This is a genomic window from Streptococcus sp. SK643, from assembly GCF_000259505.1.
Taxonomy (GTDB): Bacteria; Bacillota; Bacilli; order Lactobacillales; family Streptococcaceae; genus Streptococcus.
On record NZ_AJMM01000021.1, the window covers coordinates 1 to 54,579 of the forward strand.

A 54,579-nucleotide genomic window follows, 5' to 3' on the forward strand; every position below is an offset into this window, starting at 1 on the left:
AGGGAGCAAATTATGTCCTAGCAGCTTCGAATGAATCGCCTGAGTATAAAGGTGGCGTTAATGGAACGGAAGCAGCAATCCATGAAGTTCCAGAATACACAGCTAAGATAGATAGTGTAAAAGAAAAACAAGGAATATCAGGTGTTGCTGATGCGGTAGTACATGAACGTTCAGATCATAAGGAACCTGTACCTCTTGTTTCTCAATCTGTAATCCAAGATAAAACTTACCAAGCTCCGGTGGCTCGTGAAAAAGTGCTTCCAAATACCGGAAGTAAGGAGACAGCTACATTAGTTTCTGTTGGTTTGATGACGTCTTTCTTATCTGTCTTGACTTTAGGAAAAAAACGAAAAGATTAGTTTTTGCTTAATAAAATGATCATCATCATTCACAACGAAAAGATGGCAAGTTTCATTCTTGCTGTCTTTTTAAATTCATTCACCCTTTTTATAGTAATTTTACACCTCTGAAACTACTTTCAAACTAAGCTGTTCTATAAAATACTTTTGAAACTGAAATCTATTCTAATACATAGTATTGAAAGCGCTTTAAAAATGATATATAATAAAGCCATAAAAACAAAGAGAAGGAGGATAAAGGATGCCACAAATGAGTAAAGAAGCTTTGATTGAACAAATTAAAGATGGGATCATCGTTTCTTGTCAGGCCCTTCCTCACGAGCCACTTTATACGGAAGCGGGAGGAGTAATCCCCTTGCTAGTTAAAGCGGCTGAGCAAGGTGGAGCAGTCGGTATTCGAGCAAATAGTGTTCGCGATATCAAAGAAATTAAGGAAGTAACAAACCTTCCGATTATCGGGATTATCAAACGAGATTATCCACCACAAGAGCCTTTCATTACTGCTACTATGAAGGAAGTTGATGAATTAGCTGAACTAGATATTGAGGTGATTGCTTTGGATTGTACCAAGCGAGAACGCTATGATGGGTTAGAAATTCAGGACTTTATTCGTCAGGTTAAAGAGAAATACCCTAACCAGCTTTTGATGGCTGATACAAGTACCTTTGAAGAAGGTCTTGCAGCGGTTGAAGCAGGAATTGATTTTGTAGGAACTACCTTATCAGGCTATACATCTTATAGTCCAAAAGTTGACGGTCCAGACTTTGAACTAATTAAAAAGCTCTGTGATGCAGGTGTGGACGTTATTGCAGAAGGAAAGATACATACACCAGAACAAGCCAAACAAATCCATGGATATGGAGTAAGAGGCATCGTTGTTGGTGGAGCAATAACAAGACCAAAAGAGATTACAGAACGCTTTGTTGCCGGTCTTAAATAACACAATCTCAAAACAGAGGAGAGTGGTGGACGCGTCAAAATAATTAAAAACGTATACAACAATTGCTCACTATCCATTTTGGATACGCTCATAAAAATAGGAGAATACAAATGAAATTTAGAAAACTAGCTTGTACAGTACTTGCGGGTGCTGCGGTTCTTGGCCTTGCTGCTTGTGGCAATTCTGGAGGAAGCAAAGACGCTGGAAAATCTGGCGGAGATAGCGGAAAAACAGAAATCACTTGGTGGGCATTCCCAGTCTTCACACAAGAAAAAACTGGTGACGGTGTTGGTACTTATGAAAAATCAATCATCGAAGCTTTTGAAAAGGCAAATCCAGATGTAAAAGTTAAATTGGAAACAATTGACTTCAAGTCAGGTCCTGAAAAAATCACTACAGCTATTGAAGCAGGTACTGCTCCAGACGTACTCTTTGACGCTCCAGGACGTATCATCCAATACGGTAAGAATGGTAAATTGGCTGAGTTGAATGACCTCTTCACAGATGAATTTGTCAAGGATGTTAACAATGAAAACATCGTACAAGCAAGTAAAGCTGGAGATAAAGCTTATATGTATCCAATCAGTTCAGCACCATTCTATATGGCTATGAACAAGAAAATGTTGGAAGATGCTGGAGTTGCTAATCTTGTAAAAGAAGGCTGGACAACAGATGACTTTGAAAAAGTTCTGAAAGCTCTTAAAGACAAAGGATACACTCCAGGTTCATTGTTCAGTTCTGGTCAAGGGGGAGACCAAGGAACACGTGCCTTTATCTCTAATCTTTATGGAGCTTCTGTAACAGATAAAGAAGTAACAAAATATACAACTGATGATCCTAAATTTGTCAAAGGTCTTGAAAAAGCAGCGGGCTGGATTAAAGATGGTTTATTGAACAATGGTTCACAATTTGACGGTGGTGCAGATATCCAAAACTTTGCGAACGGACAAACATCTTACACAATCCTTTGGGCACCAGCTCAAAACGGTATCCAAGGAAAACTTTTGGAAGCAAGTAAAGTAGAAGTTGTAGAAGTACCGTTCCCATCAGAATCTGGTAAACCAGCTCTTGAATACCTTGTAAATGGATTTGCAGTATTCAACAACAAAGATGAAAAGAAAGTTGCAGCATCTAAGAAATTCATCCAATTTATCGCGGATGATAAAGAATGGGGTCCAAAAGACGTTGTTCGTACAGGTGCCTTCCCAGTTCGTACTTCATTTGGTAAACTTTATGAAGACAAACGTATGGAAACAATCAGTGCTTGGACTAAATACTACTCACCATACTACAACACTATCAATGGCTTTGCTGAAATGAGAACACTTTGGTTCCCAATGTTGCAATCTGTATCAAATGGTGACGAAAAACCAGCGGATGCTTTGAAAGCCTTCACTGAAAAAGCTAACGAAACAATTAAAAAAGCTACAAAATAATAAGCACTAATTCAGATTGACTCCTCCCTTTTCCCTGTACATAGCCTATGTAAGAAAAGGGAGGCTTTTATTTGAAATATTAAGAACAGTTTCATGAAAATTAAAATGAAGTTCTTACGTAAGTGAATCTTAAAAAATTTCATTTTGATTTTAAAAAAGTTCAAGAAAATCCAAAATATTCTATTTGTGAAAGAGAGGTGCCGACTGTGAAAGTCAATAAAATTCGTATGCGGGAAACAGTGATTTCCTACGCATTCCTAGCACCAGTATTATTCTTCTTTGTCCTATTTGTATTGGCTCCTATGATTATGGGATTCATTACAAGTTTCTTTAACTACTCAATGACTAAATTTGAGTTTGTGGGTTTGGACAACTACATTCGTATGTTTAAAGACCCAGTCTTTATGAAGTCTTTGATCAATACCGTGATTCTGGTTATTGGGTCTGTGCCAGTTGTTGTTCTATTCTCACTCTTTGTAGCATCTCAAACCTATCATCAAAATGCTATTGCTAGATCTTTCTATCGTTTCGTCTTCTTCCTACCAGTTGTAACAGGTAGTGTTGCCGTAACAGTTGTTTGGAAATGGATCTACGATCCACTATCAGGGATTCTAAACTTTGTCCTTAAGTCAAGCCACATCATCAGCCAAAACATTTCTTGGTTGGGAGATAAAAACTGGGCTTTGATGGCGATTATGATTATCCTTTTGACAACATCTGTTGGTCAGCCGATTATCCTTTATATCGCAGCGATGGGAAATATCGACAATTCATTGGTTGAAGCAGCTCGAGTTGACGGTGCAACTGAATTACAAGTTTTCTGGAAGATTAAATGGCCAAGCCTTCTTCCAACAACTCTATACATCGCAATCATTACAACAATTAACTCATTCCAATGTTTCGCCTTGATTCAGCTTTTGACTTCAGGTGGTCCAAACTACTCAACAAGTACTTTGATGTACTACCTATATGAAAAGGCCTTCCAATTGACAGAGTATGGATATGCCAACACAATCGGTGTATTCCTAGCAGTTATGATCGCTATCGTAAGCTTTGTTCAATTTAAAGTACTTGGAAACGACGTAGAATACTAAAGAAAGGAGACAGCTATGCAATCTACACAAAAGAAACCATTAACAGCTTTCACTGTTATTTCAACTATTATCTTGCTCTTGTTGACCGTGCTGTTCATCTTTCCGTTCTACTGGATTTTGACAGGTGCCTTTAAATCTCAACCAGATACAATCGTTATTCCACCACAGTGGTTCCCTAAAATGCCAACCATGGAAAACTTCCAACAACTTATGGTGCAAAACCCTGCCTTGCAGTGGATGTGGAACTCAGTATTTATCTCACTTGTAACTATGTTTTTGGTTTGTGCAACCTCTTCTCTAGCAGGTTATGTACTAGCAAAAAAACGTTTTTATGGTCAACGCATTCTTTTTGCAATCTTTATTGCAGCCATGGCTCTTCCAAAACAGGTTGTCCTTGTACCATTGGTACGTATCGTCAACTTTATGGGAATCCATGATACCCTCTGGGCTGTTATCTTGCCATTAATCGGATGGCCATTTGGGGTCTTCCTCATGAAACAATTTAGTGAAAACATCCCAACAGAACTTCTTGAATCAGCTAAGATTGATGGCTGTGGTGAGATTCGTACTTTCTGGAGCGTAGCTTTCCCTATTGTGAAGCCAGGATTTGCAGCTCTTGCAATCTTTACCTTCATCAATACATGGAACGACTACTTCATGCAGTTGGTTATGTTGACTTCACGTCAAAACTTGACCATTTCACTTGGTGTTGCGACTATGCAGGCCGAAATGGCAACTAACTATGGTTTGATTATGGCGGGTGCAGCTCTTGCTGCTGTTCCGATCGTTACAGTCTTCCTAGTATTCCAAAAATCCTTCACACAAGGTATCACTATGGGAGCTGTCAAAGGTTAAGAAGCAGTTCGTAGACAGTATAAGTTTGCTATTACTAACACTATCTAAAAACCTCCGACAGTATCTAAGACTGTTGGAGGTGTTAGTTTTAATCGCTTAATGATGATTTTTAAAGGAGAAAAAAATGATTTTTGACGATTTGAAAAACATTACCTTTTACAAAGGGATACATCCCAATCTAGATAAGGCTATCGATTATCTCTATGAGCATCGTAAAGATTCATTTGAACTAGGTAAATATGAAATCGATGAAGACAAAGTATTTCTAGTTGTTCAGGAAAATGTCCTCAATCAAGCTGAAAATGATCAATTTGAACACCATAAGAACTATGCAGATTTGCATTTGCTGGTAGAAGGACATGAATATTCGAGCTACGGTTCACGTATCAAAGACGAGGCAGTAGCATTCGACGAAGCGAGTGACATTGGCTTTGTTCATTGTCATGAAAAATACCCACTCTTGTTGGGTTATCACAACTTTGCAATTTTCTTCCCAGGAGAACCGCACCAGCCAAATGGCTATGCAGGTATGGAAGAGACGGTTCGCAAATATCTCTTTAAAATTTTGATTGATTAAAAATAGTATGAATTGTTTTTTGTAGACCTTTGACAATGATCTATCATGAAATTAATCTTTGTGAGGTAGAGAGATGAGGTCTTATTGTCAGTATGTTTATTCGTAAATGTCAGGTGTATGGCTGGATTGAAGTTCAGCAGAGTATTTATGGATGCGGTAGCGAGATTAGGATTACTGACAAAGATTTTACAAATAGATGTGAATCTAGTTGATGTATATGGTTGTATAAACTTTTAAAATATGAGAATGAAGGTACTTTTAATTTTTTTATTGAATATGTTAGCTTGGACAGTGCTTGCAATGATAATCCGTGGAGGGCTAGATGGATTTAATGAGCATACTTGGAGTACTATTTTAATTGCTTCGCTGTCCGGGATATATATAGATTATATGTCCATAGATAAAAATAGAAAAAAATCCAAAAGAAAAAATAGATTTGTTCATGGTAGGGACTTATGAAAGCTTTACTGACAAAAAAGAAAACAGTTTACAAAGAAAAATGATGGAGGAGCAAACATGTCACAAAAAGGAAGAAGTCTCATCAAGGCTGCATTTGATACAGATAATTTTCTAATGCGAATTAGTGAGAAGGTTTTAGATATTGTAACAGTCAATCTTCTCTTTGTAGTAACTTGTTTGCCTATTGTTACGATTGGAGTAGCTAAGATTAGCCTTTACGAGACAATTTTTGAGATAAAGAAAAGTAGACGTGTTCCAGTTTTTAGAACCTATCTAAGAGTTTTTAGACAAAATATAAAGCTGGGTTTTCAATTGGGTCTTTTAGAGTTGAGCATTGTCTTACTAAGTCTGTCCGACCTTTATCTCTTCTGGGGACAAACAGCTCTTCCTTTTCAATTAGTTAAAGCTATTTGTTTAGGTATTCTGATTTTCCTTACCATTGTGATGTTGGCTAGCTATCCAATCGCTGCACGCTATGATTTGACTTGGAAAGAAGTCTTGCAAAAAGGACTTATCTTGGCTAGTTTAAACTTCCCTTGGTTCTTTCTAATGTTAGCCATTCTTTTACTCATCATAATGGTTCTCTATCTATCAGCTTTTACCCTTCTATTAGGAGGATCCACTTTTATTCTCTTCGGGTTTGGGCTTCTCACTTTTATGCAGGTGGGTTTAATGGAAAAGTTATTTGCAAAGTATGAGTAAGAATTAATATATTTTCTAAAACTACTTTCAAAAGCTTGAAAACTATTTTTTAAGCGAGAAACTAAAATCTAAGTTCTCACAAGATATTGAAAGCCCTTTCTGTAAAGTGTATACTTAAATAGTAAAGAAAAAATCTGCTTTAGCAGTAAATAAAAAAATAATAGGAGAAAATCTATGTCAGATTTAAAAAAATATGAAGGTGTCATTCCAGCCTTCTACGCATGTTATGATGATCAAGGAGAAGTAAGTCCAGAGCGTACACGTGCTTTGGTACAGTACTTTATTGATAAAGGTGTTCAAGGACTTTATGTTAATGGGTCTTCTGGTGAATGTATCTATCAAAGCGTTGAAGACCGTAAATTGATCTTAGAAGAAGTCATGGCGGTTGCTAAGGGTAAATTGACTATTATAGCTCACGTAGCTTGTAACAATACTAAAGATAGTATGGAACTTGCTCGTCATGCAGAGAGCTTGGGAGTAGACGCCATTGCAACTATTCCTCCAATTTACTTCCGTTTACCTGAATACTCAGTTGCTAAATACTGGAATGATATCAGTTCTGCTGCACCAAATACAGACTATGTTATCTACAATATTCCTCAATTAGCTGGTGTTGCGTTGACGCCAAGTCTTTACACTGAAATGTTGAAAAATCCACGTGTTATTGGTGTTAAGAACTCTTCTATGCCAGTTCAAGATATTCAGACTTTTGTGAGTCTTGGTGGAGAAGATCACATTGTCTTCAACGGTCCAGATGAGCAGTTCTTAGGCGGTCGTCTCATGGGTGCTAAAGCAGGTATTGGTGGTACATATGGTGCGATGCCAGAACTCTTCTTGAAACTCAACCAATTGATTGCAGACAAAGATTTGGAAACAGCACGTGAATTGCAATATGCAATCAATGCAATCATCGGTAAATTGACTTCTGCACATGGCAATATGTACTGTGTCATTAAAGAAGTATTGAAGATTAATGAAGGGCTTAACATCGGATCAGTTCGTTCACCACTTACACCAGTGACTGAAGAAGATCGTCCAGTTGTAGAAGCAGCTGCAGCCTTGATTCGTGAAACCAAGGAGCGCTTCCTCTAATCCATAAGGAGGTATTTATGACACACTACGTTGCAATTGATATCGGTGGAACCAACATTAAATATGGTTTGATCGACCAAGAAGGCCAACTTGTTGAATCCCATGAAATGCCAACTGAGGCGCATAAAGGTGGACCTCATATCTTACAAAAAACCAAAGATATTGTAGCCAGCTATTTAGAAAAAGGTTCTGTAGCAGGGGTAGCTATTTCTTCAGCGGGAATGGTGGATCCGGAAAAGGGGGAGATTTTCTATGCAGGTCCTCAAATTCCTAACTATGCTGGGACTCAGTTTAAAAAAGAAATTGAAACTAGCTTTAATATTCCTTGTGAGATTGAAAATGACGTCAACTGTGCAGGTCTTGCGGAAGCTGTATCTGGTTCAGGCAAGGGAGCAAGTGTGACGGTTTGTTTGACAATTGGTACAGGTATCGGTGGATGCTTGATTATGGATGGGAAAGTATTCCATGGATTTAGTAATTCGGCCTGTGAAGTCGGTTATTTGCATATGCAAGATGGAGCTTTCCAAGATTTGGCTTCTACAACAGCTTTAGTGAAATATGTAGCTGACGCACATGGAGAAGATGTTGATCAGTGGAATGGTCGACGCATTTTCAAGGAAGCTACTGAGGGTAATAAGCTTTGTATGGAAGGTATTGACCGCATGGTAGATTACCTTGGAAAAGGACTAGCTAATATCTGTTATGTAGCCAATCCAGAAGTAGTCATTCTTGGTGGGGGCATCATGGGACAAGAAGCGATTCTTAAACCCAAGATTCGCACAGCTTTGAAAGAAGCTTTGGTACCAAGTTTAGCTGAGAAAACAAGATTAGAATTCGCCAAGCACCAAAATACCGCAGGTATGCTTGGGGCCTACTATCATTTTAAAACAAAACAATCCTAGTTTGGCTTAGCCAAACTAGGATTTTCTAATGCGATTTTGTCTACGGTAACCATTGAGTTTTTTATTTTCCCAATAGCTATTAAAAATTTTTTCCTTATTTTCACGATTGATTTCTAAAAAGTAGGCATAAATCAGGTCGATGAAAAGAAGTATGGGAAGTTGAGAGGAAATACGTTGAATGTAAGATGGTTGACTATGTGTGGCAACCAGAACTGTCTCTGTGTAAACCTGACTATTTTTATTAGGTACACTAGTGAAAAGAACGGTTTTTGCTCCCATTTCTTTAGCGTCCAGTAAACTATCCAATATAGAAAGAGTTGTGCCAGAAAGTGAGAAGCCAATGATTAAGCAATTTTCATCAATTATACTGGTTGTCCATGCAAAACCATCTTGATCTGTTAAGGCCTCACAGACAACCCCCAGACGCATAAAACGTAATTTCATTTCCCGAGCAACAAGCCCAGAACTACCTGTTCCAAAAAAATAAACACGTTCCGCATCTTCAATCAACTGAGCAATTCGTTCGAGTTGATCTTCATTAATCAGATCTTGTGTTTGTTCACGCATATTACGATAGCTTCTTAAAACACGCTTGGTAAGAGGGCTATGATTAGGAAGATGGTGATTTTGTTTACCTGCTTGCTGTTGGTATTGAAAAACAAATTCTCTGTAGCCTGTAAAACCACACTTTTTTGAAAAACGAGTGAGGGCTGCTTGGGAGACGTGTAATTTTTGAGTCACTTGTTGAGAAGATAAATCATCAGTAACGGTTTCTGCTTGTAAGAAATAGCGAGCAATTTCTTGCTCTAAGTCTGTCATTTCTTCAAAGTGCAAATCAATGATACTAGCAATATCAGTTTTTTCCATAAGGAAGGCTCCTTTATATGTATAATCCAGTGAAATAAGCCATTTTACTTATCGATTACATTTATTATAACATATATTTCAGATAGAACTAAAATTAAAAAAGCATTTTTCTTTTCCACAATTTTCTCCCTAAATTATGGTACAATGAAAGGTAAGATTTTATTTAGAAATGGGACTGATTTGTATGAGAAAATTTAACAGCCATTCGATTCCGATTCGGCTTAATTTATTGTTTTCAATCGTCATTTTACTATTTATGACCATTATTGGTCGTTTGCTGTATATGCAAGTTTTGAACAAGGAGTTTTATGAAACAAAGTTAGCTTCAGCTAGTAAAACCAAGGTCACAACTAGTTCGGCTCGTGGAGAGATTTATGATGCTAGCGGTAAGCCTTTGGTTGAAAATATAGCCAAACAAGTTGTTTCCTTTACTCGAAACAATAAAATGACAGCTACTGATTTGAAAGAAACTGCAAAAAAATTAGTTGCTTATGTTACTCTTACATCCCCTAATGTGACGGAACGTCAACTGGCAGACTATTATTTGGCAGATCCTGAAATTTATAAAAAAACAGTTGAAACTCTACCAAAAGATAAACGCTTAAGTTCAGATGGCAATCGTCTATCAGAATCAGAACTTTATAACAATGCAGTTGAAAGCGTTCAGCTTAGCCAACTAAACTACACAGATGAGGAAAAGAAAGTAATTTATCTTTTTAGCCAACTAAATGCGGTGGGAAATTTTGCTACTGGAAGTATTGCAACAGATACTTTGACAGATGCTCAAATCGCTCTGATTGCCTCTTCCTCTAAAGAGTTACCTGGTGTTAGCATTTCTACTTCCTGGGATCGAAAAGTCTTAGATACTTCACTCTCATCCATTGTAGGAAGTGTATCCAGTGAAAAAAGTGGTCTTCCAGCAGAGGATGCGGATGAATATCTTAAAAAAGGCTATTCTTTAAATGACCGTGTCGGAACGTCTTACTTGGAAAAACAATATGAAGAAAACTTACAAGGAAAACGATCGGTTAAAGAAATTCACTTGGATAAGTATGGCAACATGGAAAGTGTTGAAAATATTGAAGAAGGGACTAAAGGCAATAATATTAAGCTGACAATCGATTTAGCTTTCCAAGATAGTGTTGATAACCTCCTAAAAAGTTATTTTAATTCAGAATTAGGGAATGGTGGAGCTAAATATTCTGAAGGAGTGTATGCAGTAGCTCTCAATCCAAAAACTGGTGCAGTTTTGTCTATGTCAGGAATCAAACATGATTTAAAAACAGAAGAGTTGACACCTGACTCCTTGGGGACAGTGACCAATGTCTATGTTCCAGGTTCGGTTGTCAAGGCAGCAACTATTAGTTCTGGTTGGGAAAATGGTATCTTATCAGGTAATCAGACACTAACAGATCAGTCTATTGTTTTTCAAGGTTCATCTCCTATTAATTCTTGGTATACAGCATTTTCTGGACCAATGTCGATTACGGCAGTTCAGGCTCTGGAGTACTCATCAAATACCTATATGATACAAACTGCCTTAGGTCTTATGGGACAGACCTATCAGCCGAACATGATTGTCGGGACCAGTAATCTTGAGTCTGCTATGGGTAAACTACGTGCAACCTTTGCTGAATATGGGTTGGGTTCTGCAACAGGAATTGATTTACCAGATGAGTCAACTGGTTTTATCCCAAAAGATTATAGTTTTGCCAATTATATTACAAATGCTTTTGGTCAGTTTGACAATTATACTCCGATGCAGTTGGCCCAGTATGTAGCAACTATTGCCAATAATGGTGTACGTGTTGCCCCTCATATTGTTGAGGGAATTTATGGTAATAATGAAAAGGGAGAGCTAGGAGATTTGATTCAGCAACTTCAACCGACCGAAATGAATAAAGTCAAGATTTCAGAATCTGATTTGAGTTTATTGCACCAAGGATTTTATCAAGTGGCTCATGGCACTAGTGGCTTGACAACAGGGCGTGCATTTTCAAATGGGGCCTTGGTGTCTATTAGTGGTAAAACAGGTACAGCTGAAAGCTATTTAGCTAATGGTCAGCAAGCTACCAATACCAACGCTGTTGCCTATGCACCATCTGATAATCCACAGATTGCCGTTGCGGTTGTTTTTCCACACAATACTAATCTAACAAATGGAGTTGGCCCATCAATCGCGCGAGACATTATCAATCTTTATCAAAAACACCATCCAATGAATTAGAGAGGAAATTATGCTATATCCAACACCTATTGCCAAGTTGATTGACAGTTATTCAAAGCTTCCGGGAATCGGAATTAAAACAGCTACTCGCCTAGCCTTTTATACCATTGGGATGTCTGATGATGATGTCAATGAATTTGCAAAAAATCTTCTTTCTGCAAAGCGAGAATTGACCTACTGTTCGATTTGCGGTCGTTTGACAGATGACGATCCATGCTCGATTTGTACGGATTCGACTAGGGATCAGACAACCATCTTGGTGCTCGAAGATAGTAAAGATGTGGCAGCTATGGAAAATATTCAAGAATATCACGGGCTCTACCATGTTCTACATGGACTGATTTCACCTATGAATGGTGTCAGTCCAGATGATATCAATCTAAAGAGTCTTATGACTCGCCTCATGGATAGTGAAGTTTCTGAAGTTATTGTAGCAACCAATGCGACTGCAGATGGGGAAGCAACTTCCATGTATTTATCTCGATTGCTCAAACCAGCAGGGATAAAGGTGACGCGTTTAGCAAGAGGACTAGCAGTAGGAGCAGATATTGAGTATGCTGACGAAGTCACTTTATTACGAGCTATTGAAAATCGTACAGAATTGTAGATTGGCTTTTAAAAATCATTTTAGTGGAGTTTATCTGTCTATCCAACAGATCAAATCATCTTACCAAGAATGCTGATATTCGAAAACATCTTTTTTAAGAGCAAATCGAATAAATGGCTCTTAAATGCCATAGAAATAATCATTAATTCACTAGAAGCCTTGTCCCTCACTTAAATAGGGATGAGGTTTTTATGTTTTACAGATAGTGTTAATCGTTAGAATTGTAGTAGTAAATTATCAAAATAATTTAAAATCCTATATAAAAATAATGCCTACTGTCTGTTTGAATAATTAAAGAGCTATTGCTATCTCTAAAATACAAGAGAAAAAAATGATAAATATAATGATATTTAAAAAATATCAAAAAAAATATTATTTATTAGTTATCGTATATATTGCTAAATTATTGGGAAAATGTTAAAATTACTGTGGGTATTGGTGCCAATTACTACTCATAGGTATAAATAGATTTTTATAATATAAACATATATGAATATATGATTTTCGGTGAGTAGTTATTTGTTCATCTATATTGCAAAAAATAATTATTTGGAGGTTGCTCTCGAAAATGAAAGGCAAACAACAAGAGTTTCGAACAGAAAAGTTCATTCGTTACGGTATTCGTAAGTATAGTTTTGGTGCAGCATCAGTAGCGATTGCTGCTGGTTTACTATTTCTAGGAAATGGTGCAGTTTCAGCAGCAGAAGCTCAAGTGACTTCTGGAGCGAATTTGGAAACTACTGCTAGCCCAGAAAATAAAGCAGGAACCAGTGATCAAGCAGTGAAACCAGAGGTTTCTGAAAAAGAAACACAAGCGGAAGAGACAAAAAAAGTAAATAGAGACATTCTAGAGGCGAGTATCTCTGGTTTGGAGTCTAAATTATCTTCTGCAAAATACGCGGATGCAAATGTTATTGCAACTGCAAATGAAGTTCTAGGGAATGCTAAAGAAGCTCTAGGGAAAATAGATGCAAATCAAGCTGAAGTTGATCGTCAAGCTGCTAAGGTATCGGCTCTTACAACAGTCGTGAATGAAGCCAATCATACTGGTTTTGATAAAGTTGTTGAAGCTAGAAAAGAAGAGGCAGCAAAAGCAACGGAATCAGAAGATAAATCACTGTCTTTAGTAACTAAAGTATTGACTCAAGTATCATCAGAAGCTGAAGTAACTAACAGATTAGCAGAAAATGAACTTGAAAAACAAGAAGTTAAGGAAGAAAATAAAGCAGCTATTTCTGCTGCTGTTGCTAAGAACCAAGCTATTCTTTCTGAAACAAAATCATTTTTAGCAGATAAGAGCGTAACAAAAGAACAAGTAGATGCGCAACTTGAACGTTTGAATGAATCGATTCTTGCGGTATATGATGAACTTAAAAAAGCAGGTCTTGATCGTGATGGAAGATTCGCTGTAGCTCTTTCAGCTAATGAAGGGTATACAGCTGCTTCTACAGAATTAAGAAAAGAAAATGGAGAATTCGCTACTGCAACAGGTAAATCTTACAAAGTTTTAGACGGTAATAGCAACTATAAAATTTATGTTCGTGGTTATCAATCAGATAATACAGATGTAGCTGCAGCAAACAATGGTAAAGCTGGGACAAGTGGACGTACAGATATTCCATTATCTAAAACAGAAGCTCAAAAAGTAGGACGTGAAGCAGAACTATGGAAAGGCAAACTTCGTGTCACTGGTAAATCTAACAACAATAATACATGGGGTGCAGGTGGTGCTTACGAATACTTAACCACAGAAATCTACGGATATACATATGAGCAAGGAAACCACTATGTATATATCACTGATGCTAAAAAACGTTTCACTTTATCACCAGAAGCAGAAGCTGCGGGATATAAAATTAAAGATATCCAACTAAGTAACTTAGTTCCTGGTACAGGATATAATGAAAAAACAGATACTGTAGAAGGATACGTAGCATCGAACCTTCAAAATGGTGTTTATGATATGCGTTATATCGTTACAGTTGAAAAAGATGGTCAATCTCAACAAGTTACTTTCCGTGACTTAACAGCTGGATGGATTGGATGGCAAGACTCAACAGCTCCATTAATTAAAGGTACATCTACAATGGTCACAATTGGAGATGAAGTGAACCATAATATTAAATATGTTGATAACGATGGTGTGAATAAGGATACTCGTGCTAACTATGCTCGTACTGATGGAACTCCATTTACAGCTGGTTCTGAAGCAGCTCCATCATCTACAGCTAAAACAGCAGACTTCACAGCTGTTGATGGTAGTAAAGTAAGAGCGATGGCAAATCCTCAAACAGTTACGGCTCACACTACATTAAATGGAGTATATACAGGAAAAGACACACCTATTAAGGATGTTGTTCCTGGTTTAGATTATAATCCACAATCAGGTACTGTTCACGGTACAGCAACAGAAGCTGGGATCTTCACTGTAGCAGCATATGCTAAAGACTACAACGACTCCACAAATGCTAAGAATGTTGACTGGAATATGTATGGTCAAGAAGCTCATGAAAATATTACGATTGCAGTAGCACCAAAAGTTACAGTATCTAACGTAGAAGCTTATGCAACAAAAGTTCCTGTAACAGTATCTAATGGTGCTAATAAAGCAGAAATTACAATGCCAGATGGAACAGTTACAAAATTAGTTGTAAAAGACGGTAAATGGACTGTAGCAGAAGGAACAACGAATACTGCTGTTAAAGCAGGAGATCAATTAGGAGATGCATCAACAACAGCAACTTCTAATTTCAATCTTCCAGTAACATCTGATTCTACGCAATATGTTGGAGTAGATAGTATTGTAGCGAAAGCAACTACTGATAAAGTTCGTGCGGACTTACAACGTGAAGTTGTGAAAGTGAAAGATGCAAATAATAAAGAATATACAGCTACATTTAATAGTGCAACTGGTAAATATGCTCTTGCAAATGAAGATGCCTATGTCCTAAAAGACAATGGAGATGGAACTACAACATTAACAGAACGTCGTGTTTATACAGATGCAAAAGCAGATGGAAGTGTTGACTACATTGTATACGAATTCACTCGTACATGGAATACAACTTCAAATGCAGCTACTTTAACAGAAAAAGTTGCAGAAATTCGTAAAAATGGTGAAGTAACAGCGGTCGGTGATGTAACACGTACAGTTACTACATTACCAAAAGCGCAAACAACTAATGCACAAGGGGTTACTGTTACAGTAACTTATGATTCAGCAACAGATAAATGGACTGCTTCTGACGGTTCGACTGTTACTGCAGAAAAATCAAATGCAGGATGGAAGATTTCTACAGATTCTGGATTCAAAGGATATGTAGCATATCGTGAAGCATCAAGTACAGATGTAGCATCTATCCAAAACGACAAACCAGCGGGAACATCAACAAGTTACGCAGATACACAAGGAAATTCTGTAGATTTATTGAAATCACCTAAAGCAAATGTAGCGTTTGAAGATAAAATTGACGATGAGTCAGATGATGCACAGTCTGAAACAATTAAAACTAAATTAACGGTAACTTCACCAAGTGGAGCGAAAAAAGAATTTAACTTAGCAGAAGCAGAAGAAAAAGCATATATTCAAGCACAACGTACTGCAGCAGAAAAAACAAAAGCTGCAGCAGAAGCGGTTGCGAACGCTCGAGGAGCAAATAATGAATTAGCGAAAATTCAAGAATTAGTAGACCGTCAAGATAGAATAGTAGAAGATGCTCAAAAAGCTTTAGATGATTTAAATCTTCGTACAATTTCACCAACAGCGAGAGATTTAGCTGAGAAGAAATTAAATGCGGCAAAAGAACAACAAGCTTCACTAAAAACAGAATTAGATAAAGCGGTAGCAGCATTACCTGGTGTAGAAGCAAAAGTAAAATCAGCTCGTGATGAGGCTCTTGCAGCTGAAAAAGCTGTAGAAACAGCTCGTGGAGCATTAAAAACAGCAGCAGAGAAGAACTTAGCAAACCCAGAAATCGCAGCATATACTCTAGGTGAGTATGGAAGTTACAAAGTAACAGTAAGAGCTGTTGATTCAAACGGTGTTGTAACAACTCCAACAGTAGGAAAAACAGATTCAGGAGAAGTTACAGAAGATGCAGTGGCAGAAACAACTTACTACATCGTAGTTTCTAAACCTGAAAAATCTTCTGGTGCAGAAGGTCAAGAACAAACTGATTCAATGGAAAAAGGATTCAAGACTGGTTTACCAAATGATGCAGAAGTATCTGACTACAAACTTGTTGATCCAGAATCAGGTAAAAAAGTAAGTTCTGTAACTACAAGTGAAGGTACTTATGAAATTGATGAAAACACAGGTAAAGTGAACTTCACACCAGCTCCAGGATTTATCGGTACGGCTAAACCATTAACAGTTTCAGCTAATGTAACCTTAACAGGAGATGATGGAGAACCAGTAGTAGTAGAATCTTCAACTACTTACACACCAACTGTATACGGTGTTAAACCATCAAATGATGAAACTAAAGGAAAACAAGGACAAACTCAAGAATCTAAATCAGGAAAAGATCGTTTCTCTGAATTAAATACAGGAACTAACACTCCAGATGGTACAAATGTAGACTGGTCTACAGCTAAGTACTCACTAGAAGGTGCTGATGAAGAAGGCAAAGTTGTGGTGCCAGGAGAAGGAACATATACAATTGATGAGACTGGTAAAGTAACATTTACACCAGAACCAAGCTTTAAAGGTAAAGCACAAGGAGTAGAGGTTAAAGTAGCTTTAACAGCAACAGACTCAGAAGGAAATAAAGTTGAAGTTACATCTAGTGGAGACTACACTCCAGAAGTGGAAAAAGTAGAACCAACTGCAGAACCAAAAGAGACAAGTGGAAAACAAGGTAAACCACAAACTCAAGATACAACTACAATGTTTAAAGAAGGTGACGAATCAGCACCAATCAATAAATCAACAGTGAAACTTGTAGACCCAACAGGTGCAGAAGTAACAACAATGCCAGCTCTTAAAGATGGAAAAGAAGTGGGTACTTATACTTTAGACCCAGAAACTGGCGTAATTACATTCCAACCAAATAAAGATTTCACTGGAACACCAGACCCAGCGAAAGTAACTGCAGCAGACAAAAACGGAACAAAAGTAGAAACAACTTATACTCCAACTGTGACTCCAGTAGTACCAGAAGGACAAGATAAAACTACGACAAACCTTCAAGGAAAACCTCAACAAAGTAAAGTAGTCTTTACACCAGGGGACGATGAATTCCCAATCGACGATAAAGTGCCAGCGACGTTCGAAGATGGAACGACTACAAAAGTAGTACCAGGAGAAGGAACTTATACAGTAGACCCAGATGGAACAGTTCACTTCCAACCAGAAAAAGACTTCACAGGTGTAGCAAAAGGTGTAACTGTAAAACGTGTTGATACAAATGGAACGCCAGCTACTGCAAAATACACACCTATTGTTAAACCAGTAGTACCAGAAGGATTCGATAATGTGACTACAGGAGTACAAGGTCAAGAACAAAATGGTAAACCTTACTTCAAACCAGGTAATGAAGCAGTACCAATCGATTACGATAAACCAGCAACATTACTTGACCCAGAAACGAAGCAACCTGTTCCTTCAAATGAACTTCCAGCGAAAGATCCAGAAGGAAATGTAATCGGTAAATATACTTTAGATCCGACTACAGGAGTAGTGAAATTCACACCAAAAGATAAAAGTTATGTAGGATCAGTACAACCAGTAACAGTTCAACGTGTAGATAAAAATAATACTCCGGCAACAGCTGAATATACTCCAGTAATCGTAGGGGTTAAACCAACGGCTAAGCCAGCTGAATCAACGGATGTACAAGGTGCAACTCAAAAACAACCTATTATATTCAAAGGTGGAACTGCAGATTTAGAAGATCCAGCTGGAAATCCAATTAAATCAGATCCGGTACCGATTAATCAAGGTTCAGTTACATTAGTAGGTGAAAATGGAAAACCAACTGATGAAGTAGTTGTAAAAGATCCAAAAGATCCAAATAAAGTAATCGGTAAGTATACTCTTGTAAAAGAGCCTGGTAAAGATCCAGTTGCAGTATACACACCAGAAGACAAAACATATGTAGGACAAGTTCCACCGGTAACTATTCAAGCAGCAGATATGAATGGAACTCCAGTAAGAACAACGTACACACCTAACATTAAACCTGTTAAACCAACAGCAACACCAGCTGAAACAACAGATGTTCAAGGTAAAGCACAAACAGGATTGCCAGAATTCAAAGGTGGAAAAGTAACAGTTAACGATGAAGAAAAAATTGTTCCGATTGATGAAACAAAAGCTCCAAAACTAATTGATCCAACAACAGGACAACCAACTGATAAAGTTGTAGTTGAAGGTGAAGGAACATACACAATCGAAGATGGTAAAGTGAAATTCCAACCAGAACCACAATTTACAGGAACAGCTACAGGAGTAGAAGTTCAACGTGAAGATACAAACGGAACAGCTGTAAAAGCTAAATACACTCCAACAGTAACTCCAGTTAAACCAACAGGAGAAGACGTAACATCAGAAGATGTACAAGGTGTACCTCAAACAGGAACACCAGTATTTAAAGGTGGAGATAAAGAAGTTCCGATTGATGAAACAAAAGCTCCAAAACTAATCGATCCAGAAACAGGAAACCCAACTGATAAAGTTGTAGTAAAAGATGAAGGAACATATACTATTGACGAAGATGGTAACATAACTTTCACACCAGAACTGCAGTTTACAGGTCAAGCAACAGGAGTAACTGTTCAACGTCAAGATACGAACGGAACAACAGTTCAGGCGAAATATACACCTAAAGTTAAAGGTGTAACACCAACAGCAACACCAGCTAAATCTAAAGATATTCAAGGTAAACCACAAACAGGATTACCAGAATTCAAAGGTGGAACAGTAACGGTTAATGGTGTACCAAAAACTGTTGAGATTGATGAAACAAAAGCACCAAAACTGATTGATCCAGAAACAGGAGGACCAACTGATGAACCAGTAGTAATTCCTGGAGAAGGAACATACACAATCGAAGATGGTAAAGTGAAATTCCAACCAGAACCACAATTTACTGGAAAAGGAGAAGGTGTAGAAGTTCAACGTGTTGATAAGAATGGAACGCCAGTAACAGCTAAGTATACTCCAAAAGTAGTGCCAGTAACGCCAACTGGAGAAGATAAGACATCAGTAGGACCTAAAGGTCAACCACAAACAGGAACACCAGTGTTCGAAGGTGGTTCAGTGAAAATCAATGGAAAAGAAGAAACTGTTGAAATTAATAAGGATGTTCCAGCTAAACTAGTTGATCCTAAGACAGGTGATCCAGTTGATTCTGTAACAGTTGAAGGAGAAGGAACATACACAATCGATAAAGATGGTAAAGTAACATTCACACCAGAACCAGAATTCCTAGGGACAGCTACAGGAGTAACTGTACAACGTGTAGATAAGAACGGAACAGAAGTAACGGCTAAATACACTCCAACAGTAACACCAGTAACAACAACTGTAGACAAAGCTACAGAAGGACCTAAGAATACTCCTCAATCTGAAACTCCAGAATTTACAGGTGATGTTGATGTGAATGTACCACCAACATTTGCTGATGGATCTACAACAATGGTAGTACCGGGAGAAGGAACTTACACAATCGACGAAAAAGGTAAAGTAACATTTACTCCGGAAGAAGGGTATGTAGGTACTACAGAAGGTGTAACGGTAGTTAGAAAAGATAAGTTAGGTAATACGATTACTGCGACTTACACACCAACAGTTCGTCCAACTACAGATTATGTAGATGAAAATGGTAAACCAATTCCAGGATTCCCAGAAGAAGATGGCGTTCAAGCTAAACTAGATATTCCGGAATATGAATATGTCGAAACAATAGTAGACCAAGAAGGAAACACAAGACATATCTATAGACAAGTTTTAACGTTCTATAAAGATAAAGAAGGAAATGAAATTCCAAAAGTTCCAACTGAAAAAGGAGAAAAACCTAAGAAAGATTCAATCCCAGGCTATCGCTTCGTAGAAACTAAGAAATTACCAAATGGAGATACAGAGCACGTATACGAAAAAGTTACTACATTCCACAAAGACAAAGAAGGAAACGAAATCCCAGGCTATCCAGTAGAAAAAGGTGACCAACCTAAGAAAGATATCCCAGGCTACAGATTCGTAGAAACAAAACCACTTCCAAATGGAGATGTCGAACATGTCTACGAAAAAGTTAACACATTCCACAAAGATAAAGAAGGAAATGAAATTCCAGGCTATCCAGTAGAAAAAGGTGACCAACCTAAGAAAGACATTCCAGGGTATAGATTCGTAGAAACTAAGAAACTTCCAAATGGAGATATCGAACACGTATACGAAAAAGTTAACACATTCCACAAAGATAAAGAAGGAAATGAAATTCCAGGCTATCCAGTAGAAAAAGGTGACCAACCTAAGAAAGACATTCCAGGATATAGATTCGTAGAAACGAAGAAACTTCCAAATGGAGATGTTGAACACGTATACGAAAAAGTAATGCCACCAGCTCCAATGCCGGTTGAACCAAGTAGACCAACTTCATCAGAGACACCAACTGTACAAGAAGTACCTGCTATGCCTGAGCAATCTAAATATGTTGAAGGTCAAAAAGAATTGCCAAATACAGGTACAGCAAATCATGCTAATCTAGCAGCACTTGGACTTCTCGGAGTCTTGAGTGGATTTGGACTTGTAGCTCGTAAGAAGAAAGATGACTAATCTTTCTAAGCGCTGTTAATGTATAAGAATTGACAGATAATCCTTAAAACCGATGGAGCATACGCTTCATCGGTTTTTTGTCATTTTAATAAGACGGAGATTGACTACTATGATGCTGAAAATCTCTTATGAAGTAATTGAGAATTATCTGTTCTTCTTTTAGAAAAAATATGGTATAATAGAGAGTAAAAACTTTGAAAGAAAGAAAAATATGAATTTAAAAGATTATATTGCAACGATTGAAAATTATCCAAAGGAAGGTATTACCTTCCGTGATATCAGTCCTTTGATGGCTGATGGTAATGCCTATAGCTACGCTGTTCGTGAAATCGTTCAGTATGCTACTGACAAGAAAATTGATATGATTGTAGGGCCAGAGGCTCGTGGATTTATCGTGGGTTGTCCAGTTGCCTTTGAGTTGGGAATTGGTTTTGCACCAGTTCGTAAACCAGGTAAATTACCACGCGAAGTCATTTCTGCTGACTACGAAAAAGAATACGGGGTTGATACCTTGACTATGCATGCTGATGCCATCAAGCCAGGTCAACGTGTTCTTATTGTAGATGATCTCTTGGCAACAGGTGGAACTGTTAAGGCAACTATCGAGATGATTGAAAAACTTGGTGGTGTTGTGGCAGGTTGTGCCTTTCTGGTGGAATTAGATGACTTAAAAGGCCGTGAAAAAATCGGTGACTACGATTACAAGGTTCTGATGCATTATTAAAGAAAAACAGTCCCTAGGGCTGTTTTCTCTACATTAGGATATAAAAATAGACTATAGCTAGTTAGAGAAAAACTATAATTGAAAACTATATCTTCTTACAGTATAATAAAGGAAAGAAATGTTTAACATTGGATAGTTAAATACCTACCGCGATTCCCGAAAGACTACAGTTAGGAGAGAGTTATGCCGATACGAATTGATAAAAAACTGCCAGCTGTTGAGATTTTAAGGACAGAAAATATCTTTGTCATGGATGACCAACGAGCGGCTCATCAAGATATTCGTCCTTTGAAGATTTTGATTTTGAATTTAATGCCCAAAAAAGTGGTTACAGAGACCCAGTTGTTACGGCATTTAGCAAATACTCCTTTGCAATTGGACATAGACTTCCTCTATATGGAGAGTCACCGTTCCAAGACAACTCGTGCAGAGCATATGGAAACTTTTTATAAGACCTTTAGAGAAGTGAAGGATGACTATTTTGATGGGATGATCATTACTGGTGCCCCGGTTGAACATCTACCTTTTGAAGAAGTGGATTATTGGAAAGAGTTTAGTCAAGTGATTGAATGGTCTAAAACCCATGTTTACTCTACTCTTCATATTTGTTGGGGTGCCCAAGCAGGTCTGTATCTTCGCTATGGAGTAGAAAAGTATCAAATGGATAGTAAGCTATCTGGGATTTATCCGCAAGATACTTTGATAGAAGGACATCTCCTTTTTAGAGGTTTTGACGATAGTTATGTGGCTCCACATTCTAGAAATACAGAGATTTCTAAAGAAGAGATATTAAATAAGACCAATTTAGAAATTCTGTCGGAAGGCTCCCAAGTTGGTGTCTCCATCTTGGCTAGTCGGGATTTGCGTGAAATTTATAGTTTTGGACACTTAGAGTATGATCGCGATACCTTGGCAAAAGAGTATTTTCGTGATTGTGAGGCTGGATTAAATCCGCATATTCCAGAAAATTACTTTAAGAATGATGATATTCATCAAACCCCTTGTCTCTGTTGGTCTTCATCTGCAGCTCTCTTTTTCAGTAACTGGGTTAACTATGCTGTCTATCAAGAAACACCCTTTGATTGGAGAAGTATTCAAAATGATGCATCTGCATTTGGCTATTTATAAGAGGAATTATGACATACTTAGACGCTTTTAAATCAGGGAACTTGATTTTGCCGAGTGCCCTGCTCTTGCATTTTAAGGAACTCTTTCCTTCCAGTGATGATTTTCTGGTTTGGCAATTTTTCTATTTACAAAATACGTCCGCTATGGAAGAATTGTCTCCGAGTCAAATTGCTGAGACTATTGGAAAAGAATTGGCGGAAGTCAATCAAGCTATTTCCAATTTGACCGAGAAGGGTTTACTTCAGTATAGGACTATTGAGTTAAATGGTGAAATAGAGCTTATTTTTGATGCGAGTCCGGCCTTAGAACGCCTGGATGAGTTACTAGATGTTGGTAAGTCGAAGGTTGAGCAGTTGACTCCTCAAAATCAACTAAAAGACTTAGTTGAAACCTTTGAGCAGGAACTGGGTCGCTTGTTGACCCCGTTTGAAATTGAAGATTTGACTAAAACTGTAAAAGAAGATGGAACAAATACTGATGTAGTTAAGGAAGCTCTTCGGGAAGCTATTTTAAATGGGAAAGCTAACTGGAAGTACATTCAGGCTATTTTACGGAATTGGCGTCACGAGGGGATTAGAAGTGTGGCTCAAGTAGAAGCTAAACGGGCAGAAAGAGTAGCAAGTCAGCCACAACAAACACCAGTATCCGAAGATTTTCTAGATGCAATGAATCTCTGGAAGGATTAGGCTTTGAAACTAGTCTAGCTATCCGAGTAAGATTTGCAAGCTGTGTTTAATTATGATAAAATAAGAAGAAAATAAATTTTAAAAAGAGGTATGTGAAATGTCACGTAAACCATTTATCGCCGGTAACTGGAAAATGAACAAAAATCCAGAAGAAGCAAAAGCATTTGTCGAAGCTGTTGCATCAAAACTTCCTTCATCAGAACTTGTTGAAGCAGGTATCGCGGTCCCAGCTCTTGATTTGACAACAGTTCTTGCTGCTGCTAAAGGGTCTAACCTTAAAGTTGCTGCTCAAAACTGCTACTTTGAAAACGCAGGTGCCTTTACTGGTGAAACTAGCCCACAAGTTTTGAAAGAAATTGGTACTGACTATGTAGTAATCGGCCATTCAGAACGTCGTGATTACTTCCATGAAACTGATGAAGACATTAACAAAAAAGCAAAAGCAATCTTTGCAAACGGTATGCTTCCAATCATCTGTTGTGGGGAATCACTTGAAACTTACGAAGCTGGAAAAGCTGCTGAATTCGTAGGTGCTCAAGTATCTGCAGCATTGGCTGGATTGACTGCTGAACAAGTTGCTGCATCAGTTATCGCTTACGAGCCAATCTGGGCTATCGGTACTGGTAAATCAGCTTCACAAGATGACGCACAAAAAATGTGTAAAGTTGTTCGTGATGTTGTAGCTGCTGACTTCGGTCAAGAAGTTGCGGATAAAGTTCGTGTTCAATACGGTGGTTCTGTTAAACCTGAAAACGTTGCTGAATATATGGCTTGTCCAGACGTTGACGGTGCCCTTGTAGGTGGTGCATCACTTGAAGCAGAAAGCTTCTTGGCTTTGCTTGACTTTGTAAAATAATTTGAAGCAAAAGCTAAGTGGAACGGCATTTAAATGCTTGTTCCATTTTTTATAGGAGAATACAGATTGAAATTGATAATTAGAAAGCTTGGTCTAGCAAGTGTCTTGTTATTAGGATTAGCAGTCAGTCAAGTATCTGCTAATGAAACTGAAACAACAACTTCTTCTTCGGAAGAAAACAGTATTCAGGCTTCTTTAAACAAGGTAGAAAATCAAAATACGCAACCTTCAAAAAAAGATCAGGCGGATAACAAGACTGTAGATACAACAAAAAAGCAAGAAGCGAAAAAAGAAACACCTTCTACTAATCAGAAAACAGTAAGTAAAGAAAAAGCTGATGAGACTAATCAACGTAATCAGAAAGAAGAAATCAAACCAGCTCAGAAGCCTGCGCATTGGGAAGGTGATTACTACATTAAAGCTGATGGTTCTATGGCCAAGAATGAATGGATATACGATAATACCTACAAAAGTTGGTTTTATCTAAAGTCCGATGGTCGCTATGCCCGAAATGAATTACAGGGGAACTACTACCTTAAATCAGGCGGCTACATGGCCAAGAATGAATGGGTTTTTGATCAGACTCGTCAGGCTTGGTTTTATCTAAAATCTGATGGTCGCTTTGCTCAAAATGAGTGGAAGGGGAGCTACTATCTTAAATCGAATGGATACATGGCCAAGAATGAATGGGTCTATGATCAAACATATAAGAGTTGGTTTTATCTAAAATCGGATGGTCGTTATGCTCAGAATGAATGGAAAGGGAACTACTACCTTAAATCAGGTGGTTATATGGCCAAGAATGAATTCATTTATGATGATGCCTATAAGAGTTCTTTCTATTTTAAGTCTGATGGTGCTTATGCGAATCAAGAATGGCAAAAAGTGGATGGCAAATGGTACTACTTTAAGAAGGGCGGATATTTAGTTAAGAATCAGTGGCAGGGCAATTATTACTTAAATGCTCAAGGCGTAATGATGCAAAATGAATGGTTATATGACTCAACTTACTCTTCTTATTTCTATTTGAAATCCGATGGCTCTTATGCAAATCAAGAATGGCAAAAAGTGAATGGTAAATGGTACTACTTCAAAAAATGGGGTTACATGGCTAAAAATGAGTGGCAAGGTAATTACTATTTGACAGGTAGTGGTGCCATGGCTACTGGTGAGTTAGTCATAGATGGTGTTCGCTATATTTTTGCAGATTCGGGAGAATTAAAAGAAAAGAAAGATTTGAACTCTGGCTGGGTTAACAAAAATGGTAAACGTTATTTTTATAATCGTAGAGAAGAGCAAGTCGGTACTGATCAAGCCAAAAAAGTAATTGATATCAGTGAACACAACGGCCATATCTCTGATTGGAAAAAAGTAATTAATGAAAATGGAGTAGATGGAGTTATTGTCCGTTTAGGCTATAGCGGTGCTGAAGACAGGCAATTGGCATACAACATCAAAGAGTTGAACAGATTAGGAATACCTTATGGTGTTTATCTCTATACCTACGCTGAAGATGAGACAGATGCCGAAAATGACGCCAAACAAACTATTGCACTGTTGAAAAAATACAATATGAATTTGTCTTATCCTATCTATTATGACGTTGAAAACTGGGAGTACAATAATAAAACTAAAAAAGCTCCAACAGATACTAGAACCTGGGTTAAGATCATCAATAAGTATATGTCAAAAATGAGACAAGCGGGTTATCAAAATGTGAAAGTTTATAGTTACCGTAGTCTATTACAAACACGTTTAAATCATCCTGATATTCTAAGACATGTCAATTGGGTCGCAGCCTATACAGATGGACTTGATTGGACAAATCCATATTATTCTGGAGCAAAAGGTTGGCAGTATACATCTACTGAATCTCTAAAAGGAATTCGAGGAAATGTGGATGTTAGCGTCTGGTATTAAACCCTAAATTGGAAGAAGTAGTATGCATTTATGTTGCATACTCTTTTTCTTTTGATTACATTATTTTATAATTTGAAAAATTTTAGCAAATACCAAGTATCTTTAGTAAAAATCTATTTACGAAAAGTCGGAAAAATGACACATGCTGCATAATAAAAAGACACTTGAAAGGGGTTTATTTTATCACTTTTTTCTCTAATAAATCTTTAAATTATCAGTCTATTGCAACTTTTCTCATATGAGCCTTTTGGCTTGATATTATTTTTTCATAGTAGTATACTAAGGATGTAATCACTAATATGTGGTTGCTTAGAAAAATAATGAATGAGGTATAAATAATGGTTGAAATTAAAAAAGAAGCAGTAAAAGATGTAGCAACACTAACTAAGGCAGCACCAGTAGCTTTGGCTGAAACAAAGGCAGTTTTAAACCAAGCTGTAGCAGACTTGTATGTAGCTCACGTTGCTTTTCATCAAGTACACTGGTATATGCGTGGACGTGGCTTCCTAGTATGGCATCCAAAAATGGATGAATACATGGATGCTCTTGATGGTCACTTGGATGAAATCAGCGAACGTTTGATTACACTTGGTGGCAACCCATATTCTACTTTGACAGAATTCCTTGAACACAGTGAAATTGAAGAAGAAGCTGGTGAATACCGTAATGTTGAAGAAAGCTTGGAACGTGTACTTTCTATCTTCCGTTACTTATCAGAGTTGTTCCAAAAAGGTTTGGATGTAACTGATGAAGAAGGTGACGATGTAACAAACGGTATCTTTGCAGATGCCAAAACTGAGACGGATAAAACAATCTGGATGCTTGCAGCAGAACTTGGACAAGCACCTGGTTTGTAAGAGGTTTAATAAGTATATGAAAATCTGTAAGATTCATCTTACAGATTTTTCTATTTTAGAAGCTATTCCAAACCAGTCTTTTTTTTAGTTTTTTGATAAAATAGTAGTATCAGTAAAAAGGATGGAAGTATGACTAAGAAAATCGTAGCTATTTGGGCCCAGGATGAAGAGGGGGTAATCGGTAAGGACAATCGTTTGCCTTGGTATCTACCCGCAGAATTGCAACACTTTAAAGAAACCACTCTCAATCATGCGATTTTGATGGGACGAGTTACTTTTGATGGAATGGGACGTCGTTTACTTCCACAACGGGAGACTTTGATTTTAACTCGTAATGCAGATGAAAATATGGATGGGGTTAATATTTTTAATAATATTGAGTCTGTATTGGACTGGTATCAAAGTCAAGATAAGAATCTCTATGTCATTGGTGGAAAGCAAATTTTTCAAGCTTTTGAACCTTATCTAGATGAAGTGATTGTAACTCAGATTCATGCTAGGGTAGAAGGAGATACCTATTTCCCTGAGGATTTTGATTTGTCTCTTTTTGAGACTGTCTCAAGTAAATTCTATGCTAAAGACGAGAAAAATCCTTATGATTTTACTATCCAATACCGAAAGAGAAAGGAAGTCTAATGGAACGGAGTATATTTGGTTTTTTCACGGCCTTGCTGTGTTTTGTATGTGTACTAGCAGGTGCGCAAGCTTTTCGTAAAAAACGCTATGGACTTTCTGTCCTCCTTTGGTTGAATGCTTTTACAAATTTAGTGAATAGTGTCCATGCTTTTTACATGACCTTATTTTAGATAGAATGACAAGATAGAACGGAAGGAAATCATGCCTACAAATAGGAAAAATGATATGATGGTTTATTGCTCGTTTTGTGGTAAAAGCCAAGAAGAAGTACAAAAAATAATCGCAGGGAACAACGCCTTTATTTGTAATGAATGTGTAGAGTTAGCCCAGGAAATCATTCGTGAGGAGTTGGCTGAGGAAGTTTTAGCAGACTTGTCTGAGGTGCCAAAACCTATCGAACTTCTTAATATCTTGAACCACTATGTAATCGGCCAAGATCGTGCAAAACGTGCCTTGGCAGTAGCGGTTTACAATCACTATAAACGTATTAATTTCCATGATACTCGTGAAGACAGTGAAGATGTAGATTTGCAAAAGTCAAACATCTTGATGATTGGCCCAACTGGTTCAGGGAAAACTTTTCTTGCTCAGACTTTGGCTAAGAGCTTAAATGTGCCTTTTGCGATTGCAGACGCCACAGCATTAACTGAAGCAGGTTATGTCGGCGAGGACGTAGAAAATATCCTCCTTAAACTCTTGCAGGCTGCTGACTTTAATATCGAGCGTGCAGAACGGGGCATTATCTATGTGGATGAAATTGATAAGATTGCTAAGAAAAGCGAGAATGTCTCGATTACACGTGACGTTTCTGGTGAAGGGGTTCAACAAGCTCTCCTCAAGATTATTGAGGGAACTGTAGCTAGCGTTCCACCTCAAGGTGGACGTAAACACCCACAACAAGAGATGATTCAAGTAGATACCAAGAATATACTCTTTATTGTAGGTGGTGCTTTTGATGGAATTGAAGAGATTGTCAAGCAACGTCTGGGTGAAAAAGTAATTGGTTTTGGACAAAATAATAAAGCTATTGATGAAAATAGTTCTTATATGCAAGAAATCATTGCTGAAGATATTCAAAAATTTGGTATCATTCCAGAGTTGATTGGACGTTTACCGGTCTTTGCTGCTCTCGAACAGTTGACAGTGGATGATTTGGTTCGTATCTTGAAAGAGCCAAGAAATGCCTTGGTTAAACAATACCAAACCTTACTTTCATATGACGATGTTGAGTTGGAATTTGACGATGAAGCGTTGCAAGAAATTGCCAATAAAGCTATCGAACGTAAGACAGGTGCACGTGGTCTTCGCTCGATTATCGAAGAGACCATGTTGGATGTCATGTTTGAAGTACCGAGTCAGGAAAATGTGAAATTGGTTCGTATCACCAAAGAAGCTGTCGATGGAACGGATAAACCAATCCTAGAAACAGCTTAGAGGTGACTATGGAAATCAATACACATAATGCTGAAATTTTGCTGAGCGCAGCAAACAAGTCCCATTATCCGCAGGATGAACTACCAGAGATTGCCCTTGCAGGTCGTTCAAATGTAGGAAAATCAAGTTTTATCAATACAATGCTTAACCGCAAGAACTTAGCTCGAACTTCTGGGAAACCAGGTAAGACGCAACTTCTTAATTTCTTTAACATTGACGACAAGATGCGTTTTGTGGATGTACCTGGCTATGGATACGCTCGCGTTTCCAAAAAGGAACGTGAAAAGTGGGGGCGTATGATTGAGGAGTATTTAACAACTCGCGAAAATCTTCGTGCGGTAGTTAGTCTAGTGGACCTTCGTCATGACCCGTCGGCTGATGATGTCCAGATGTACGAATTTCTTAAGTATTATGAGATTCCGGTTATCATTGTTGCGACTAAGGCGGATAAGATTCCACGTGGCAAATGGAATAAGCACGAATCGGCTATAAAAAAGAAATTAAACTTTGATCCAAGTGATGACTTTATCATCTTTTCATCTGTAAATAAGGCGGGGATGGAGCAGGCTTGGGATGCAATCTTAGAAAAATTATGAGGTAAAACAATGGCTAAAACAATTCATACAGATAAGGCTCCAAAGGCTATCGGACCTTATGTTCAAGGGAAAATCGTTGGCAATCTTCTGTTTGCTAGCGGTCAAGTTCCTCTTTCTCCAGAAACTGGGGAGATTGTAGGAGAGACTATTCAAGAACAGACAGAACAAGTTTTGAAAAATATTGGTGCTATTTTGGCAGAAGCAGGAACAGATTTTGATCATGTTGTCAAAACAACTTGTTTCTTAAGTGATATGAATGACTTTGTTCCTTTTAATGAGGTTTACCAAACGGCCTTTAATGAGGAATTCCCGGCTCGTTCAGCTGTGGAGGTAGCTCGTCTTCCTCGTGATGTAAAAGTAGAAATTGAAGTCATCGCAGAGATTGGCTAGCTAGTTGAGTTGAAGTTTGGTTATACCAAGCTTCTTTTGATATAAGGAGAGAAAAATGACAAAGAAACAACTTCATCTGGTAATTGTAACAGGGATGAGTGGTGCAGGAAAAACAGTAGCCATTCAATCTTTTGAGGATCTAGGTTATTTTACAATTGACAATATGCCTCCAGCCCTCTTGCCCAAATTTTTACAGTTGGTAGAGACCAAAGATGATGATCATAAGTTAGCTTTGGTAGTAGATATGCGGAGCCGTTCCTTCTTTTCAGAAATCCAGGCAGTCCTAGATGGTTTAGAAAATAAGGAAGGATTAGATTTTAAAATTCTCTTCTTGGACGCTGCAGATAAAGAATTGGTAGCTCGTTATAAGGAGACGAGACGAAGTCATCCCTTGGCTGCAGATGGTAGAATTTTAGATGGGATCAAGTTAGAGAGAGAACTCTTGGCCCCACTTAAAAATATGAGTCAAAATGTGGTGGATACAACAGAATTAACACCACGGGAACTTCGGAAAACCATAGCAGAGCAGTTTTCAGACCAAGAGCAGAGTCAATCTTTCCGTATTGAAGTCATGTCCTTTGGTTTTAAATACGGAATTCCTATTGATGCTGATTTGTTATTTGATGTTCGTTTCTTGCCCAATCCCTATTATCATACAGAATTACGCAATCAGACAGGTTTGGATAATCCTGTTTATGACTATGTCATGAATCAGCCTGAGTCAGAGGACTTTTATCAGCATTTGTTAGCTCTGATTGAGCCTATCTTGCCAAGTTACCAAAAAGAAGGTAAGTCAGTATTAACCATTGCGATGGGCTGTACTGGTGGACAACATCGGAGTGTAGCCTTTGCCAAACGCTTAACGGATGATTTGTCTAAAAATTGGCCTGTAAATGTGAGTCACCGAGATAAAGACAGAAGAAAGGAAACGGTAAACCGTTCATGAGAAAACCTAAAATTACGGTAATTGGTGGAGGTACTGGAATCCCTGTCATTTTAAAAAGTCTGCGTGAAAAAGATGTTGATATTTCAGCCATTGTAACGGTAGCTGATGATGGTGGTTCATCTGGTGAACTTCGTAAAAATATGAATCATTTGACACCACCAGGTGATCTCCGTAACGTCTTAGTGGCTATGTCTGATATGCCAAAGTTCTATGAAAAGGTATTTCAGTATCGTTTTTCTGAGGATGCTGGTGCCTTTGCTGGTCATCCGCTGGGAAATCTTATCATTGCTGGCTTATCTGAGATGCAGGGATCAACCTATAATGCAATGCAGTTGTTGAGTAAATTTTTCCATACGACGGGTAAAATTTATCCATCTAGTGATTATCCCTTGACTCTTCATGCTGTCTTTAAAGATGGGACTGAAGTAGCTGGGGAGAGTCATATTGCAGATCACCCAGGAATGATTGACCATGTCTATGTGACCAATACTCTTGAAGATGAGAAACCAGAGGCTAGTCGTCGAGTCGTTAATACGATTCTTGAAAGCGATATGATTGTCTTAGGCCCAGGATCCCTCTTTACTTCCATATTGCCCAATATTGTGATTGAAGAAATCGGCCAAGCTCTTCTTGAAACTAAGGCTGAGATTGCCTATGTATGTAATATCATGACCCAACGCGGTGAAACGGAACACTTTACTGATAGTGATCACGTGGAAGTATTGCATCGTCATCTTGGCAGACCTTTTATTGATACTGTGTTGGTCAATATTGAAAAAGTGCCTCAAGAATATATGAATTCCAATCGTTTTGATGAATATTTAGTTCAAGTAGAGCATGACTTTGCTGGTTTGTGTAAACAAGTACCACGAGTCATTTCATCTAACTTCCTACGGTTGGAAAATGGTGGGGCTTTTCATGATGGCGATTTAATTGTTGATGATTTGATGCGGATTATACAGGTGAGAAAATGAGTTTTACAGTTGCAGTAAAAGAAGAAATTTTAGGTCAGCATCATTTGAGTCGTCATGAACTAGCCGCTATTATTAAAATGTCTGGTAGCATTGGTCTATCGAGTTCTGGTTTAACCTTATCAGTCGTGACAGAAAATGCCAAGCTTGCTCGTCATCTATATGAGTCTTTTCTTCATTTCTATAGCATCAAGTCTGAGATTCGCCATCATCAAAGGAGCAATCTTCGCAAGAATCGGGTTTATACCGTTTTTACAGATGAAAAGGTGCAGGACTTATTGAGTGATTTACATTTGGCCGACTCTTTCTTTGGCATAGAAACAGGTATTGACGAGGCGATTTTATCGGATGAGGAAGCTGGTCGAGCTTATCTATGTGGCGCTTTCTTGTCAAATGGGAGCATTCGTGACCCTGAGTCAGGTAAGTACCAGTTGGAAATCAGTTCAGTTTACTTAGACCACGCGCAAGGGATTGCCTCTCTTCTCCAGCAGTTTTTACTGGATGCTAAGGTTCTTGAGCGCAAGAAGGGAGCTGTGACTTATCTCCAGCGTGCCGAAGACATTATGGATTTCTTGATAGTCATCGGAGCCATGGAGGCGCGTGATGATTTTGAGCGGGTTAAGATTTTGCGAGAAACCCGTAACGATCTCAATCGGGCTAATAATGCTGAAACAGCGAATATTGCTCGGACAGTTTCTGCCAGCATGAAGACCATCAACAATATCAGCAAAATCAAAGATATCATGGGCTTAGAAAATCTGCCAGTGGATTTGCAGGAGGTAGCGCAATTGCGGATTCAGCACCCAGACTACTCTATCCAGCAGTTAGCAGATAGCCTCAGCACCCCTCTGACCAAAAGTGGTGTCAACCACAGACTCAGAAAGATAAACAAATTAGCAGATGAACTATAAAACCACGAATCGCATTTGACTCGTGGTTCTTTTCTTATAAACTGGTTGAGTGTTTTGGTTGCACTTTTTGTTCAGGGTCAATGTAGTTGATGGCATTGTTGACAGCGGTTGGAGCTTCACCAAGACCTGTCGCAATGAGATCAATTTTGCCGTCATAGTAGCAGCAGTCACCGATAGCATAGATACCTGCTCGGCTGGATTCCTGTTTACTGTTAACGATAATCTTGTGGCGGTTGAGGTCCAGACCCCAGTTTTTAAGGTTACCGACAGAAGATTTGAAACCATAGTTGACAAATAGGTGATCTAGGTCAATAGTTTCTGTTTCATCAGATTTGACTTTTGTGATTTCAAGTTTACCGAGCGTTTTTCCATCTCCAAGGAGTTGGCTAGGGACGAATGGTGTCTTGATGGTCACAGATGATTCCTGTAAGGCTTGGACACTGTGTTCCAAGGCGCGGAAATTATCTCTGCGGTGAACAAGGGTAGTTGGCGCAATTTTTTCAAAAGCCAAAGCCCAATCCACAGCCGAGTCTCCTCCACCAAGAATCGTCACTTTCTTACCAGCATATTGCTGGATGTTGGAAACGTGGTAGTGGATATTTTCATAGCCTTCAACGCCTTCTAGTTCCAGAGGACGTGGTTTGAAGGCACCCCCACCCATAGCGATGATAACTGTTTTAGACAGATGACTTCCTTTAGAAGTTGTGATGGCAAAGCCTTCTTCTTGTTTTTCAATCTCAAGAACCGTTTCGTTGAGATGAATAGGGGTATCAAAGCCATTTAATTGCTCGATTAGACGGTTAGTCAACTCTTCTCCAGTCAGGTTTGGGAATCCCGGTACGTCTAAAATTTCCTTTTCAGGATAGAGAATGGCAGGTTGTCCACCGAGTTGGGGAAGAGAGTCGATGATTTGGACCTTGGCTTGGCGTAGATGAGCATAGAAGGCTGCAAAAAGCCCGACAGGACCACCACCTACAATGGTAATATCATAGAGTTGAGACATGGTTTCTCCTTTGTTTTTTCTAGTTAGTTTATTTTATCATATTTTAAATTAAATTAGAAAATATGATTCAAATTCTTTTTAAGATAGTTTTCGAGCTAGTTCATCGAAAAGCTATTATTGGAATTCACCAATAGGGTTAAAATCTTTAACTTTTGAAGATTTAGCAATAATCTCGAATTGACCATCAGATTTTTCATAACCGATGGTAATCGTAGTTTTATCATCGGGTAATTTCTTTGCAAACTCAGAGATACTCATGCGAACTAACACAATATCGTTATTTTGATCTCTTGTAGCAGAATTTGAATTTAGAGCTTCTAAAGATTTTCTGTAAGATTCTTTAGTTTCTCCAATTATCGAAATCTTGATATTATCATGTGGTTCAGTATTATCTGGTGTCGTGATATTATTTTCAATTGAAATAGTAGCTGCTTCAGTATTACCAGGATTTAAACGACCTTTGAGTAAGGAAGTCACTTCTTTGTATTGACTGTTATCTGGCTTCGTTTTCTCGATAGACGAGGTAGAAGTGCTTTGCTCTGTTTTGGGTTGTTCCTTGTTTTCAGAGATAGTTGATTTGTTATTTGAGCAAGCTACTAAAACAGTAGCAGAAATAAAGATGATTGATATTGAGAATAGTTTTTTCACAGTTTTAATCCTTTCGAAATGCTTATGCTTCTGTGCTTTATTTTTGATTCATGAAAAGTCATGACTAAAGTTAGATTATACCTATTAAAAAAATTTTTGTAAAGTTTTTGATTGGACTTTGATTAAATAAAGTTATAAGAATGTTCATTTTAACCTTATTTTTACCCACACTTTTTCTTAAACTCTTTTCTTTTTTGAATGGGCTGTTTTAAAATCTATTAAAGAAATTTCAGAAACATGATATAATAGAAAAGAAACTGTTTGAATGGAGAGGAGATAGTGGATGAATTTTCAACAATTATCCAACCCGCAGTATTGGTCTAGCATATTTTCTGGTCCTTGGAGTATCGCCATTAATATCTTTGATATTTTGATTGTTGCCTATATTTTATATCGTTTTACAAAAGCGATAGCAGGTACCAAGATTATGATTCTGGTACGTGGGGTAATTATTTTTGTATTGGCGCAATTTGTGGCGAATATCCTCGGTTTAACGACTATTTCTTGGTTGATTAACCAGATTATTACTTACGGAGTTATTGCTGCAGTGGTAATTTTTTCTCCAGAAATTCGAACTGGCTTGGAACGCTTAGGTAGAGCGACAGATTTTTTCTCTAATTCTACAATCAGTGCAGAGGAGCACATGATTCGCTCTTTTGTCAAGTCTGTAGAATATATGAGTCCGCGTAAAATTGGGGCTCTTGTTGCTATTCAACGTGTACGTACCTTGCAGGAATACATATCTACAGGAATTCCATTAGATTCTAAAATCTCAGCGGAACTCCTTATCAATATTTTTATTCCCAATACACCGCTACACGATGGAGCTGTAATTATACGTGATAATCGTATTGCCGTAACATCAGCTTATTTACCTCTTACTGAAAGTACGGGAATTTCTAAGGAATACGGGACTAGACACCGGGCTGCAATCGGTTTATCTGAGGTATCGGATGCTTTGACCTTTATCGTTTCAGAGGAGACAGGGGGCATCTCAATTACTTATAACGGTGTGTTTAAACATAACTTAAGTCTTGAAGAATTTGAAGCAGAATTACGTGCTCTTCTTTTACCTGTGGTTGAGGAAAAAGTGAGCTTCAAGGAGCGTTTGTTAGGAGGTTGGAAATATGAGAAAAAATAGTCTATATATTGTTTCCTCTCTCTTTTTTGCTTTTGTATTATTTGTCTATGCGACATCTACCAACTTTCAAAATAGTAATACTGCTAGGCAAGTAAAGTCTGAGACCTATAGTAATACCATACCAAACGTACCAATTGATATTCAATACGATAATGATCAATATTTTATCAGCGGATTTGCTTCAGAAGTATCTGTAGTATTGACAGGTGCCAATCGGGTTACCTTAGCTAGTGAAATGCAAGAAAGTACAAGGAAATTTAAAGTAACAGCCGATTTGATAGATGCCAGTGTTGGAACGATTGAAGTTCCTTTGAACATCGAAAATCTTCCAAGTGGATTGACTGCTGTGGTAACACCTCAAAAGATCACAGTTAAAGTTGGTAAGAAGGTTAAGCGAGATGGGATGCTTGTTGTGCCACAAGTTGATCAGAGTCAGATTGATCCCAAGCTACAAATTGATAGTATAACAGTGTCAAATGAACGTGTTTCTGTCACAACTGACCAAGAAACATTAGCCAAAATAGATCGCATTATTGCGCTTTTACCAACCAGCGAACGCATAACAGGTACTTACAGTGGTTCAGTACCATTGCAGGCAATTGACCGCAATGGTGTTGTATTACCAGTAGTTATCACTCCATTTGATACGATAATGAAGGTGACTACAAAACCAGTAGCACCAAGTTCAAGTACATCAAATGCAATTACAAGCAGTTCGTCGGAGACATCTTCATCGACGAAAGCAACTAGTTCAAAAACGAATTAAAAATAGAAAAAGGATTTTATAAAAATGGGTAAATATTTTGGGACTGATGGAGTCCGTGGAGAAGCTAACGTAGAATTAACGCCAGAATTGGCCTTTAAATTGGGACGTTTTGGTGGCTATGTTCTTAGCCAGCATGAAACGGGAGCACCTAAAGTTTTTGTGGGACGTGACACACGTATTTCAGGGGAAATGCTAGAATCTGCCTTGGTGGCAGGGCTCCTATCAGTGGGGATTCACGTATACAAACTAGGTGTACTGGCAACACCAGCAGTCGCTTACTTAGTTAAAACTGAAGGAGCAAGCGCTGGTGTTATGATATCGGCCAGCCATAATCCTGCTTTAGATAATGGGATTAAGTTCTTCGGTGGTGATGGCTTCAAACTAGACGATGAAAAAGAAGCAGAAATTGAAGCCTTGCTAGATGCTGCGGAAGATACTCTACCTCGTCCAAGTGCAGAAGGCTTGGGAACCTTGGTGGATTATCCAGAAGGCTTGCGTAAGTATGAAGGATACCTAGTTTCGACAGGAACTCCTCTTGAAGGAATGAAGGTTGCCTTGGATACAGCCAATGGTGCAGCTTCTACAAGTGCCCGTCAAATCTTTGCAGATCTTGGAGCTCAATTAACTGTTATCGGGGAAACACCAGACGGTCTTAACATTAACTTGAATGTCGGCTCAACACACCCAGAAACTCTTCAAGAAGTTGTCAAAGAAAGCGAGTCAGCTATCGGTTTGGCCTTTGACGGAGACAGTGACCGCTTGATTGCTGTTGATGAAAATGGTGATATCGTTGATGGTGACAAGATTATGTACATCATCGGAAAATATCTTTCTGAAAAAGGACAATTGGCTCAAAATACAATTGTGACAACTGTTATGTCTAACCTTGGTTTCCACAAGGCCTTGGATCGCGAAGGCATTAATAAGGCAGTTACTGCAGTTGGCGACCGCTACGTTGTTGAAGAAATGAGAAAATCAGGCTATAATCTTGGTGGAGAACAGTCTGGTCACGTCATCTTGATGGACTACAATACAACAGGTGATGGCCAATTATCTGCTGTTCAATTGACAAAGATCATGAAGGAAACTGGTAAGAGCTTGTCAGAGTTGGCTGCAGAAGTAACCATCTATCCACAAAAATTAGTCAATATCCGAGTGGAAAATGCCATGAAGGAAAAGGCTATGGAAGTACCAGCTATTAAGGCTATCATCGAGAAGATGGAAGAAGAAATGGCAGGGAATGGCCGTATCCTTGTTCGCCCAAGTGGAACAGAGCCCCTTTTGCGTGTTATGGCAGAAGCGCCTACAACAGAAGAAGTGGACTACTATGTTGATACCATTGCAGACGTTGTTCGTGCTGAAATCGGGATTGACTAAAACTTAGAAAACTAGATGAAAATAAAAAAATATGGTACAATAGCTTATAATATTGTAGCCGAGGGAGAAAGACATGAATCTTAAACGTGAACAAGAATTTGTCAGTCAGTATCATTTTGATGCGCGTAATTTTGAATGGGAAAATGAAAATGGAGCTCCTGAAACTAAGGTGGATGTGAATTTCCAATTGATTCAACATGATCAAGAAAATCAAGTGACTTCCTTGATTGTTGTCTTGAGTTTTATGATTGTATTTGATAAATTTGTCATCAGTGGAACCATTTCACAGGTGAACCATGTGGAAGGTCGTATTGTCAATGAACCAAGTGAATTGAACCAAGAAGAAGTGGAAACCTTGGCCCGTCCATGTTTGAACATGCTCAACCGTTTGACTTACGAAGTAACTGAAATTGCTCTAGACTTACCAGGAATCAATTTGGAGTTCTAAGATGAAACTAGCTGTTATCACAGATTCCTCTGCTTATCTCAGTGCAGATACCTTGCAAAGAGAAGATTTATTTGTCTTGGATATTCCTGTCAATATTGATGGTGAGGAATATGTCGAAGGTATCAATCTGACTGCAGAGGAATTTTACCAAAAAATGGCTCAGGCTTCTGAATTGCCTAAGACCAGTCAACCAAGTATTGCCAAGTTGGATGAAATCTTAACTTCATTGAAAGAACAAGGTTATACACATGCTTTGGGGCTTTTCCTATCTTCTGGAATTTCTGGTTTTTACCAAAATATCCAGTATATGATAGAAGAATATGAGGGCTTAACTATTGCTTTTCCAGATACCTTGATTACAAGTGCACCTCTAGGAATTATGGTTGAGAGTGTCTTTAACTGGAGAGATCAAGGGGATGACTTTGTTATTATCCAAGATAAGTTAGCTATTCAAATCAGCCATACCTCAGCCTTTATTATGGTTGATGATTTGGACCACTTGGTTAAAGGAGGGCGCCTTTCAAATGGTGCAGCTCTATTGGGAAACCTTCTTAGTATTAAGCCAATTCTATATTTCAATGAACATGGTGTGATTGAAGTTTATGAAAAGGTTCGTACAGAAAAGAAAGCAACCAAGCGCTTAATTGAAATTATCAAGGAAGAGACAACTTCTGGTCAGTATACTGTCATTGTTATTCATGGAAACGCACCTGAAAAAGCTGAGGAGATGCGTCAGCATCTACTTGAGTCTGGTGTTGGAAGTGATGTATCTATTGCAACATTTGGCAGTGTTATTGGCACACACCTAGGAGCAGGAAGTATTGCATTGGGTTATATTCCCGTGATTTAGTTAGCGCTTCTAGGCTAGTTAAGATTACTTGTATCTTAACAATTGAACATGGACTACCTGCCTCTTGAAAAAAGATGCCTGTCTTGCCTTTCGTGGAAAGTCAACGCTATTCCCTATTTTTCATGGGCAGCTAACGTCCTTTGTATCTTGATAATTGAACATGCCTAGAACCCTGTGTGAAAAAGATAATTCTTACAGGCTTTGTAAATTAAACAGGAGTAGAGATGAGTATTCGAGTAATTATTGCTGGTTTTAAGGGAAAGATGGGCCAGGCTGCTTGTCAGATGGTCTTGGCTGATCCAGATTTGGACTTGGTAGCAGTTTTGGATCCCTTTGAGTCTGAGTCAGAATGGCGGGGGATTCCTGTTTTCAAGGATAAGGCTGATTTGGCCGGTTTTGAAGCGGATGTCTGGGTAGACTTTACTACACCAGCTGTTGCCTATGAAAATACACGCTTTGCTCTTGAAAATGGCTTTGCTCCAGTAGTAGGAACGACAGGCTTTACTAGTGAAGAAATTGCAGAGCTAAAAGAATTTTCTCGTGCCCAAGATTTGGGTGGCTTGATTGCTCCTAACTTTGCCTTGGGTGCTGTCTTGCTTATGCAATTTGCGATGCAGGCTGCCAAATATTTCCCAAATGTGGAGATTATTGAGCTCCATCATGACAAGAAAAAGGATGCCCCAAGTGGGACAGCCATTAAAACAGCTGAGTTAATGGCAACTGTTCGAGAGTCTATCCAGCAAGGTGCTGTAGACGAGGAAGAGCTGATTGCGGGTGCTCGTGGTGCTGACTTTGATGGCATGCGTATTCACTCAGTTCGTTTGCCTGGATTAGTTGCCCATCAGGAAGTTATCTTTGGCAATCAAGGAGAAGGTTTAACTTTACGTCATGACTCCTACGATCGCATCTCCTTCATGACAGGGGTGAATTTGGGAATCAAAGAAGTTGTCAAGCGTCATGAGCTTGTCTATGGTTTAGAACATTTATTATGAGATTAACACAAATGCCTTCTGAATTTCAGAAGGCTTTACCAGTATTAGAAAAAATTAAAGAAGCAGGTTTTGAAGCTTATTTTGTTGGGGGTTCTGTCAGAGATGCCCTCCTCAATCGTCCTATCCATGATGTAGATATTGCGACATCTTCTTATCCAGAAGAGACCAAGCAGATTTTTCCGCGAACAGCTGATATTGGAATCGAGCATGGAACCGTCTTGGTGCTAGATGGGGATGAGGATTATGAAGTCACTACCTTTCGAACTGAGGATGTCTATGTGGACTACCGTAGACCAAGTGCGGTTTCTTTTGTACGTTCGCTAGAAGAAGACCTCAAGCGCCGTGATTTTACAGTCAATGCCTTTGCCTTGGATGAGACAGGAGAAATCATTGACTTGTTCCATGGTTTAGAAGATTTGGAAAACCAAGTCTTGAGAGCAGTTGGAGTGGCTAGTGAACGCTTCAATGAAGATGCCCTTCGTATTATGCGTGGTTTCCGATTTCAGGCCAGCCTTGGCTTTGAACTTGAGTCAGAAACATTTAAAGCTATGAATACCTTAACGCCGCTTTTGGAGAAAATTTCTGTGGAGCGGATCTTTGTTGAGTTTGATAAACTCTTACTAGCTCCGTTTTGGAGAAGGGGCTTGACTTCCATGATTGAGAGTCAAGCTTATGACTATCTTCCTGATATGGTATCTAGTCGGGATAGGCTCCAAAGATTGTTTGATTTAGAAGAGGTCTTTACCTTTGAATCCTCTGAACAAGCTTGGGCAGCTCTTCTATGGGTTTTGGAAATTAACAATGTGCAACCATTTATGAAACATTGGAAAACCTCACGTCAATTTGCCAAGCAAGTACAAGATTTAGTGGCTATTTTAGCTATGAGGGAAAAAGGAGAATTAAGCAAGCGCGATTGTTATCGTTTTGACTTGGATTTACTCATTCAGGCTGAAAATTTACGTCAGGCCCTAGGAAAAGAGGTCAATCATCAAGCAATCAGAGAAACTTATAATAGTTTGACCATTCATGATAAAAAAGAAATCCAGATTAATGGAGGTATCCTCATCAAGGAATATGGTTACCAGCCCGGTCCAGAATTGGGAGAGATTTTATCAGAGATTGAGTATGCCATTGTAGATGGAGATTTGGAAAACGACCTAGAAGCCATTCATGATTATTTGAGGGAGAAAAAATGAGTGATTTTATTGTTGAAAAATTAAGCAAATCTGTTGGAGATAAGACTGTCTTTAAAGATATCTCTTTTATTATACATGATTTGGATCGGATCGGTCTCATTGGTGTCAATGGGACAGGGAAGTCTACCCTTTTAGATGTTCTTTCTGGTGTTTCTGGCTTTGATGGGGATGTCAGTCCTTTTTCTGCTAAAAATGATTACCAGATTGGCTACTTGACCCAGGATCCAGAATTTGACAACAGTAAGACCGTGCTAGATACTGTTTTATCGAGTGATCTAAAAGAAATCCAACTCATTCGTGAGTACGAACTACTCATGCTCAACTATAGTGAAGATAAACAAGCTCGTTTGGAAAGAGTTATGGCAGAGATGGATTCTCTCCAAGCTTGGGAAATCGAGAGTCAGGTCAAGACGGTTCTCAGTAAACTGGGGATTCAGGACTTGTCGACTCCAGTTGGGGAATTGTCAGGTGGCTTGCGGAGACGAGTTCAATTGGCCCAAGTCTTACTTGGCAACCACGACCTCTTGCTACTAGATGAGCCAACCAACCATCTGGACATCGCTACTATTGAGTGGCTGACCCTTTTCTTGAAAAATTCTAAGAAAACTGTCCTTTTTATCACTCATGATCGTTATTTCTTAGACGCTTTGTCAACACGAATTTTTGAGTTGGATCGCGCAGGATTGACCGAGTATCAAGGGAATTATCAGGACTATGTTCGCCTTAAGGCGGAACAAGACGAGCGAGATGCGGCCCTTCTCCATAAAAAGGAACAACTTTATAAGCAAGAATTGGCCTGGATGCGTAGACAACCGCAGGCGCGTGCAACCAAGCAGCAGGCCCGTATCAATCGATTCCATGACCTGAAAAAGGAAGTTTCAGGCAGTAATGCTGAGACAGACTTGGCCATGAACTTTGAAACCAGTCGGATCGGTAAAAAAGTCATCGAGTTTCAGGATGTTTCCTTCTCCTATGAAAACAAGCCCATTTTGCAAGATTTTAATCTCTTGGTGCAGGCCAAAGATCGTATTGGAATCGTTGGGGACAACGGTGTTGGAAAATCAACCCTCCTCAACCTGATTGCAGGAAGTCTTGAGCCGACCGAAGGTCAAGTTATGATTGGTGAAACTGTTCGCATCGCCTATTTCTCTCAGCAAATTGAGGGCTTGGATGAAAGCAAGCGGGTTATCAACTACCTGCAGGAAGTGGCAGAAGAGGTTAAGACAAGTGGTGGTTCTACAACTTCGATTGCAGAGCTGCTGGAGCAGTTCCTTTTCCCACGTTCGACACATGGAACCTTGATTGAGAAATTGTCTGGGGGAGAGAAAAAACGTCTTTATCTTCTCAAGTTGCTCCTTGAAAAACCAAATGTTCTTCTCTTGGATGAACCGACAAATGACCTAGATATTGCGACCTTGACAGTTTTGGAGAATTTCTTGCAAGGCTTTGCTGGTCCAGTTTTAACAGTTAGCCATGACCGTTATTTCTTGGATAAGGTAGCGACCAAGATTCTCGCTTTTGAGGATGGTAAAATTCGTCCTTTCTTTGGTCATTACACCGACTATCTTGATGAAAAAGCCTTTGAAACAGAGATGGCCAATCAAGTGCAAAAGGCCGAAAAGGAGAAAGTGGTCAAGGTCCGTGAAGACAAGAAACGCATGACCTACCAAGAAAAGCAGGAGTGGGCAAGCATTGAAGGCGATATTGAAACCTTGGAAAATCGTATCGCTGCTATTGAAGAGGAAATGCAGGCCAATGGTTCTGACTTTGGCAAACTGGCTACTCTCCAAAAAGAACTGGATGAGAAAAACGAAGCACTCCTTGAAAAATACGAACGCTATGAGTATTTAAGTGAGTTAGCATGACGGAAGAAAAAGTCATTAAACGTAGTCCCAAGAAAATCATTTGGAACACCTTGTTTGGCTTGGCTTCAGCACTTTTATTGTTGTTAGCTCTCTATTATTTCCATTCGCATTCGCAAAAGGGGACCAGACTTCATACGATAAGTCTTTTGTTAATGCTGGCTTTACTTTTTTATGTTGGAGTAGGAGTTTATCTGACTTACAGACTTTTAAGTTCGGACAAGGAATATTTGATATTTACTGTTCAGGGATTTTACTACAAGCCAAATCCAAAGAAACCCAGTCATTTCTATGCTTGGGCTGATGTAGAGGAATTTTCCTTCTCTCGGATTCGAGGGAAGTATAGGGATTCCTATCGGATTAAAGTTTATTTTAAAAACAAGGAATATGAGAAATCCCAATCACTTCTAGCTCTACTAAAGAGAAGGTGTTGCCCTTTTTATCAGTCAGCAGATTTGATCATCCCTATCTTTCTACTAGATGTAGGTCTTCTTGAAAGGGTATACGAGACTATGAAGTACTATGAAAGAGAATGGCGTATTGAACAAAATCGTCAAGCAAGGAAACAGATAAAACAAGCTTCGAAAACCAAATCTTCCAAACACTTATAAGATAGTTTAGGTTAAAGAGAATTAATCAAAAAAGCCCTATCCACCGGATAGGGTTACTGTTTGTCTTCTTTTTTTGTTTCCTGGTGGAAGACATTTTGCCAAGTCTCATGGCGACGCCAGATACTGGTATGGAGAATGCCATTCAACTCATAACGCATTAATTTGGTTTTTTGGCTGATGGAAGTAACTTCAATATCCTTAATAGCAGAAGCTAGCTCTTTTTCAGATTTATAAGCAAGCTTGTCCATCTGTTTTCCATCTTGGCGGACATAGACAAAGTCTTCGGCTAGGAGTTCTTCTAACTGATTTCCTTGGTCTATCAATTGCTCGCGCATGAGGAGTTTTTTATAGACATTGTCCATAATTTCATCTTCAGGAATGGGAGCAGGTTCGATGTGGATATCAGTATCAAAAACACCAAATCGTTCTTCTAGCATAGACTCAACTTGATCTGCAATTTCATGACTCTCAAAAACCGACAGGTCAGGATTCATTTCAAGAGTGATATCCAGGTAAATATTGCTACCGTAGGTGCGTCCTCTTTGTGATTTGACCTTACTAATCTTTGGAATCTCCATAATGGCCTTTTGGTAGTCTTCCAGTAGACGGTCGTCGAAGCCATCTGAAAGGCTAAAGGAAGACTCGATGAAGATATCATAAGCAGTTTTCAAGATAAAGAAGGTGATGACAATAGCAACCAATTTATCGACAATAGGATAGTTGAAACTACTTGCTAGAATAGCGAGTGATGTTCCAAGTGATGTCACAGCATCGGAAAGATTATCCTTGGCTGCAGCCTTTAAGGCCTTGGATTTGGATTGTTTACTAAGGCGAGTATTATAGAGATAAACTGCAAACATAACCGCTGCAGAAAGGACTCCTAGACTTGCACCCAGAGGATCAATAAGGGTTTCTTCACTGCTGAGAATTTTTTGAATGGTGTCCCGAAGAACATCAAATCCTACATAAAACATGATGATGGAAGTAACTAAGCTAGCTAAATCCTCAATCTTCCAGTGGCCAAAACGGTGGTCTCGGTCAGCAGGCTGGCGTGCCATACGAATACCAATCAAGAGTGCTACGTTTCCAATAATATCTGATACGTTATTAAAACCATCGGCCACCAAACTGGATGAATGCAGAAGATGCCCAGTTGCTAATTTTGCAGCTGACAAAAGCAGGTAGGTTGAAATACTGATAATGGCTCCACGTTCTGCCAACTTGAGATTTGACATTGATTGGTTCATCAGGCTTCCTTTCATTGGTTTAAATTGTTCTTTCATTATACTGGTTTTCAGGAGAAAATTCAAATGAAGCAACCTTTACTTGATTCTATTCCTTGAAAATTTTTGAAAATTTGGTATAATGGTACTACTCAAGGGAGTAGCTGGCAGAAACCTGTGATAGTGTCGTCATTCCGAATTTTATACTGAAAAGTATGCTTTCCGGCACTATCTTAAACAGCGAGACTTGTTAGGATTAACAGGTCTCTTTTTGTTTGTCATAAAATCTAATGGCAAGGAAGAGAGCTTGTTTGGTACACAAAGTCAAGGAGGAGACACATGTCAAAAGAACAAAAACGCCAAGCGTTTTACACTCAAAGTCCTGAAGAGGTCTTGAAGGCTCTTGATGCGACTGAGCAAGGTCTATCATCAAGTGAAGCTGGAAAACGTCTAACAGAATATGGACGTAATGAACTAGAAGAAGGTGAAAAGCGTTCTATCTTAGTTAAATTTATTGAGCAATTTAAGGACTTGATGATTATTATCCTAGTTGCAGCAGCCATCCTGTCAGTAGTGACTTCAGGTGGAGAAGATATTGCAGATGCCATTATTATCCTAGCTGTGGTTATTATCAACGCTGCCTTTGGTGTTTACCAAGAAGGAAAAGCTGAAGAAGCTATCGAAGCTCTCAAATCCATGTCAAGTCCAGCTGCTAGAGTTCTTCGTGATGGGCATATGGCTGAGATTGATTCAAAAGAATTGGTTCCTGGTGATATTGTTGCCCTTGAAGCAGGTGATGTTGTACCAGCGGATCTTCGTTTATTAGAAGCTAACTCGCTTAAAATTGAAGAAGCAGCTCTTACAGGGGAGTCTGTACCAGTAGAAAAAGACTTGACAGTCGAGCTTGCTGCAGACGCTGGTATTGGTGACCGTGTCAATATGGCCTTTCAAAACTCTAACGTGACCTATGGTCGCGGTATGGGTGTTGTTGTAAATACAGGTATGTATACTGAAGTTGGGCATATCGCTGGCATGCTTCAAGATGCTGATGAAACAGATACACCACTTAAACAAAACTTGAATAGCCTTTCTAAGGTCTTGACCTATGCCATCTTGGTGATTGCCCTTGTTACATTTGTAGTTGGAGTATTCATTCAAGGCAAGAATCCACTTGGTGAGTTGATGACTTCTGTTGCGCTTGCCGTTGCAGCCATTCCAGAAGGGCTTCCTGCTATCGTAACTATCGTTCTTGCCCTTGGTACTCAAGTTTTGGCAAAGCGAAATTCTATCGTTCGTAAATTGCCAGCAGTTGAAACGCTTGGTTCAACGGAAATCATCGCTTCTGATAAAACTGGTACTCTTACTATGAACAAGATGACCGTCGAAAAAGTCTTCTATGACGCGGTCCTACATGACTCGGCCGATGCTATTGAACTAGGTCTTGAAATGCCGCTTCTACGTTCAGTAGTCTTGGCTAACGATACTAAGATTGATGTCGAAGGTAGCCTGATTGGTGACCCAACCGAAACAGCCTTCATCCAATATGCCTTGGACAAAGGTTATGATGTTAAAGGATTTTTAGCGAAATATCCTCGTGTGGCTGAGTTGCCATTTGATTCTGAACGCAAACTCATGTCAACAGTTCATCCACTTGCAGATGGACGCTTCCTCGTAGCTGTTAAAGGTGCGCCAGACCAACTTTTGAAACGTTGTGTTCTTCGTGATAAGGCGGGGGATATCGCTCCTATTGATGAAACTGTCTCTAACCTCATTCACACAAATAACTCTGAAATGGCTCACCAAGCCTTACGTGTCCTTGCAGGTGCTTACAAGATTATCGATAGCATTCCAGAAAACTTGACTTCTGAAGATCTTGAAAATGATTTAATCTTCACTGGTTTGATTGGGATGATTGACCCTGAACGTCCTGAAGCTGCAGAAGCTGTTCGTGTAGCTAAGGAAGCTGGAATCCGTCCAATCATGATTACGGGTGACCACCAAGATACTGCAGAAGCGATTGCTAAACGTTTGGGAATTATCGATGCAAATGATACTGAGGGACATGTTTTAACTGGTGCAGAGCTCAATGAACTCTCAGATGAAGACTTTGAAAAATTGGTTAGTCAATACTCTGTTTATGCCCGTGTATCTCCAGAACACAAGGTTCGTATCGTGAAGGCATGGCAAAAACAAGGTAAGGTTGTTGCCATGACAGGTGACGGGGTCAATGATGCTCCAGCTCTGAAAACAGCAGATATTGGTATCGGTATGGGAATTACGGGTACAGAAGTATCTAAAGGTGCGTCTGACATGATTCTTGCTGACGACAACTTTGCGACTATCATCGTAGCCGTTGAAGAAGGACGCAAGGTCTTCTCAAACATTCAAAAGACGATCCAATATCTTCTTTCTGCCAATACAGCTGAAGTTTTAACTATTTTCCTATCAACTTTATTTGGTTGGGATGTCTTACAACCAGTTCATCTCTTGTGGATTAACTTGGTAACGGATACCTTCCCTGCAATTGCACTAGGTGTTGAACCTGCTGAACCAGGTGTTATGAATCATAAACCACGTGGTCGTAAGGCAAGCTTCTTTTCAGGTGGTGTTCTGACTTCTATCATCTATCAAGGTGTACTCCAAGCAGCTCTTGTTATGAGTGTTTATGGTCTTGCGATTGCTCACCCAGTGCATGTAGGTGACAATCATGCTATTCATGCGGATGCCCTTACGATGGCCTTTGCAACACTTGGTTTGATTCAGCTATTCCATGCTTATAATGTCAAATCTGTTTACCAATCCATTTTAACAGTTGGTCCATTCAAGTCTAAGACTTTCAACTGGTCTATCTTGGTATCCTTCATTCTTCTTATGGCAACTATTGTTGTAGAACCTCTTGAAGGTATCTTCCATGTAACCAAACTAGATTTGTCTCAATGGGGAATTGTTATGACAGGAAGCTTCTCAATGATTCTTATTGTTGAAATTATCAAGTTTATCCAACGAAAACTCGGTTTTGATAAGAATGCGATTTAAAAAAATGCATGAAAGCCATCCTTGGATGGCTTTTTCTATATATGAAGATAAGAAGTTGAAGTTATTACCTTTTGTGCTATAATAACTATAATAAAGCAAAATAGGAAGGAGATGAGGAGAATGGAAAAGGAAATTGTGAAAGATGTTCTATTTTTGTCACAGGTTTCTCAGCCTGCAAGTCAGGATGACCTCTATCTTGCTAGAGAGTTACAGGATACCTTGCTAGCTAATCGTGATTCCTGTGTTGGTCTAGCGGCCAATATGATTGGAGAGCGAAAGCGCGTGATTATCTTTAATCTTGGCTTAGTTCCTATGGTTATGTTTAATCCTGTCCTCAAGTCTTTTTCAGGACCTTATGAGACGGAAGAAGGTTGTTTGTCCTTGTCTGGAGTTAGATCAACAATTCGCTATGAGAACATTACAGTTGCCTATCGTGATAGCAAGTGGCAAGAACAGACCATTACTTTAACAGGCTTCCCAGCACAAATTTGCCAGCATGAATTGGATCATTTGGAAGGACGTATCATATAGGAGGAATTCAGATGAAACGGATAGTTTTTGAAATTGTTTTTATCGCAACGACCTGGTATATTTTTTTACCACCTATCAATCTAACCAGTTGGGAATTTATTTTCTTTCTTTGTGGGCATTTATTGCTGATAGCAATCTTATTTGGATTTGGTAAAGGGATTAATCTAATTAAGAAAGTCCATGTCCGTCATGGTAAAGCGGAAGCGGAATTTAGTTTAGATGACTTTAAAATTAATCAACTTGGAAAAATCTTGTTAGCGATTGTTTCAGGTATTCTTTTATTAGCAGGTTTGGTTTCACTAGTAACTTCCAGTATCTTTCAGGCAAAAAACTATGCCAACGTGGTCACTGTTACTGAAAAAGATTTCGCAGAATTTCCTAAGAGTGATACCAGTAAGGTTCCTATTTTAGATCGAAGTACTGCTGAAAAAATTGGTGATCGCTATCTGGGATCACTGACAGATAAAGTTTCCCAATACGTAGCGGCAGATACTTATACTCAGTTAACTATTGGTGGCAAGCCCTATCGGGTAACACCTTTGGAGTATGCAGATCCCATTAAGTGGTTTAACAATCAAGCCAAGGGGATAGGCGAGTACATCAAGGTCGATATGGTGACGGGAAATGCTGAATTAGTGGATTTGCAAACACCTATGAAGTATTCCGATTCAGAGTATTTTAATCGCGATGTCAAACGTCACCTCCGTTTTCAATATCCAACCAAAATCTTCAAAACACCTTCTTTTGAAGTAGATGATGAGGGCCATCCTTTCTATGTTGCGACTGTCTACCAAAAACAATTTGGTCTTGCAGTGCCTCGTCCGGCTTCTGTTATTATCCTAGATGCTACCAATGGAGAAAGTAAGGAATATAGTTTAGCTGATGTTCCAGAGTGGGTTGATCGTGTTTATCCAGCTGAAGAAACGATTGAACAAATCAACTATAATGGCAAGTACAAGGATGGTTTCTGGAATGCATTGATTTCCAAGAAAAATGTAACCCAGACCACTAAAGGTTATAATTACTTGTCCATAGGGAATGATATCTATCTCTACACAGGAGTGACTTCAGCTAATGCGGATGAAAGTAACCTTGGTTTCATCCTTGAAAATATGCGAACAGGAGAAATTACTAAGTTCAATTTAGCTTCTGCGACAGAAGAATCAGCTCGGGAATCAGCAGAAGGAGCTGTTCAAGAGAAGGCTTATAAAGCCACCTTCCCAATCCTTATCAATCTTAACGATAAACCACTTTATATCATGGGCTTGAAGGACAATGCTGGCTTGGTCAAAGAATACGCTCTGGTAGATGCAGTTGAATACCAAAATGTCATTGTAGCGACAACAGTAGAAGAACTACTCAGCAAGTACGCTAATAAAAACGACCTTGAACTTGACAATGCAACAACAGAAAGCATCAAGGGTGTGGTAGCAGACCTCAAATCCGCTGTTATTAAGGGTGACACCGTCTACTTCTTTAAAGTAGATGGCAAGATTTACAAAGTCAAGGCCTCTGTATCTGATGAACTCCCTTACCTTGAAAATGGCAAATCCTTCGAAGGACAAGTTGGTAAAGATAACTATCTCAAAAGTTTTAAAGTAAAATAAGAAAAGAAACCTCAGCCAAGCCGAGGTTTTTCAGATGAAATTCTTGGTTGTGGCATAAAAATATGCTACACTAACAATATGAAAATTTTAATTCCAACAGCTAAAGAAATGAACACCAATCATCCTAGTATCAAAGCCATCCCGCTCAGAGCAGAAAGTCAAGCTGTTCTTGATGAATTGGTACTATATACTGCTAGTAATTTGGAAACTTTTTATAAGATTTCCGCTGAAAAAGCTGAACAAGAATATCATCATATTCAAGCTCTGAAAAATCAAACTGCTCACCACTACCCAGCTTTGAAACTCTTTGATGGTCTCATGTATCGAAATATTAAACGAGACAAGTTATCTGAAGCCCAACAAGTCTATCTTGAAGATCATGTCCTGATTACATCAGCTTTGTATGGGGTTGTTCCAGCCCTTTATCCTATGGCTCCTCATCGTTTAGACTTTTTGATGAAGTTAAAAGTGGCTGGTAAGACCTTAAAAAGTCATTGGAAATCAGCTTATGATGAAGCGGTTAAGGATCAAGAAGTGATTTTTTCTCTCCTATCATCTGAGTTTGAAACTGTGTTTTCTAAAGAACTCAGAGAAAAAATGGTGACCTTCAAGTTTATGGAAGAAAAAAATGGTCAACTGAAAATCCATTCAACTATTTCTAAGAAAGCACGTGGTGCCTTTTTAACCGCCATGATAGAAGGTCAAGTTGAGACTATTGAACAAGTTCGGAAAATCAGTTTTGCAGGATTTGATTATAGAGAAGATTTATCTCAAAAAAAAGAGTTAGTTTTTGTTAAAAAAGTTTAAAATAGGATGTGAAAAATGAAAACTCAGCACCAAATAGGTTGCTGAGTTTTGTTTATAAATTATTGGATACGTGAATTTCATTTGATAGGGAGTTTAGGTGATTTACTAATTCCATAAGAGAAAGATGGTTTCTACAAATGAACTTTTTCGTAATTCCTTGAATGAAGAAATTAGAGACGATGATATCGTAATCAGTCTGATTCAGTATCTCTGCAGATGTTTCTAATTGGTCCCAAATGTCGAAAGTGAAGCGATTGTTACAGTAGTATGAAAGCATATCCACTAAGGTAAGTGATAGCGCATGGTCAAAGTTACTGATGATCAACACTTTGATAGGTGGACGATTTTCTAACAATTGAGTCGTCAAGTTTTCAGCATGCGTTAAAATTGTATAGATTAAATGATCTAGTTGTTCAGGATGGTCATGTTGTCCAATTGCATGACGGTATTGAGCTAGTTCTAGGCGAGCGCTTTCTATGAAGTCAGGATAATAGACCCTAAATTTATCTAAGGTTAAAGCTTTTTGCTCAAACAAGAGGGGACTAGAAAAAATCTCTTGTCTTTCGAAAAAGGCCGTGTTATGCAAGTGCCAAATCAGTTCATCATGATTGGTAAAAGTGATGTTGTATTCTTTTGATAAACGTTTTAGTATTTGGTCTAATAATTGGTAGGAATAGACAGCCTCACTATTGGTATCTAGAGAAGCAAGGAATTGCTGTGGGTCTAGGAAAATATCATTTTGTAAAAATGAAATAAAAATTTGGGCGATGATTTCTGGCGTAATTTCAAGATCAAATTGTTGAGAGAAGTAAGCAAGTGTCTCTTCAAAGTTAGGAATCTCCATCAAAAGTGGATAATATTGCTCAAGGAATTGATTTGGCATTTCAATGAAGTGTCCGTTTTTTACACGGTAGATATTAATTGCCACCATTAATTTATACATCCGATAAATTGAAAATCGCATCGGATAATTGGTGATTTTATAGAAAAAATCAGCAAATTCTGTCAGGACATCTTCAGGAATATCTGGGAATGGCCAGTCTAAAAAGTAATAGCGTTCAGCAAAATATTGAGCATAAAAATAGCGGATATCGATTTCATTACCCTTGATTTCTGATGGTGTGAAAGAAAGTTCAATGTGAAATTGCTTTGATAAAATTTGGGTAATCCGATTTCCTAATCGATAGAGGTTAGCATTACTTGAGTGAAGATTTTCAATTGTACGATAAATAGGTAGACCTTCATTGAAAAACATGTACTCTAATAATTGGAAAGATTGAGAGTTAGCAAGGAAGTGTTGGTAGACATCTTCAAAACTAGCTTCAATATCCAAATCTATCATAATTCCATTGACAGAAGATTGAATATCAATGTTTGGGAAGGATGAACGTAATTCATTTAAATCATTTTTAAGAACTCGCTCAGTACAATCTAATTTGTCGGCAAGTTCATACAATCTCATCCAGTCTCGATTCTGAATTAAGAGTTCCATCAATTTTAATTGTCTTTGATCTTTAGATGATAACAGGCTTCTCATATATATATACTCCTTGATTTTTCAATTATATCATATTTTCGAGAATTAGTACAAAAATCGTAGTATCAAAAAAACGTTTACAAGGTGAAAAAAAGAGAGAACTAAAATCTTGGAAAAAAGGGGAATGAAATCGATATATTAAATACACAATAATTCTTGCTATCTATATTAAATAAGTGTAAAGTTAGAATTATAAAGAATAGGAGTGATATAAATGAAACATTCACATAAGAAATCATTTGACTGGTATAGCATGCAACAAAGATACTCTATTCGTAAGTATCATTTTGGTGCTGCTAGTGTCTTGCTTGGGACGGCCTTGGTATTAGGGGCTGCTGCTCAAACAGTACAAGCAGAAGAGAAGAATTCAGAAACAGCAAGTTCTGTTACTATTGATACGGTTGAAAAAACAGCACCAGTAACAGAGGCTTCAACACCTAACACAGAAAAGACGTATGCAGCTCCATCAGTTGCGAATCCAGTGGAAACAACTCCAGCTAAGACTGAAGATACAGAAGTATCAGCAGAAAAAGTTGAAGAACCTAAAGAGAAACAAGATGAATCTCAACAAAGTGCGGTTGATAAATCAAAATTATTAACTGCTCTTTCGCGCGCAAAAAAATTAGAGAGCAAGTTATATACAGAAGCAAGTGCTGCTAACTTGCAAGCAAGTATACAAGCTGGTCAAGGTTTGCTTGGGAAAGCAGATGCAACTGAAGCTGAATTATCAGCAGCAGAGTCATCTATTCAATCGGCTATTATTGGCTTAGAACTTCGTTCTAGCTCTGATAGAGGAACTGTTACAGAAACTTCTGCAGTGAAGAACGAAGATGTCGTTGAAACTACAGAAACTGAAAAAGCTACAACTTCAACATCAGAGCGTTCAGCTGTTAACAAGGTTTCATTACCAACTAGCACTCCTGTTAAAGTAGAAGCTACTTCAAGACCTGCATCTACAAATGAACTTTTGAAACCAGCTCTTAGCCTTTCTGATGCTCGCCAAAATCCAGCTATCCGTAAAGAAGACTTGGATAAAGGGCATAGTGGCTTTAGAGCTTCTAGCAATCCAGCCAACCCAATTGTCTCAGGTTCTGGTAACACAGTTGCGTTTTCAGACATCAGTCAAGCTGGTCGTAGTTATAGTTTCCGTGGCTATGGGAACTCACGTGGTGGTAATTCTATTCATTACGATGTAACAACAGTACGTCAAGGTAATAGATTGAATTTCACAATTAGATACTCTGGTCCAGGTGAATTTGTTAATAATAACTTTATCTTGGATAAAGGGGATGGATTTGGAAATCCTTCAAATGCGACTATCACAACCCCTAGATTGAGAGAACAATCAAAACCTATTAGCCAGGGTGCCAACTTTGTATCTCACTCAGGATACAGTATGACCTCTGCAACTTCAACTAACATGGAACAAACAATCAGATTTAGTTTGCCTATCATTAATCCAAATGGTGATTTGTCTGTTCGTTTGAAACCTGTTACTTTTAATGTGGACCAAGGTGGTGGTGGTGCCGCTACTAGCAATGACCCATACAGTAACTCTAACTATTATTACAGAGCAAATCCACTCCTCTTGGATGCAAATCCAAATGGTGGTACTAGTAACAAGACTGTTACAGAAGAACTTGAATTCCAAACTATCTATCTTCCAACTAGTAAATTGCCAGAAGGTGAGACTAGATTAGTTAGAGAAGGTGAAAAAGGACAACGTCAAATTACCTATAAAGTTCATCGATTAGGTAACGAAACAATCCTAGGCTTGCCAATTAGTAATAGAGTTACTAAAGAAGCTAAACCACGTATTGTTCAAATCGGTGTGGCTAAAGAGCTAATCGATACAGTAAAACCACGTGTCGATCAAAATAAAGTCGGTGATACAAATAACCTCACTTTCTATCTTGATAACGATGGCAACGGTGTTTATACTGAAGGTGTAGACGAACTTGTTCAAAAAATTGCTATTAAAGATGGAGCCAAAGGT

At 38.6% G+C, this 54,579-nt stretch carries 46 protein-coding genes; 41 read left to right on the forward strand and 5 right to left on the reverse strand.

All coding sequences use genetic code 11. From position 1 onward, the window contains the following. The 10 genes from HMPREF1117_RS08535 to HMPREF1117_RS08575 form a co-directional block, all read left to right on the forward strand. Positions 1–359 (forward strand): SIALI-17 repeat-containing surface protein (locus HMPREF1117_RS08535; protein ID WP_000420064.1); only part of this gene is annotated, 359 nt, incomplete at its 5' end. Positions 360–600: 241 nt separating this feature from the next. Then, the gene (locus HMPREF1117_RS08540; protein WP_001135915.1) at positions 601–1,299 is read left to right on the forward strand and encodes an N-acetylmannosamine-6-phosphate 2-epimerase; all 699 of its coding nucleotides are present in this window, start codon (positions 601–603) and stop codon (positions 1,297–1,299) included. 110 nt (positions 1,300–1,409) lie between these two features. After that, complete coding sequence (locus HMPREF1117_RS08545; RefSeq protein ID WP_000672130.1) at positions 1,410–2,735, forward strand: ABC transporter substrate-binding protein; 1,326 nt, start codon at positions 1,410–1,412, stop codon at positions 2,733–2,735. Between the two features lie 227 nt (positions 2,736–2,962). After that, on the forward strand, positions 2,963–3,829 hold the full coding sequence (locus tag HMPREF1117_RS08550) for a carbohydrate ABC transporter permease (protein WP_196793362.1): 867 nt from the start codon (positions 2,963–2,965) through the stop codon (positions 3,827–3,829). A 15-nt stretch (positions 3,830–3,844) separates the two neighbouring features. Further along, entirely contained in the window at positions 3,845–4,684 is an 840-nt protein-coding gene (locus HMPREF1117_RS08555) for a carbohydrate ABC transporter permease (RefSeq protein ID WP_001192120.1), read from the forward strand. A gap of 124 nt (positions 4,685–4,808) precedes the next feature. After that, complete coding sequence (locus HMPREF1117_RS08560; protein WP_000575440.1) at positions 4,809–5,261, forward strand: YhcH/YjgK/YiaL family protein; 453 nt, start codon at positions 4,809–4,811, stop codon at positions 5,259–5,261. 246 nt (positions 5,262–5,507) lie between these two features. Further along, positions 5,508–5,720 (forward strand): hypothetical protein, encoded by a 213-nt coding sequence (locus HMPREF1117_RS12015; RefSeq protein ID WP_000866253.1) that lies wholly within the window; start codon positions 5,508–5,510, stop codon positions 5,718–5,720. 57 nt (positions 5,721–5,777) lie between these two features. After that, a complete protein-coding gene (locus HMPREF1117_RS08565) occupies positions 5,778–6,422 on the forward strand; it encodes a YesL family protein (RefSeq protein ID WP_000078518.1) in 645 nt (214 codons plus the stop codon). Positions 6,423–6,596: 174 nt separating this feature from the next. Further along, a complete protein-coding gene (locus tag HMPREF1117_RS08570; RefSeq protein ID WP_001281497.1) occupies positions 6,597–7,514 on the forward strand; it encodes a dihydrodipicolinate synthase family protein in 918 nt (305 codons plus the stop codon). A 17-nt stretch (positions 7,515–7,531) separates the two neighbouring features. After that, positions 7,532–8,416 (forward strand): ROK family protein, encoded by an 885-nt coding sequence (locus HMPREF1117_RS08575; protein WP_000150258.1) that lies wholly within the window; start codon positions 7,532–7,534, stop codon positions 8,414–8,416. Between the two features lie 15 nt (positions 8,417–8,431). On the opposite strand, the gene HMPREF1117_RS08580 is transcribed toward HMPREF1117_RS08575, so the two are convergent. Then, entirely contained in the window at positions 8,432–9,283 is an 852-nt protein-coding gene (locus tag HMPREF1117_RS08580; protein WP_000415814.1) for a MurR/RpiR family transcriptional regulator, read from the reverse strand. A gap of 169 nt (positions 9,284–9,452) precedes the next feature. Between HMPREF1117_RS08580 and pbp2b the strand changes: the two genes are divergently transcribed. The 17 genes from pbp2b (at position 9,453) to whiA (ending at position 32,948) form a co-directional block, all read left to right on the forward strand. Beyond that, positions 9,453–11,510, forward strand: coding sequence for a penicillin-binding protein PBP2B (pbp2b, locus tag HMPREF1117_RS08585; RefSeq protein ID WP_081480277.1), 2,058 nt, complete (start codon positions 9,453–9,455; stop codon positions 11,508–11,510). Positions 11,511–11,520: 10 nt separating this feature from the next. Beyond that, the gene (gene recR, locus HMPREF1117_RS08590; protein ID WP_000966757.1) at positions 11,521–12,117 is read left to right on the forward strand and encodes a recombination mediator RecR; all 597 of its coding nucleotides are present in this window, start codon (positions 11,521–11,523) and stop codon (positions 12,115–12,117) included. A 568-nt stretch (positions 12,118–12,685) separates the two neighbouring features. Further along, positions 12,686–20,893: a YSIRK signal domain/LPXTG anchor domain surface protein gene (locus HMPREF1117_RS08595; protein WP_000676869.1), complete on the forward strand. Its 8,208-nt coding sequence runs from the start codon at positions 12,686–12,688 to the stop codon at positions 20,891–20,893. Between the two features lie 211 nt (positions 20,894–21,104). Beyond that, positions 21,105–21,617: an adenine phosphoribosyltransferase gene (locus HMPREF1117_RS08600; RefSeq protein WP_001049317.1), complete on the forward strand. Its 513-nt coding sequence runs from the start codon at positions 21,105–21,107 to the stop codon at positions 21,615–21,617. A 183-nt stretch (positions 21,618–21,800) separates the two neighbouring features. After that, positions 21,801–22,745: a homoserine O-acetyltransferase MetA gene (metA, locus tag HMPREF1117_RS08605; protein WP_001122701.1), complete on the forward strand. Its 945-nt coding sequence runs from the start codon at positions 21,801–21,803 to the stop codon at positions 22,743–22,745. A gap of 8 nt (positions 22,746–22,753) precedes the next feature. Further along, the gene (locus tag HMPREF1117_RS08610) at positions 22,754–23,431 is read left to right on the forward strand and encodes a DnaD domain-containing protein (RefSeq protein WP_000221585.1); all 678 of its coding nucleotides are present in this window, start codon (positions 22,754–22,756) and stop codon (positions 23,429–23,431) included. A gap of 97 nt (positions 23,432–23,528) precedes the next feature. Next, entirely contained in the window at positions 23,529–24,287 is a 759-nt protein-coding gene (gene tpiA, locus HMPREF1117_RS08615; protein WP_000087904.1) for a triose-phosphate isomerase, read from the forward strand. Positions 24,288–24,353: 66 nt separating this feature from the next. Next, positions 24,354–26,207: a GH25 family lysozyme gene (locus tag HMPREF1117_RS08620; RefSeq protein ID WP_000766868.1), complete on the forward strand. Its 1,854-nt coding sequence runs from the start codon at positions 24,354–24,356 to the stop codon at positions 26,205–26,207. A gap of 338 nt (positions 26,208–26,545) precedes the next feature. Beyond that, entirely contained in the window at positions 26,546–27,064 is a 519-nt protein-coding gene (locus HMPREF1117_RS08625) for a Dps family protein (RefSeq protein WP_000229342.1), read from the forward strand. 129 nt (positions 27,065–27,193) lie between these two features. Continuing rightward, positions 27,194–27,700 carry a dihydrofolate reductase gene (locus tag HMPREF1117_RS08630; protein ID WP_000162477.1) on the forward strand — a complete coding sequence of 169 codons (507 nt, stop codon included), beginning with the start codon at positions 27,194–27,196 and terminating at the stop codon, positions 27,698–27,700. Beyond that, on the forward strand, positions 27,700–27,870 hold the full coding sequence (locus HMPREF1117_RS08635; RefSeq protein WP_000442256.1) for a hypothetical protein: 171 nt from the start codon (positions 27,700–27,702) through the stop codon (positions 27,868–27,870). The genes HMPREF1117_RS08630 and HMPREF1117_RS08635 overlap by 1 nt, the downstream gene beginning before the upstream one ends. A gap of 31 nt (positions 27,871–27,901) precedes the next feature. After that, positions 27,902–29,134, forward strand: a complete 1,233-nt coding sequence (gene clpX, locus HMPREF1117_RS08640) for an ATP-dependent Clp protease ATP-binding subunit ClpX (RefSeq protein ID WP_001142895.1) — start codon at positions 27,902–27,904, stop codon at positions 29,132–29,134. A gap of 8 nt (positions 29,135–29,142) precedes the next feature. Then, the gene (gene yihA, locus HMPREF1117_RS08645; RefSeq protein WP_000405201.1) at positions 29,143–29,730 is read left to right on the forward strand and encodes a ribosome biogenesis GTP-binding protein YihA/YsxC; all 588 of its coding nucleotides are present in this window, start codon (positions 29,143–29,145) and stop codon (positions 29,728–29,730) included. A 9-nt stretch (positions 29,731–29,739) separates the two neighbouring features. Further along, positions 29,740–30,120, forward strand: coding sequence for a RidA family protein (locus tag HMPREF1117_RS08650; RefSeq protein ID WP_001140423.1), 381 nt, complete (start codon positions 29,740–29,742; stop codon positions 30,118–30,120). A 55-nt stretch (positions 30,121–30,175) separates the two neighbouring features. Continuing rightward, a complete protein-coding gene (gene rapZ, locus HMPREF1117_RS08655) occupies positions 30,176–31,066 on the forward strand; it encodes an RNase adapter RapZ (protein WP_000163049.1) in 891 nt (296 codons plus the stop codon). Beyond that, positions 31,063–32,040, forward strand: a complete 978-nt coding sequence (locus tag HMPREF1117_RS08660; protein WP_001231062.1) for a YvcK family protein — start codon at positions 31,063–31,065, stop codon at positions 32,038–32,040. The genes rapZ and HMPREF1117_RS08660 overlap by 4 nt, the downstream gene beginning before the upstream one ends. Then, complete coding sequence (gene whiA / locus HMPREF1117_RS08665; RefSeq protein ID WP_000011263.1) at positions 32,037–32,948, forward strand: DNA-binding protein WhiA; 912 nt, start codon at positions 32,037–32,039, stop codon at positions 32,946–32,948. Before HMPREF1117_RS08660 ends, whiA begins: the two co-directional genes overlap by 4 nt. A 34-nt stretch (positions 32,949–32,982) precedes the next feature. On the opposite strand, the gene HMPREF1117_RS08670 is transcribed toward whiA, so the two are convergent. Together HMPREF1117_RS08670 and HMPREF1117_RS08675 are read right to left on the reverse strand one after the other, a co-directional pair. After that, entirely contained in the window at positions 32,983–33,951 is a 969-nt protein-coding gene (locus HMPREF1117_RS08670; RefSeq protein WP_000081012.1) for an NAD(P)/FAD-dependent oxidoreductase, read from the reverse strand. A 114-nt stretch (positions 33,952–34,065) separates the two neighbouring features. Then, on the reverse strand, positions 34,066–34,599 hold the full coding sequence (locus tag HMPREF1117_RS08675) for a hypothetical protein (protein WP_000732825.1): 534 nt from the start codon (positions 34,597–34,599) through the stop codon (positions 34,066–34,068). Positions 34,600–34,882: 283 nt separating this feature from the next. Between HMPREF1117_RS08675 and cdaA the strand changes: the two genes are divergently transcribed. The 9 genes from cdaA to HMPREF1117_RS08720 all read left to right on the forward strand — a co-directional run bounded on the left by cdaA (position 34,883) and on the right by HMPREF1117_RS08720 (position 43,842). Beyond that, positions 34,883–35,740: a diadenylate cyclase CdaA gene (gene cdaA, locus HMPREF1117_RS08680; protein ID WP_001011087.1), complete on the forward strand. Its 858-nt coding sequence runs from the start codon at positions 34,883–34,885 to the stop codon at positions 35,738–35,740. Beyond that, positions 35,727–36,506: a CdaR family protein gene (locus HMPREF1117_RS08685; RefSeq protein WP_001230943.1), complete on the forward strand. Its 780-nt coding sequence runs from the start codon at positions 35,727–35,729 to the stop codon at positions 36,504–36,506. The genes cdaA and HMPREF1117_RS08685 overlap by 14 nt, the downstream gene beginning before the upstream one ends. 24 nt (positions 36,507–36,530) lie before the next feature. Beyond that, positions 36,531–37,883, forward strand: a complete 1,353-nt coding sequence (gene glmM, locus HMPREF1117_RS08690) for a phosphoglucosamine mutase (RefSeq protein ID WP_000521465.1) — start codon at positions 36,531–36,533, stop codon at positions 37,881–37,883. A gap of 73 nt (positions 37,884–37,956) precedes the next feature. After that, positions 37,957–38,331, forward strand: a complete 375-nt coding sequence (locus HMPREF1117_RS08695) for a DUF1149 family protein (RefSeq protein WP_001050082.1) — start codon at positions 37,957–37,959, stop codon at positions 38,329–38,331. A 1-nt stretch (position 38,332) separates the two neighbouring features. Beyond that, on the forward strand, positions 38,333–39,181 hold the full coding sequence (locus tag HMPREF1117_RS08700; RefSeq protein WP_000762171.1) for a DegV family protein: 849 nt from the start codon (positions 38,333–38,335) through the stop codon (positions 39,179–39,181). Between the two features lie 224 nt (positions 39,182–39,405). Then, the gene (gene dapB / locus HMPREF1117_RS08705) at positions 39,406–40,173 is read left to right on the forward strand and encodes a 4-hydroxy-tetrahydrodipicolinate reductase (RefSeq protein ID WP_000027884.1); all 768 of its coding nucleotides are present in this window, start codon (positions 39,406–39,408) and stop codon (positions 40,171–40,173) included. Then, complete coding sequence (locus HMPREF1117_RS08710; RefSeq protein WP_081480279.1) at positions 40,170–41,369, forward strand: CCA tRNA nucleotidyltransferase; 1,200 nt, start codon at positions 40,170–40,172, stop codon at positions 41,367–41,369. Before dapB ends, HMPREF1117_RS08710 begins: the two co-directional genes overlap by 4 nt. Next, positions 41,366–43,234: an ABC-F family ATP-binding cassette domain-containing protein gene (locus HMPREF1117_RS08715; RefSeq protein WP_001279085.1), complete on the forward strand. Its 1,869-nt coding sequence runs from the start codon at positions 41,366–41,368 to the stop codon at positions 43,232–43,234. The genes HMPREF1117_RS08710 and HMPREF1117_RS08715 overlap by 4 nt, the downstream gene beginning before the upstream one ends. After that, positions 43,231–43,842, forward strand: a complete 612-nt coding sequence (locus tag HMPREF1117_RS08720; protein ID WP_000134100.1) for a hypothetical protein — start codon at positions 43,231–43,233, stop codon at positions 43,840–43,842. Before HMPREF1117_RS08715 ends, HMPREF1117_RS08720 begins: the two co-directional genes overlap by 4 nt. A gap of 53 nt (positions 43,843–43,895) precedes the next feature. Here the strand turns inward: HMPREF1117_RS08720 and HMPREF1117_RS08725 are convergent, their stop codons facing one another. After that, positions 43,896–45,089: a cation diffusion facilitator family transporter gene (locus tag HMPREF1117_RS08725; RefSeq protein WP_001076584.1), complete on the reverse strand. Its 1,194-nt coding sequence runs from the start codon at positions 45,087–45,089 to the stop codon at positions 43,896–43,898. A gap of 315 nt (positions 45,090–45,404) precedes the next feature. Between HMPREF1117_RS08725 and HMPREF1117_RS08730 the strand changes: the two genes are divergently transcribed. From HMPREF1117_RS08730 to yaaA, 4 genes are all read left to right on the forward strand, one after another. Then, positions 45,405–48,101 carry a cation-translocating P-type ATPase gene (locus HMPREF1117_RS08730; RefSeq protein ID WP_000032414.1) on the forward strand — a complete coding sequence of 899 codons (2,697 nt, stop codon included), beginning with the start codon at positions 45,405–45,407 and terminating at the stop codon, positions 48,099–48,101. A gap of 120 nt (positions 48,102–48,221) precedes the next feature. Continuing rightward, complete coding sequence (locus tag HMPREF1117_RS08735; RefSeq protein ID WP_000410002.1) at positions 48,222–48,632, forward strand: peptide deformylase; 411 nt, start codon at positions 48,222–48,224, stop codon at positions 48,630–48,632. An 11-nt stretch (positions 48,633–48,643) separates the two neighbouring features. Further along, complete coding sequence (locus HMPREF1117_RS08740) at positions 48,644–50,239, forward strand: hypothetical protein (RefSeq protein WP_000822844.1); 1,596 nt, start codon at positions 48,644–48,646, stop codon at positions 50,237–50,239. Positions 50,240–50,317: 78 nt separating this feature from the next. Then, on the forward strand, positions 50,318–51,046 hold the full coding sequence (gene yaaA / locus HMPREF1117_RS08745) for a peroxide stress protein YaaA (RefSeq protein WP_007557181.1): 729 nt from the start codon (positions 50,318–50,320) through the stop codon (positions 51,044–51,046). A 52-nt stretch (positions 51,047–51,098) separates the two neighbouring features. Here the strand turns inward: yaaA and pclR are convergent, their stop codons facing one another. Next, positions 51,099–52,583, reverse strand: coding sequence for a virulence transcriptional activator PclR (gene pclR, locus HMPREF1117_RS08750; RefSeq protein ID WP_001257177.1), 1,485 nt, complete (start codon positions 52,581–52,583; stop codon positions 51,099–51,101). Positions 52,584–52,797: 214 nt separating this feature from the next. Here pclR and pclA point away from each other — a divergent pair. Then, positions 52,798–54,579 (forward strand): pneumococcal collagen-like adhesin PclA (pclA, locus tag HMPREF1117_RS08755; RefSeq protein WP_000682780.1); only part of this gene is annotated, 1,782 nt, incomplete at its 3' end.

What these genes read in the sequence shown, in the direction of transcription:
- HMPREF1117_RS08540 (WP_001135915.1), top strand. Translation starts at nt 601, where the DNA reads ATGCCACAAATGAGTAAAGAAGCTTTGATTGAACAAATTAAAGATGGG.
- HMPREF1117_RS08545 (WP_000672130.1), top strand. Translation starts at nt 1,410, where the DNA reads ATGAAATTTAGAAAACTAGCTTGTACAGTACTTGCGGGTGCTGCGGTT.
- HMPREF1117_RS08550 (WP_196793362.1), top strand. Translation starts at nt 2,963, where the DNA reads ATGCGGGAAACAGTGATTTCCTACGCATTCCTAGCACCAGTATTATTC.
- HMPREF1117_RS08555 (WP_001192120.1), top strand. Translation starts at nt 3,845, where the DNA reads ATGCAATCTACACAAAAGAAACCATTAACAGCTTTCACTGTTATTTCA.
- HMPREF1117_RS08560 (WP_000575440.1), top strand. Translation starts at nt 4,809, where the DNA reads ATGATTTTTGACGATTTGAAAAACATTACCTTTTACAAAGGGATACAT.
- HMPREF1117_RS12015 (WP_000866253.1), top strand. Translation starts at nt 5,508, where the DNA reads ATGAAGGTACTTTTAATTTTTTTATTGAATATGTTAGCTTGGACAGTG.
- HMPREF1117_RS08565 (WP_000078518.1), top strand. Translation starts at nt 5,778, where the DNA reads ATGTCACAAAAAGGAAGAAGTCTCATCAAGGCTGCATTTGATACAGAT.
- HMPREF1117_RS08570 (WP_001281497.1), top strand. Translation starts at nt 6,597, where the DNA reads ATGTCAGATTTAAAAAAATATGAAGGTGTCATTCCAGCCTTCTACGCA.
- HMPREF1117_RS08575 (WP_000150258.1), top strand. Translation starts at nt 7,532, where the DNA reads ATGACACACTACGTTGCAATTGATATCGGTGGAACCAACATTAAATAT.
- HMPREF1117_RS08580 (WP_000415814.1), bottom strand. Translation starts at nt 9,283, where the DNA reads ATGGAAAAAACTGATATTGCTAGTATCATTGATTTGCACTTTGAAGAA.
- pbp2b (WP_081480277.1), top strand. Translation starts at nt 9,453, where the DNA reads ATGGGACTGATTTGTATGAGAAAATTTAACAGCCATTCGATTCCGATT.
- recR (WP_000966757.1), top strand. Translation starts at nt 11,521, where the DNA reads ATGCTATATCCAACACCTATTGCCAAGTTGATTGACAGTTATTCAAAG.
- HMPREF1117_RS08595 (WP_000676869.1), top strand. Translation starts at nt 12,686, where the DNA reads ATGAAAGGCAAACAACAAGAGTTTCGAACAGAAAAGTTCATTCGTTAC.
- HMPREF1117_RS08600 (WP_001049317.1), top strand. Translation starts at nt 21,105, where the DNA reads ATGAATTTAAAAGATTATATTGCAACGATTGAAAATTATCCAAAGGAA.
- metA (WP_001122701.1), top strand. Translation starts at nt 21,801, where the DNA reads ATGCCGATACGAATTGATAAAAAACTGCCAGCTGTTGAGATTTTAAGG.
- HMPREF1117_RS08610 (WP_000221585.1), top strand. Translation starts at nt 22,754, where the DNA reads ATGACATACTTAGACGCTTTTAAATCAGGGAACTTGATTTTGCCGAGT.
- tpiA (WP_000087904.1), top strand. Translation starts at nt 23,529, where the DNA reads ATGTCACGTAAACCATTTATCGCCGGTAACTGGAAAATGAACAAAAAT.
- HMPREF1117_RS08625 (WP_000229342.1), top strand. Translation starts at nt 26,546, where the DNA reads ATGGTTGAAATTAAAAAAGAAGCAGTAAAAGATGTAGCAACACTAACT.
- HMPREF1117_RS08630 (WP_000162477.1), top strand. Translation starts at nt 27,194, where the DNA reads ATGACTAAGAAAATCGTAGCTATTTGGGCCCAGGATGAAGAGGGGGTA.
- HMPREF1117_RS08635 (WP_000442256.1), top strand. Translation starts at nt 27,700, where the DNA reads ATGGAACGGAGTATATTTGGTTTTTTCACGGCCTTGCTGTGTTTTGTA.
- clpX (WP_001142895.1), top strand. Translation starts at nt 27,902, where the DNA reads ATGCCTACAAATAGGAAAAATGATATGATGGTTTATTGCTCGTTTTGT.
- yihA (WP_000405201.1), top strand. Translation starts at nt 29,143, where the DNA reads ATGGAAATCAATACACATAATGCTGAAATTTTGCTGAGCGCAGCAAAC.
- HMPREF1117_RS08650 (WP_001140423.1), top strand. Translation starts at nt 29,740, where the DNA reads ATGGCTAAAACAATTCATACAGATAAGGCTCCAAAGGCTATCGGACCT.
- rapZ (WP_000163049.1), top strand. Translation starts at nt 30,176, where the DNA reads ATGACAAAGAAACAACTTCATCTGGTAATTGTAACAGGGATGAGTGGT.
- HMPREF1117_RS08660 (WP_001231062.1), top strand. Translation starts at nt 31,063, where the DNA reads ATGAGAAAACCTAAAATTACGGTAATTGGTGGAGGTACTGGAATCCCT.
- whiA (WP_000011263.1), top strand. Translation starts at nt 32,037, where the DNA reads ATGAGTTTTACAGTTGCAGTAAAAGAAGAAATTTTAGGTCAGCATCAT.
- HMPREF1117_RS08670 (WP_000081012.1), bottom strand. Translation starts at nt 33,951, where the DNA reads ATGTCTCAACTCTATGATATTACCATTGTAGGTGGTGGTCCTGTCGGG.
- cdaA (WP_001011087.1), top strand. Translation starts at nt 34,883, where the DNA reads ATGAATTTTCAACAATTATCCAACCCGCAGTATTGGTCTAGCATATTT.
- HMPREF1117_RS08685 (WP_001230943.1), top strand. Translation starts at nt 35,727, where the DNA reads ATGAGAAAAAATAGTCTATATATTGTTTCCTCTCTCTTTTTTGCTTTT.
- glmM (WP_000521465.1), top strand. Translation starts at nt 36,531, where the DNA reads ATGGGTAAATATTTTGGGACTGATGGAGTCCGTGGAGAAGCTAACGTA.
- HMPREF1117_RS08695 (WP_001050082.1), top strand. Translation starts at nt 37,957, where the DNA reads ATGAATCTTAAACGTGAACAAGAATTTGTCAGTCAGTATCATTTTGAT.
- HMPREF1117_RS08700 (WP_000762171.1), top strand. Translation starts at nt 38,333, where the DNA reads ATGAAACTAGCTGTTATCACAGATTCCTCTGCTTATCTCAGTGCAGAT.
- dapB (WP_000027884.1), top strand. Translation starts at nt 39,406, where the DNA reads ATGAGTATTCGAGTAATTATTGCTGGTTTTAAGGGAAAGATGGGCCAG.
- HMPREF1117_RS08710 (WP_081480279.1), top strand. Translation starts at nt 40,170, where the DNA reads ATGAGATTAACACAAATGCCTTCTGAATTTCAGAAGGCTTTACCAGTA.
- HMPREF1117_RS08715 (WP_001279085.1), top strand. Translation starts at nt 41,366, where the DNA reads ATGAGTGATTTTATTGTTGAAAAATTAAGCAAATCTGTTGGAGATAAG.
- HMPREF1117_RS08720 (WP_000134100.1), top strand. Translation starts at nt 43,231, where the DNA reads ATGACGGAAGAAAAAGTCATTAAACGTAGTCCCAAGAAAATCATTTGG.
- HMPREF1117_RS08725 (WP_001076584.1), bottom strand. Translation starts at nt 45,089, where the DNA reads ATGAACCAATCAATGTCAAATCTCAAGTTGGCAGAACGTGGAGCCATT.
- HMPREF1117_RS08730 (WP_000032414.1), top strand. Translation starts at nt 45,405, where the DNA reads ATGTCAAAAGAACAAAAACGCCAAGCGTTTTACACTCAAAGTCCTGAA.
- HMPREF1117_RS08735 (WP_000410002.1), top strand. Translation starts at nt 48,222, where the DNA reads ATGGAAAAGGAAATTGTGAAAGATGTTCTATTTTTGTCACAGGTTTCT.
- HMPREF1117_RS08740 (WP_000822844.1), top strand. Translation starts at nt 48,644, where the DNA reads ATGAAACGGATAGTTTTTGAAATTGTTTTTATCGCAACGACCTGGTAT.
- yaaA (WP_007557181.1), top strand. Translation starts at nt 50,318, where the DNA reads ATGAAAATTTTAATTCCAACAGCTAAAGAAATGAACACCAATCATCCT.
- pclR (WP_001257177.1), bottom strand. Translation starts at nt 52,583, where the DNA reads ATGAGAAGCCTGTTATCATCTAAAGATCAAAGACAATTAAAATTGATG.